This window comes from Streptomyces sp. NPDC053513, assembly GCF_044544765.1.
Lineage (GTDB): Bacteria > Actinomycetota > Actinomycetes > Streptomycetales > Streptomycetaceae > Streptomyces > Streptomyces litmocidini.
Window position 1 is genome coordinate 1 of the sequence record NZ_JBITXP010000040.1, and the last position, 53,072, is coordinate 53,072.

Consider the following 53,072-nt stretch of genomic DNA (forward strand, 5'->3'; position numbering starts at 1 on the left):
GCGCCGTCCCGTGTGCCCACCCGTCCCGCCCCAGCGGGACGATTGCCCACACGGGCAGCGGGGAGCCGCCCCGCAGGGCGCGAGCCCATACGGGCAAGGGGCACCGCCCCGGCGGGCACGGGCCCCACACGGGAGGGGGCGGGGGCACCGCCCCGCAGGGCACGCGTGGCCCGCGCGGGTGGAGGAGCCGGGCGCGCCCCCTCGTGGGCGAGGCAGGGGTCAACTCCCCGCACCGCAAGCCCACACGGGCGGGGGAGCCGGCCCGCGCGGCAGACCCACACGAGCGAGGGAACCGGCCCACGTGGCGCGGGCCCCGCGCGGGGCACCGGCCCGGCGGGCGCAGCCCGCACCCGAGGCCGGGGCCCAGCGGAGCAAGGGCGCGGCCCCACCGGTGAGGCCCAGCAGGGCGCAGCCCACCGGCGCCGCCCAGCGGGGCAGGGCGTCAGCGGAGGCGGCGGAGGAGGCGGCCCGCCCTCGCCTTCTGGGCGTAGACCGCGTCCACCCCCCGCCCCACCACCCGATGCACCCGCGCCCGCCCCGGCGAGTGCACCCGCTTCCCCGCCCCCCGCTCGACGAGTTCCGTCCACAGGGCCTCGTGCCGCGCGGCGATCCGCGACGGGTCGAAGCGTTCGGACGCGGCGAGCGCCGCCCGCCCGGCCTTGGCCCGCAGCTCCTCGTCCTCGACGTACGACCGCAGCGCCGCCGCGACGGCGGCGACGTCGTCGACCGGCACGAGCCGTCCGTCGACCCCGTCCTCGATGATCTCGCGCGGCCCGTGGGGGCAGTCGGTGGAGACCACCGGCAGTCCGCACCGCATCGCCTCGACGATCGTCATGCCGAAGGACTCGCGCTGCGAGGTGACGGCGGCGATGGAGCCCTTGGCCCACTCCGGCTCCATCGGGGTGACGGCCCCCATGAGGAAGACCTGTCCGTCGAGCCCGCGGTCCTTGATCTGCCGGGTCAGCGGGGCCTTGAGGTCCTGGACGGCGTCGCCGGTGCCGTAGATCCGCAGCTTCCAGTCGGGATGGTCGGCGGCCACGGACGCGAAGGCGTCGATCAGCACGTCGTACCGCTTGACCCGGGTCAGCCGGCCCGCGGCGACGACGGTCCGCGCCGCGGGGTCGGCGGGCGGCACGGAGGGCGCGGGCACGCTGTTGGGCACGGCCTCGACGCGTACGCCGGGCAGCCGGAGCTTCCGGTAGGTCCGGGCGTCGGCCTCGGTGACGGTGGTGACGGCGTCGAGGAGCGCGTACTCGTGGGCGATGTCCCGGCGCAGCCGGTAGCTGTGGCCGCTCAGGATCAGGTGTTCCTGGCCGACGAGGACCGGTCCGCGCCGGGCCTGCCGGGCGAGGTGCACGTTGAGTCCGGGGCGGGTGGCGACGAGGACGTCGGCCTCCACTCCGCGGAGGTACTCCCCGATCCGGGCGTCGGTGAGCGCGCTGTACTGCTTCCAGCGGCCGTCGCCGCGCGGGAAGACCTCGGCGGGGCGGTGGAAGTCGGGGTGGTCGCCGTCGTATCCGGGGCTGTCCTTGCGCAGGTCGACGAGGTGGCGCAGGGCCACTCCGGCCGGCAGGCCGAGGATCGGGCGGTCGCGGTGACGGAACACGGAGACGATCTCGACCTCGTGGCGCTCCGCCAGTTCCTCGGCGAGCGTGAACGTGGTCCGGATGGTGCCGCCGTAGTGGTAGCCGTTGTGGAGCAGAAAGGAGATACGCATCTACTGCCGGTTCCCCCCGGTCAGTCGGTCAGTCGGTCGGTGCCCGACTGTACTGCCGGTGCGGGGGCGCCGTTCACGGGCGGTAGCCGAGCTGGGGGACGGTCGCGCAGTTCTCGGTCATCTCGCCCTGGCTCACCCAGCCCCGTCCGTCCTGCCAACGGGCCACGGACAGACAGGTGTTCCGGGCTGCGGGCGGCCGGGCCAGGTGCTCGAACCGTACGGGCAGCAGCAGTCCGCGCGCGGTGTACGGTTCCGGACGGTTCATGAACTCCTCGACGCAGCCGCGGGTGAGCGCGCCCTCGGCGAGGCAGGAGCGGGCCGCGTCGGTGAACCACATCGCCGCCGCCCAGCCTTCCAGCTGCCATTGCGACAGGGGCCGGTCGCCCATGGCCGTGCGGAAGGCGCGGACCGCCGGGTGCCCGGTGTCGTCGTAGTTGCGGCTGGAACCCGTCACCCACAGCGAGGCGCGGCAGCCGGGGGCCCGGGCGTAGTCGTGGGAGACGGCCGAGGACCAGTTCTGCACGTTGGTCACCTTGGCGGCGACCTTGACCCCGAGCGCCTCCATCGCCTCGCACAGGCGCACGTTGCCGTGGGTGTCCATCGCGTCGAAGAGGAGGTCGGCGTGCTGGGCCCGCAGATCGGCGGCGACCGCGCGGAAGTTGGGCAGGGCGAAGTCGACCTGTTCCTCGACGACGCGGTAGCCCTCGGCGCGCAGCCCCCGTGCGACCAGGCGGGCGTAGGCGGCGGAGGCGGCCTGGTTGTAGGAGACGACGGCGGCGGTCCGCGCGCCCAGCGCCTTCCGGAACCAGTGGTAGACCTCGGTCCCGCCGTACAGCGTGCCGCCCCAGCCGGGTGCGCGGCCGGTGCGCGGGGCGGAGCTGCCGTAGATGCCGTAGAGGTGCGGATAGGTGTCGTAGGCGGGGGTGAGCGGCTGGCCGCCGATGTCGGGGACGCCGGCCCGGGCGACGAGGGGTGCGCCCGCGTAGTTCAGGGCGGTGGTGGCGACGAGGGCGAAGACCCGGCGCTCGTCGATCAGCCGGTGCACGCACGCGTTGTCGCCGACGCCGCTGCCGCCGTCGTCGCAGGTCTCGACCTCGACGCGGCGTCCGTCGAGGCCTCCGCGCGCGTTGAGGGCGTCGAACCAGGCGCGGGCCCCGTCGCGCGGCCCGGTGAAGGCCTGTCCGCCGACGGGGCTGGTGGCGCTGGTGATGATCCCGACGCGGAGCGGCTCACCGCCGGAGGGGTTGGCGGTGGGCCGCGTCTCGAAGACGCGCTCCGGGAGCCGGCTGCCGCAGGCCGTGAGGAGGGCGAGCAGGACGGCCAGGAGCAGCGCCGCGACCGCCTCAGCAGCCCGGGACGGTGACACCGCTCAGCTCGACCAGGCCGCACAGGGTCTTCACGGAGACCTTCCAGGTGCCTTCCTGGAGGACGGAGGTGCCCTTCGCGTCGGGCAGGGCGGGGTTGCCGTGGACGAGCAGGTCGTAGGTCACGTTCGCCCCGTCGGGCGAGGTGAAGTCGATGTTCTTGACCTTGGCCGCCGTGGCCGCCGCGTTCTTGTCGCCGGCGAAGGCGGCGAGGACGGGGGCCATCTGCTCGCCGTTCTCCAGCAGTCCGGTCTTCTCGGACGTCGTGGTCTTCGGGTCGAAGAAGGCCGTCCAGTTCTTGGTGATCTCGGCGCGCGCCGCCGCGGGGTCGTCCGGCTGGGCGGCGCCTCCGGGGGGCTGGGCGGTCGTCCCGGTCGACGGGGCGGACGGGGTGGTGCTGTTGCCGCTCTTCGACCCGCCGTCGTCCGAGCAGCCCGCGAGGGCGGGGCCCAGGGCGAGGACGGCGACGGCCCCGAGGACCGCGAGACGGGAGCGTCCACCACGTCGTACGACATCCATCTGGCCTCACCACCGGGTGTCCCGCCAGTCCGGAGCGGCTGGTGTTTCCAGGGTGGGACGGATCAGGGCATAGTGCAAGGAAGAGACGAGGGAGGGCTCCGTGCCGACATCCCGGATCCTGCTCTGGAGCGGTCTCGCGGCGGCCGCCGGGGGCGCGGTGCTCTGCGCGCTCGGCTGGTACGGGATCTCCGGCGAGCGCTTCGCGGAGCGCCAGTTGCCCTATCTGGCCTCGTGCACGGTGCCGGGGGCCGCGCTCCTCGTGGCGGGCGCGGTCCTCGTCGGCACGGCGGCACTGCTTCCCGTACGCCCGCCCCGGCCTCGTCCCCCCGGCCCCGGGGAGCCTCCCCCGCCGTCCTCGGACGGCCCCCTCCTACGGGTCCCCGGGGGGACCCTCGCGCACCGTCCGGACTGCCCGCTGGTGGCGGGCAAGACGGAGGCCGTGGAGGTGGGGGACGCGGAGCTCGCCCCCTGCCCGGTGTGTGAGCCGTGGCCTCCCTGACGTACGAGCTGACGCTCGCCGGCCTCGCGGTCGGCAGCGCCGCCGCGCTCACCGGCATCGGGCTGATCGTCACCTACCGGGCGACGGGCGTGCTGAACCTCGCGCACGGGGCCGTCGCCATGGTCTGCGCGTACGTGCTCCGCCAACTGGTGGTCGTCTGGGGCTGGCCGCTGCCCCTGGGCGCCCTGGTCACGCTCCTCCTCGTCGCCCCCGCCCTCGGCCTGGCCCTCGACCGGGGCGTCTTCCGCCCCCTGGCGCTGCGCGGCTCCCCTCCGGCCCAGGCCCTGGTGGCGACGATCGGCGTCTTCGTCCTCCTGGTGGGCGGGGCGGTGCTGCTGTGGGGCCCGGGGGCCCGGGACGACGCGCCCGTCCTCCTCGGCGACGATCCGTGGACGCAGCTCGCGGCGGTGGTCGCGCTGGCCTGCCTGGTGGGGGCGGTGACCCAGTGGACGCGGTTCGGCCGGGAGCTGCGGGCGGTCGTGGACAACCGTCCGCTCGCCGTCCTGGCGGGCATCGACGCGGACCGGGTGGCGGCGGCGGGCTGGGCGTTCGGCTCGTTCACGGCCGGGCTCACGGGCGTGCTGCTCGCCCCGTACGTACGGCTCGACCCGTACGGGATGCCGCTGCTCGTCGTCGAGGTGATCGCGGTCGCGGTGATCGCCCGGATGCGGTCGCTGCCGGTGGCCGTGGCGGCCGCGCTCGCCATCGGCGTCGCCCAGGCGCAGCTGACCCGGCTGCACCCGCGGGGCTGGGGCGAACCCCTCCTCCAGGCGGTCGGGGCGAACCTGTTCGTGGTGGCGCTCCTGGTGGCGGCGCTCGTCCTGCCGGGCGTCGGCGGCAAGGGCGAGGACGCCCTGCCGCCTCCGGCCCGGCCCACCCGTGTGCCTCCGGCCCTGTGGCTGGTGGTCGGCGTCCTGTTCCTCCTCCCGCTCGGCCTCGCGGGCTCCGACCTGCACACGGCGGTCCAGGTCCCCGCGCTCGCCGTGATCCTCCTGTCGCTGGTCGTGGTGGCGGGCCGCGGCGGGCAGATCGCCCTGGGCCAGGCGGCGTACGCGGGCCTGGGCGCGCTGCTCACCGCGCTGCTGGCGGCGGCCGGGGTCCCGACCCTCCTGGCCCTGGGGCTCGCCGTGCCGATGGTGGCGGTGGCGGGCCTGATGACGGGCCGGCCCGCGATCCGGCGGCACGGCCTGGCCCTCGCCCTGGCGACGCTGGCCGTGGGGGTGGCGGTGAGCCGCTTCGTCCTCACCCAGCCGTACGCGACGGCCGGCCTGACCCTCGGCCGCCCGGCGGGCTTCACCGACGACCGCGCCTTCTACGCCCTGGAGCTCGTCGTCCTGGCCGGCTGCCTGGCCCTGGTGGCGGCCCTCCGCCGGGGCCGCACGGGCCGCGCGCTCGCCGCCCTGCGGGACCACGAACCGGGCGCCGAGGCGGCGGGCGTCCGGGTGCCCCGCCTCAAGCTCCTCGCCTTCGTCCTGGGCGCGGCCCTGGCGGCCCTCGGCGGCGGGCTCCTCGGCATGGGCCTGCGCGCCTTCGACCCCGAGCAGTACGACCCGGTGCGCGGCCTGCTCTGGTTCGCCGCCGTCCTGGTCCTGGGCGCCGACAGCCTCCTCACCCCGCTGGCCGCGGCGGCCCTCCTGGTGACCCTCGACGCGGGCCCCCAGGCGGGCACGGCGGCGGCCCTGACAGGCCTCCTGGCCACCCTGACGGGCCGCCTCCCACCCCTGCTCCCCGCCCTGTTCCGCCCCCCTCCCCGGCCCTCAGGGGCCCCGGACGAACTCCCTGCCCCCGCCTCGGACGCCCCTCCGGACACCGACCCGGCCGATCCCTCTGCCACCGACCCGGGCGGACCCTTCGCCGCCGGTCCGGACAGGCCCTTCCTCGCCGACCCGGGCAAGCGCTTTGCCGCCGACCTGGGCGGGCTCCCGGGCGCTGTCCCGGAGGGATCTCCCGGCTCCGGTCCGAGCGGGCCTCCCGGCGCCGGTCCGACCGAGCCCCCGGGCATCCCGGGCGGGCCCCCGGCAGCCGGTCGGGGCGGACCCCTGAGCTCCGACCCGGGCAGCCCTCCCGCCGCCGACCCGGCCGGGCCGCTGGCCGCGCGTCCGGGCGGGCCCCCGGACGCCGTCCCAGGCAGACCTGCGCCAGCCGGTCCGGACGAGCCCCCGGGCGCCGGACCGGACAGCTCTCCTGCCACCGGCCCGGGCGGGCCGCTGGGGGCCGCCCTGGGCCGACTTCCGACAGCCGGTCCGGACCGGCCCCCGGGCACCGATCCCGGAGGCCCTCGTGCCATCGGCTCGGGCGGCCCCCCGGGCGCCGGCCGGGGCGAACCACCGGGCTCCGGCCCGGGTGGGTCCCCCGGGGCCCCAGGCGGGCCCCGGGGCGCAGCGCGGGGCGGTCCTCCCGGGGCCGGCCCGGACGGGCCTTCCGGCGCCGGCCCGGACGAACCCCTCCGCGCCGGCCCGGGCGAGCCCTCCGGCTCCGCGCGGGTCGAGGCTCACGGCGCCGGCCCGGCCGGAGGCCGGAGGCACGGCCGGGCGGCCGCCGGGCCGGCCGAGGACCGGGGGCGCCGCCCCCACCGCCGGCCGGCCGTCGATGGCGCGCGACCACCCACGGAAGGGCCCGCACCTCCCCCGACAACCCGCACGGGACTCCGCGCGCACGACCTCACCCTCACCTATCCCGGAGGCGTCACCGCCCTCTCCCACGTCTCCCTCGCCCTCTCCCCCGCCCGCGTCACCGCCCTCGTCGGGCCCAACGGCGCGGGCAAGAGCACCCTGTTCGACTGTCTCGCCGGGACCCTCCGCCCCCGTCGGGGCCAGGGCCGGATCACGCTCGACGGCACCGACATCACCACCCGGTCCGCCCACGCCCGGGCCCGTCTCGGCATCGCCCGGACCTTCCAGCGGCTCGCCGTGTTCCCGTCGCTCACCGTCGAGGAGAACGTCCGTCTGGGCCAGGAGCAGGGCGGGGGACGCGGGGACCCGGCCGCCGTGGAGCGGAGCCTGCGGCTGCTCGGGCTCGCCGGGCCCGTGCGGCACCGGGCGGCGGCGGACCTGCCCACCGGGACGCTGCGCCGGGTCGAACTGGCCCGCGCGCTGGCCGGGCGGCCGCACACGCTCCTCCTCGACGAGCCGGCCGCCGGGCTGGACGCCGCCGAGACCGCCGCGCTCGCCCGGATCCTGGCCGCGCTGGCGGCGGACGGTCTGACCGTCCTCGTCGTCGAACACGACCCCGACCTGGTCGCCGGGATCGCGCACACGGTGCACACCATGGAGGGGGGCCGGATCCTGTCGTGAGCGTCGAGATCGCCCTGCGCGCCGCCCGGGTCCGCTACGGCCCCCTGGAGGCCCTGCACGGTCTCGACCTGCCCGTACCGGCCGGGACGGTGACGGTCCTCCTGGGCCGCAACGGCGCGGGCCGCACGACCGCCCTGCGCGCCCTGGCCGGCACGGTGGGGCTCGCGGCGGGCCGGGTGGAGTGGCGCGGGGCGGACGTGACCCGCCTCTCGGCGCACGAACGGGCGCGCCGCGGGCTGTGCTTCGTACCGGATCTGCGGGCGGTGTACGCGGGCCTCACCGTCGCCGAGAACCTCGCGCTCGCCGCACCCCGCGCCGACGTGCACGACGAGCCCGACGCCACCGTCCCGTACCCGGAACTGGTCCCCCTCCTGTCCAGGACGGCCGGGACCCTGTCCGGCGGGGAGCGCCGGATGCTGGCGGTCTCCCGCGCGCTGCTCGCACGCGCGCGCGTGGTGCTGGTCGACGAGCCGTCGCTCGGCATGGCGCCGCCGGTGGCGGCCCGTACGTACCGGATGCTCGGGGAACTCGCCGTGGAGCGCGGGGCGGCCGTGGTCCTGGCCGAGCAGCGCGTACCGGACGGACTGCCGCGCGGCTCGCTCGTGCACGAACTGCGGCGCGGCTCCCGCGCGTCGAGCGGGGAGCCGGCCGAGTACCGCTGAGGTCTCCGGGGCTCAGAGCGGGGCGATCCGCAGCATGGTGCCGACGACGATCCGGTTCGGATCGGGCCCGATCAGGCTCCGGTTGGCCGCGTACAGCGCCTGCCAGCCGCCCCCGACCGCGAAGCGGCGGGCGATCGAGCCGAGCGTGTCGCCGGTCTGGACGGTGTGGACGCGCCCGGACAGGCCGTACCGCTTGGAGCAGACGGGCCAGGCCCCCCACCCCTGGGTGCGCAGCACCTCCTCGGCGACGGTGACCTGCTGCTGCCGGGTCGCCAGGTCGGCGCGGCGGGCGTACTTCAGTCCGCCGTGCTCGACCCAGGTGGGGTGCCAGAACTGGAGCCCGCCGTAGAAGCCGTTGCCGGTGTTGACGTGCCAGCGCCCGCTGCTCTCGCACTCGGCGACGCAGCCCCACGGCCACTGGTCCCGCGCACAGGCGTACGAGGGCACGGCGGCGGCCTCCCGGAGCGCGTCCGAGACGCCCGGGAGCACGGCGGAGGCCTCCCGCACGCCGTCCGGCACGTCCCGTACACCGGCGACCAGGCCCTCGACCACCCCGGGCAGGTCCCGCGCCTCCGCGGCCGTCCCCGCGACCGCGTCCGCGACCACTCCCGGAACGGGCCCCGCGGGCGTGTCCCGGGCCTGGGCGGGCGCGGGAGCCAGGGTCAGGAGCGCGGCCGCGGACGCCGCCGCGAGGGAACCCGCCGTCCAAAATCGGATCTTCGACATCGGCGAAGGCTAGGCAGCCCCCCGCCGCCGCCGGCCCGTGCCGCGCGGAACACCGTTCACACCCCACCCGGTCGGAGTCACGGCCCCGGACGAGCGGGAACGCCCCCGGGCGGCCCGGAAGGCACGCGCCACCGGCAACTTGCCTCGCTTCCGCGCGTGACCCCGGCCGAGGCTGACCCGTTGAACTCGGCATGAGACGCCCGGGAACCGCCCGGCGTCCCCCCGTACCGAGTCCAGGGAGCCCCCCGTGCCGCGCATGCTCGACGTCAGCGAGGACGTACGCGCCGAGATCGGCGACGAAGAAGCGGACCGGCTGCTGGCCGGCGACAACGCCCCGGGCAGCTACGACTGCACCTCCTGCCGCACGCCGGGAGACTCCGACCAGGAGCGCACCAGCACGGTGCTGTTCGTCGGCGAGGAGACCGCGGTCCTCGCGTTCGCCCACGCCAGCTGCATCCCGTCGCAGGTCGTCCGGGTCGCCGAGGAGCAGCTCCAGGGCGCCGTCGCCTCCATCACGGCCTCCGACGCCGCCGAAGCGCTCTCCGCCTCCCACCCCGAGCAGGCCGTCCTCGGGGTCACCAGCGGTCTCGTCCTGATCGAGGGCGAGCTGCACCCGGCGCTCGTCGTGGAGCCGACCGCCCCGGTGGCCCGCCCCGGTTCGGACGGCCTCACCGACGAGTTCCTCTCGCTCCTGACCGAGCAGGGCTTCCAGCCGGTCATGGACCTGGGCGAGAAGCCGGCGATGCTGCCGGGCTGGTCGGTCCTGGTCGCCATGGGCCAGCTGCACTCCGTGCTCCAGCCGGGGCCGGGCGGTGCCGGCCAGGCCGCCTGGTGGCAGGCGCACCAGCCGCTCCAGGTCACCGAGGGCTGGCGCGCGGCGGCCAACAAGTCGCACACGGTCCTGGTCTTCGCCGCCCCGGTGGGCTCGATCGGCCAGCAGCCGCGCGAGGACCTGCTGCGCGACGCCCTGGAGAAGGCCGCCGCGAACGGCCGTCTGGTGGCCGCCGCCATGCCGCTGGCCGGCACCTGATGGAAGACGGCCGGCCGGGCATACGGCGGGCGCGGCAGCTCCCGGGGGCGGGACCGGACGCCCCGGGGGCGGGACCGGGCGTGCCGGAGGCGGGGCAGGGTGTGCCGACCGTGCCGCGCCCCCGGAGCGCTCCCCTTTCGGAGAGCCGCCCGCATCCGACGGACGGCGGTGTCGTTGGCACCTATGTGCACCCATACGACCCCTTCACCCAGCCGTATCCGAGCCAGATCCCCGCGATGCGTCCCGCGCGGGACGTCACGGCAGGCCCTTCGCCGACGCCGATCTACGACGCCCTGTACTCCGAGTACCGCAGGGCGTTCCGTACGCTGCCGGGCGACCGCAGCGGCGAGGAGGAGCTGAGCTTCCGGTCCTTCGGCACGGTCCTGAGCACGGGCGTGCACGGACACCGGCACGCGCGCGGGTATCCGACCGCCTGGTCGGGGCAGCAGCCTCCCCACGCCCAGGCGGCGCTGCCACCGGGACCCCGCAGGGGCCTCTAGGACGGAAGCGGACAGGACCAGGACGTACGGCGGAGGGCCGGTACTCGATCGAGTACCGGCCCTCCGCCGTACGTCACTCCGCGGATGTCGCTCCGCGGACGGCGCTACTTCTTGCGGCCGCGCTTCTCGCGCACCCGGACCGAGATGTGGATCGGGGTGCCCTCGAAGCCGAACTCCTCGCGCAGCCGGCGCTCGATGAAGCGGCGGTAGCCGGCCTCCAGGAAGCCGGAGGCGAAGAGCACGAAGCGGGGCGGCTTGGTGCCGGCCTGCGTGCCGAAGAGGATGCGGGGCTGCTTGCCGCCGCGGACCGGGTGCGGGTGGGAGGCGACGATCTCGCCCAGGAAGGCGTTGAGCCGGCCGGTGGGGACGCGGGTCTCCCAGCCGGCGAGGGCGGTCTCGATGGCCGGGACCAGCTTCTCCATGTGACGGCCGGTCTTGGCGGAGACGTTCACCCGGGGCGCCCAGGCGACCTGCTGCATCTCGGTCTCGATCTCGCGCTCGAGGTAGTAGCGGCGCTCCTCGTCGAGCTCGTCCCACTTGTTGTAGGCGATGACGATGGCGCGGCCCGACTCGACCGCCATCGTGATGATGCGCTGGTCCTGGACCGAGATGTTGTCGGTGGTGTCGATGAGGATGACGGCCACCTCCGCCTTCTCGACGGCGGCCGCGGTCCGCAGGGAGGCGTAGTAGTCCGCGCCCTCCTGGAGGTGGACCTTCTTGCGGATGCCGGCGGTGTCGACGAACTTCCACGTCACGCCGCCGAGCTCGATGAGCTCGTCGACCGGGTCGCGGGTGGTGCCGGCCAGCTCGTTGACGACGACCCGGTCCTCGCCCGCCACCTTGTTGAGCAGGGAGGACTTGCCGACGTTCGGGCGGCCGATGAGGGCGATGCGGCGGGGGCCGCCGACCGCGTTGCCGAAGCGCTGCTCGGGGGCCTCGGGCAGCTTCTTCAGGACCTCGTCGAGGAGGTCGCCGGTGCCGCGGCCGTGCAGCGAGGAGACGGGGAACGGCTCGCCGAGGCCCAGGGACCAGAGCATGGCCGCGTCGGCCTCGCCGGACTGGCCGTCGACCTTGTTCGCGGCGAGGACGACCGGCTTCCCGGCGCGGCGGAGCAGCTTGACGACGGCCTCGTCGGTGTCGGTGGCGCCGACGGTGGCGTCCACGACGAAGAGGCAGGCGTCGGCGGCCTCGATGGCGTACTCGGCCTGGGCGGCGACGGAGGCGTCGATGCCGAGGACGTCCTGCTCCCAGCCGCCGGTGTCGACGACCTTGAAGCGGCGGCCGGCCCACTCGGCCTCGTAGGTGACGCGGTCGCGGGTGACGCCCGGCTTGTCCTCGACGACGGCCTCGCGGCGGCCGATGATGCGGTTCACCAGGGTCGACTTGCCGACGTTCGGACGGCCGACGACGGCGAGGACGGGGAGCGGGCCGTGGCCGGCCTCCTCGATCGCGCCCTCGACGTCCTCGACGTCGAAGCCCTCTTCCGCGGCGAGCTCCATGAACTCCGCGTACTCGGCGTCGCCAAGTGCCCCGTGGTCGTGCTGGTCGTTCATGAAGTCCGTTCCTTGATCATTCGTGGTCGGTGGTCCCGGACGGCGGAGCCGCGGGAGCCACTACTGAGAGTGTCGCTCAGCGCCCGGTGAGACGCCTGGCGTTTTCCAGGTGGGCGGTGAGCTTCCCCTGGATCCGTACGGTGGCCTCGTCGAGCGCCTTGCGGGTGCGGCGGCCGGAGCCGTCCCCCGCCTCGAAGGCGTCGCCGAAGACGACGTCGACGCGGCCGCGCAGCGGAGGCAGTGCCTTGACCAACCGTCCGCGGCGCTCGGTGCTTCCCAGCACGGCGACCGGGACGATCGGCGCGCCGCTGCGGACGGCGAAGTACGCCAGGCCCGCGCGCAGCGAGGCGAAGTCGCCGTCGCCGCGGGTGCCCTCGGGGAAGATCCCGAGGACGCCGCCCCGCTCCAGGACGCCGAGCGCGTTGCCGATCGCGGCGCGGTCGGTGCTCTCCCGGTCCACCTTGAGCTGCCCGATGCCCTCCAGGAAGCTGCCGAGCGGTCCGACGAACGCCTCCTTCTTGATGAGGAAGTGCACGGGACGCGGGGCGGTGCCCATGAGCATGGGGCCGTCGATGTTGTGCGCGTGGTTGACGGCGAATATGACGGGGCCGGAGGACGGCACCCGCCAGGCGCCGAGGACGCGCGGCTTCCAGAGGCCGTACATCAGCCCGATGCCGATGCCGCGGCCGACGGCGGCGCCCTTCGCGGAGGGCAGGGTCACTTGACGGCCGCCCTCTTCTCCTCGACGAGGGTGACGACGCACTCGATGACCTGGTCCAGGGTGAGCTCGGTGGTGTCGACCTCGACGGCGTCGCCGGCCTTGGCGAGCGGGGAGGTCTTACGGCTGGAGTCGGCCGCGTCCCGCTTGATCAGGGCCTCCTTCGTCGCGTGCACGTCGACGCCCTTGAGCTCGCCGGAGCGGCGGGCGGCACGGGCCTCGGGCGAGGCGGTGAGGAAGATCTTCAGGTCGGCGTCGGGCAGGACGGTGGTGCCGATGTCCCGGCCCTCGACGACGATGCCGGTCTCGGCGCCGCGGGCGATGGACCGCTGGAGCTCCGTGATCAGGCTCCGCACCTCGGGGACGGCGCTGACGGCGCTGACCTTGGAGGTGACCTCCTCGGTCCGGATCGGACCCGACGCGTCGGCGCCGTCGACGGTGATGGTGGGCCGGGCCGGGTCCGTGCCGGAGACGATGACCGGCTTGGAGGCGGCGTTGGCGACGGCCTCGGCGTCGGTGACGTCGACGCCGTTGCTGATCATCCACCAGGTGATCGCCCGGTACTGGGCGCCGGTGTCCAGGTAGCTCAGCCCCAGCTTGGCGGCGACCGCCTTCGAGGTGCTGGACTTGCCCGTGCCGGAGGGCCCGTCGATGGCGACGATCACGGATTCCACGGTGGGAACACCTTCCTGGGGGTGAGCGGTGGGGTCCGGCGGGATGCGGGGACCCCCACAAGGTTACCGACTCCCGACCCCCCGCACGGTCCCGCCTCCACCCGGACCCGCACCCACCGGGGCGGGCCCCCTGCCCGCATGGGGCCCGCACCCGGCTGAGCGGCTCCCACCCGCCGTGGGCCCGCGCCCACCTGGGCGGCTCCCACCCGCCCGTGTGTGCCCGCGCCCGTGCTGGGCGGCGCCCCCTGCCCGTGCGGGCCGCGCCCGGGTGGGCGGTGCCCCTGCCCACCCGCCGTGTGGGCAGTCGTCCCGCTGGGGCGGGACGGGTGGGCACACGGGACGGCGCCATTAGCGGCGCCTCCGCGTTCCGCGCCTGGACCCGCACCACGAGCCCGGTGCACCTAGGGGTGCGGGTCAGGGCACAGGAGCCTCTGGCGCCGGCAGGGTGCGGGTCCGTTGTGCCCACCCGTCCCGCCCCAGCGGAACGACTGCCCACAACGGGGGGCGGCAGGGGCACCGCCCGGCGGGGCGACGCCCACAACGGGGGTGCGGGGCGAGGGGCGCGGGTGCCGCACCGGTGGGCAGGCGGCCGCAGTGGCGTGCGGGCGCCGACCCGGCGGAGGCGGAGGCGGAGGCGGAGGCCGGCGCGTCAGGGCGTGCGCAAGGACCAGCCGCGTTCCTGGAGCGCCGCCCCCAGCACCGGCGCCGCCGAGGGTTCGACCATCAGCTGCACCAGACCCGCCTGCTGCCCGGTCGCGTGCTCGATGCGGACGTCCTCGATGTTGACGCCCGCCCGCCCCGCGTCGGCGAAGATGCGGGCGAGCTCGCCCGGCTGGTCGCTGATGAGGACGGCGACGGTCTCGTAGACGGTCGGGGCGGCACCGTGCTTGCCGGGGACGCGGGCGCGCCCGGCGTTGCCGCGGCGCAGGACGTCCTCGACGCCCGACGCCCCGCCCTGCCGCTCGGCCTCGTCGGCGGACTGCAGGGCCCGCAGCGCGCGGACGGTCTCGTCGAGGTCGGCGGCGACGCCGGAGAGGACGTCGGCGACGGGCCCGGGGTTGGCGGAGAGGATCTCGACCCACATGCGCGGGTCGGAGGCGGCGATGCGGGTGACGTCGCGGATGCCCTGCCCGCAGAGCCGTACGGCGGACTCCTCGGCCTCCTCCAGGCGCGCGGCGACCATGGAGGACACCAGCTGCGGGGTGTGGGAGACGAGGGCGACGGCCCGGTCGTGGGCGTCGGCGTCCATGACGACGGGGACGGCCCGGCAGAGGGCGACGAGCTCCAGGGCGAGGTTGAGGACCTCGGTGTCGGTGTCCCGGGTGGGGGTGAGGACCCAGGGCCGGCCCTCGAAGAGGTCGGCGGTGGCGGCGAGCGGGCCAGAGCGTTCCTTGCCGGACATGGGGTGGGTGCCGATGTAGGCGGTGAGGTCGAGGCCCAGCGCCTCCAGTTCCCGCTTCGGTCCGCCCTTGACGCTGGCCACGTCGAGGTAGCCGCGGGCCAGGCCGGCCGTCATGGCCTCGGCGAGGGTGGCGGCCACGTGGGCCGGGGGGACGGCGACGATGGCGAGGTCCACGGGGCCTTCGGGCGCCTCGTCGGTGCCCGCGCCGAGCGCGGCGGCCGTGCTGGCGCGTGCCGGGTCGTGGTCGCGCAGGTGGACCGTGACGCCCCGGCCCGCGAGGGCGATGGCTGCGGAGGTGCCGATCAGACCGGTACCGATGACGAGCGCTGTTCTCACTGGGCGATGTCCTTGCGCAGGGCGGCCGCGGCACCGAGGTAGACGTGCGCGATCCGGGACTTGGGAAGTTCGGTCTCGACGTGGGCGAGGAGCCGGACGACCCTCGGCATCGCACCCTCGATGTCGAGTTCCTGTGCGCAGAGCAGGGGTACGTCGGCCATGCCGATCCCGATGTGCCGGGCCGCGGCGGCGGGGAAGTCGCTGTGGAGGTCGGGCGTGGCGGTGAACCAGATGCTGATGAGGTCGTCGGTGGTGAGGCCGTTGCGCTCGAGGACCGCGGTGAGCAGTTCCTCGACCTGCTCGCGCATGTGTCCGGCCTCGTCCCGCTCCAGCTGGACGGCGCCTCGGACCGCTCGTACCGCCACGTCGTGCTCCTTCGCCTGCGTCAGTGCTCTGTTCAGCCTAGTCAGCGGCGGGGCGGGCGCGCCGCCGCGCCCGCCCTCCGAGACGGAGGGCGGGCGGGACGACGGCCGTGCGGGGGAGCCGGGCAGCGGGCACAGGCGTGTTGCGGGTCCCGGGGGCGGGGTGCGCGACCAAGCTGGCGGCATGACCTCACGCCCCACCGCACGCCGTACCGTCCTGATCGCCACAGCGGCCCTGACGATGACGACGGGCTGCGGCTCGAACGACGGGGGCGGCGGCGGTACGAACACGACCGCGCCGCCTCCCACCGAAGCGTCTCCGCCTCCCACCGAGGCGTCTCCGGCCTCCCCGACCGCCACGGCCGCTCCGAGCGGCGGGGCTCCGCTGGCCAGGACCTCCCAGATCCCGGTCGGCGGCGGCACGGTCTTCCCGAAGGAGAAGGTGGTCGTGACCCAGCCCACGGCGGGCGAGTTCAAGGCGTTCTCCGCGATCTGCACGCATCAGGGCTGCACGGTGAACAAGGTCGAGGACGGCACGATCAACTGTCCCTGCCACGGTTCCAAGTACCGTGTCGCGGACGGCTCGGTGGTGGCGGGGCCGGCTCCGCGGCCGCTGCCGGCCGAGCGGATCATCGTCTCGGGGGAAACGATCACTCTGGCGTAATCTGCCGGGCATGACTCCGGACGAGCTGGTGCGCGAGCACACGATCTACTCCTGCGTGATGGGCTCGCGCGCCTTCGGTCTGGCGACCGAGGACAGCGACACGGACGTGCGGGGCGTGTACCTCGCCCCGACGCCCCTCTTCTGGCACTTCGACAAGCCCCCGGCGCACGTGGAGGGGCCCGGCGAGGACCAGTTCAGCTGGGAGCTGGAACGCTTCTGCGAGCTCGCCCTGCGCAACAACCCCAACGTCCTGGAGTGCCTCCACTCCCCCGTGGTCGAGCACGTCGACGACTGGGGCCGGGAGCTCCTCGATCTCCGCGGGGCCTTCCTGTCCCGCCGGGCCCACCAGACCTTCGTCCGGTACGCCGCCGGTCAGCGCCGCAAGCTCGACGCGGACGTCCGCCAGTACGGCCGCCCGCGCTGGAAGCACGCCATGCACCTGCTGCGGCTGCTGACCAGCTGCCGCGACCTGCTGCGCACGGGCGAGCTCCGCATCGACGTCGGCGAGGACCGCGACCGCTTCCTCGCGGTCAAGCGCGGCGAGGTGTCCTGGCCCGAGGCCGAGTCCTGGATGAACCGCCTCCAGGAGGAGGCCGACCGGGCCCACGACACCACCCCGCTCCCCGACGCCCCGGACGAGTCCCGGATCCAGGACTTCCTGATCCGCGCCCGCCGCGCCTCGGCCCTGAAGGAGCTCTGAGCAAGCTCCGAACAAGGTCCGAGCGGTCTCTCGGCGAGTTCCGAGCGGCCTCTCAGTGGCCTCTCAGCGGCCGCTCAGTGAGCTCCGAGCGGTTTCCGAGCGAGCTCCAGGGCGGGGCTCACGCGTCCCAGAGCGCGCCGAAGGTCAGCAGCTCGCTGCGGTATTCGACGCGCTCCGCCCACTCCTTGGGCCAGGCGTCCGCGCCGAGGTGGGCGCCGGCGAAGGCGCCCGCGAGGGCGGCGATCGAGTCGGAGTCGCCGCGGGTGCAGGCGGCGCGGCGCAGGGCGGTGAGGGGCTCGTCGGGGAAGAGCAGGAAGCAGAGGAGGCCGGTCGCGAGCGCCTCCTCGGCGATCCAGCCGTCGCCGGTGTACTCGCAGGGGTCGAGCTCCGGGTCGGCCGTGCGCTGGACGGCGTCCAGGCGCTCCAGGACGGCCAGGCACTCGTCCCAGCCCCGCTGGACGAAGTGGAGGGCGCTGGGGTCCTGGGAGCGGGTCCACAGGTCGCCGAGCCAGTGCTCGTGGTAGCGGGAGCGGTTCTCGTAGGCGTACGAGCGCAGCTGTCCGACGAGCCCGGTCGGGTCCGCGCCCTGCGCCAGCAGGTACACGGCGCGGGCGGTGAGGTCGGAGGCGGCGAGCGCGGTGGGGTGACCGTGGGTCAGGGCGGACTGGAGCTGCGCGGCGCCCGCCCGCTGCTCCTCGCTGAGGCCGGGGACGATCCCGATGGGCGCCACCCGCATGTTGGCGCCGCAGCCCTTGGAGTGGATCTGGCTGGCGTCCTGCCAGGGCACGTCGGTCGTCAGGAGCCGGCAGGCGGCCAGGCAGGTGTTGCCGGGGGCCCGGTTGTTCTCCGGCGAGCGGAACCAGTCGACGTACTCCTCCCGCAGGGGCTGGAGGAGCCCCTGCGGGGCGAGGACCCCCCGGTCCATGGCCGTGCGGATGCCGCGGGCGAAGGCGAGGGTCATCTGGGTGTCGTCGGTGACGCGGCCGTTCTCGGGGAGGGCCATCTGCCGCCAGGGGCCGTACCAGCTGATGATCAGCGGCACGTCGCTGAACTCCGTCGGCCGGCCCAGCGCGTCTCCGAGCGCCAGTCCGATCAGGGAGCCGGTCGCGGCCTGCTTGGTGGCGGTGCGGGTGAGGTTCATGCGGGGCGTCCTTCCGGTCGCAGGAGGGGCGGGTGGAGGGTGGTGGCCCCGCCCGCCCGGTAGAGAGCGGCCGGTTTCCCCCGTCCGCCGGTGAGGCGCGGTGGTCCTTCCACGGCCTGGACGAAGCCGGGCGTGGTGAGGACCTTGCGCCGGAAGTTGGGGCGGTCGAGTTCGACGCCCCAGACCGTCTCGTAGATCTGCCGCAGCTCGCCGAGGGTGAACTCGGGCTGGCAGAAGGCGGTCGCGAGACAGGTGTACTCGAGCTTGGCGCCGACCCGTTCGTGGGCGTCGGCGAGGATCCGGTCGTGGTCGAAGGCGAGCCGGCCGTGCGTCCCGTACGGGATCCAGCGGGCCTGGGCCGCGTCGCCGCCGCCGCGCGGTTCGGGAGGGTCGGGGACGAGCGCGGTGAAGGCGACGGAGACGACCCGCATCCTCGGGTCGCGGTCGGGTTCGGTGTAGGTGCGGAGCTGTTCGAGGTGGAGGCCGGCGGCGGTGGCCTCGGAGAGCCCGGTCTCCTCGGCGAGTTCGCGGCGGGCGGCCCGCTCGGCGGACTCCTGGGGCAGGACGAACCCGCCGGGCAGGGCCCAGGATCCGGCGTACGGCTCCTGGCCGCGCTCGACGAGCAGGACGTGGAGGCGTTCCTCGCGGACGGTGAGGACGGCGAGGTCGACGGTGACGGCGAACGGCACGAAGGCGTACGGGTCGTAGCCCTCGGGGGCCCGGTGGTCGGTCATCGGCGCTCCGGCAGGGGGTCGGCGAGGTGCCAGCCCTCGGCGAGCAGCGCGTCGACGGCTGCGACGGCGGCCGCGAGCCGCTCCTCGTGGGGGCCGGTGAGAACGGCGGTGCGGCGGCCGGTGTGGGCGAGCTGGGTGAGGAAGCGGGCGGTCATCCAGGGCCGCAGGTGTTCCCCGTCGCGCAGGCCGTCGTCCTCGAAGGCGACGCCGCGGTGGTCGGTGAGCAGCCAGAGGTGCTGGCGGCCGAGGGCGGCGATCTCGCCGGTGGCGCGGCTGGTGGTGCCCATGTAGCGCTCGTGCCAGATGGTGGTGGCGAAGGCGTCGGTGTCGCAGAAGAGGACGGGTGAGCCGTCCCGGGCGGCCTCCTCCTCCAGTTCGGCCTGGCGCTGGGCGATGACGGGGAAGTCGGAGGAGCGGAAGGTGACCTCGGACCAGTCGGCGCCGGGGCGTTCGGCGCGGAGTTCGGCGAGTTTGAGTTCGCTGTACTCGCGTCCGTACTCCGGTACGTATCGTGTGCGGGCCCAGACGCCGCCGCGCCGCCGGTAGTGGTCGGCGAGGGCGAGGGCCATGGTGGTGGTGCCGGTGGACTCGGCGCCGAGGACGACGATCCGGCGGGTGAGCGCGGCCCGTACGGGTGCCTCCAGGTAGTCCCAGCAGCCGGCGGGGTCGGCGCGGACGGCGGTGCCGGAGACGGGGTGGCGGACGCGTTCCCGGTCGACGAGGACGGAGTCGGCGCCGAAGCGGCGGCCGAGCTCCTCCCCGTACGGCTCCGAGGTGAAGACGGCGTCGACGCGCTCGGGCACGGCGGCCCGGAAGACGGCCATGTGGGCGGCCCACACGTCGGGGTCTCGGAGGTCGACGGGGATGTCGTCGACGGCGCCGACGACGAGGACGTCGGGGTGGATCTCGCGCATCCAGGCGACCCGGTCCTCCAGGGGGATGCTCTCCACGGAGGAGGCGCAGACGAGGACGGTGAGGCGCTCGCACCGGTCGCGGGCGGTGCGGACGAGGTGGTGGTGGCCGACGTGCGGCGGATAGAACTTGCCGAGGACGAGGCCGTGGCCGTAGCGCTTCACGCGGTCGCCCCCGCCGGTCGGGGGGAGCCCGCGAGGTCCCTGGTCCAGCCGCGCAGGCCGAGGACGCAGAGCGTCATGAAGCCGACGTACAGCAGGGAGGTCAGGTAGAGCCCCTTGTAGGCGTAGAGCGGTACGTAGACGACGTCGGCGGCGATCCAGAGCCACCAGGACTCCAGCCGCTTCCGGCACTGGCCGTAGGTCGCCGTCAGGGAGAGCGCGGTGGTGAGGGCGTCCCAGAAGGGGACGGTCGAGTCGGTGACGCGGTCGAGGAGCAGGGTGAGGGCGAGGGTCCCCACCGCCCCCGCCGTGAGCAGCCACGTCCACTCGGTGCGCGTGGTGCGGCGCACCGGGAGGTCGTCGGAGCCTGGTCCACCCCCGTGGGTCCAGGTCCACCAGCCGTACACGGCGAGGGCGATGAAGACGATCTGGAGGCCGGCGTCGGCGTAGAGCCCGGCCTGGGTGAAGAGGAGGACGAAGAAGAGGTTGTTGGCGATGCCGATGGGCCAGTTGGCGATGTGCTGGCGGGCGACGAGCCAGACGCAGAGGGCTCCGCTGCCGAATCCCAGGACCTCGGTCCAGCTGACCGGGGTGTCCAGGACGGTGAAGAGGGGCTGCTGCAAGGGTTCGAGTACGTCTGCGAGGCTCACGCCCGCCTCCTTAAGAGTCATCCTGACTATAAAGGTCGGCGGACCGCCGCCACAAGCCCCGCCGTGGACGCGACGAAGCCCGTGGCCGCCGGGCGGTCACGGGCTTCGTCGGTGGAGCGGGGGCCTTACATGCCGACTTCCTTCATCAGCATGCCGACCTCGGTGTTGGTCAGGCGGCGCAGCCAGCCCGACTTCTGGTCGCCCAGGGCGATCGGGCCGAAGGCGGTGCGGACCAGCTTCTCGACCGGGAAGCCCGCCTCGGCGAGCATCCGGCGCACGATGTGCTTGCGGCCCTCGTGCAGGGTGACCTCGACCAGGTAGTTCTTGCCGGTCTGCTCGACCACGCGGAAGTGGTCGGCGCGGGCGTAGCCGTCCTCCAGCTGGATGCCGTCCTTCAGGCGCCGGCCGACCTCGCGGGGCAGCGGGCCGGTGATGGCGGCCAGGTAGGTCTTCTTCACGCCGTACTTCGGGTGCGTGAGGCGGTGGGCCAGCTCGCCGTGGTTGGTGAGCAGGATGATGCCCTCGGTCTCCGTGTCGAGCCGGCCGACGTGGAACAGCCGCGTCTCGCGGTTGGTGACGTAGTCGCCGAGGCACTGGCGGCCGTCGGGGTCCTCCATGGTGGAGACGACGCCGGACGGCTTGTTCAGCGCGAAGAAGAGGTACGACTGGGTGGCGACGGTCAGGCCGTCCACCTTGATCTCGTCCTTCTCCGGGTCGACGCGCATGCCCTGCTCGACGACGATCTCGCCGTTGACCTCGACGCGGGCCTGCTCGATGAGCTCCTCGCAGGCGCGCCGCGAGCCCATGCCGGCACGGGCGAGGACCTTCTGCAGCCGCTCGCCCTCCTGCTCGGCGCCGGGGAAGGTCTTCGGGAGCTTGATCTCGGGCTTGCCGGCGTACCGCTCCCGGTTGCGCTCCTCCGTACGGGCGTCGTACTCGCGCGAGCGGGCGGGCGCCGTACGGCCGCCGCCGCGCTGCGGGGACTGCCGGGGGCCGCCCTTGGCGCCGCCGCGCGCGGCCGCGCCCCGGCCGCGCTTGGGGCCCTCGGAGGAGCCGCCGGGGCTGTAGCGCTCGTCGTAGGTGCGCTCCTCCGGGCGCGCCTTGCGCGAGCCGGCGCCGGTCGGCCGGCCGCCGCCCTGGCCGGGGCGACCGCCGCCGCCCTGACCCGGACGTCCGCCGCCCTGGCCGGGACGGCCGCCGCCCTGGCCCTGCCGGTCGTCGCGGCTGTTGCCGGCGCCGCGGTAGTTCCCGCGCCCGCCGCCACCGCCGCTGTTGCCGCGGCCTCCGCCGCTGCCGCCGCGGCCGCCGCTGTTGCCACCACGGCTCCCGCCGTTGTTTCCGCTGCTGTTCCTGCCGCTGCTGCTTCGCATCAAAGTTCCGTCTTGTCGTCTACGTCTGCGTCCGGGTCGAACGACGGGACGCCTTCCAGGGAGTCCGCCTCGACCGCCTCGGCCTCGGGGAGGAAGGGGGCGAGCTCGGGGAGTTCGTCCAGGCCGCGCAGGCCCATCCGCTCCAGGAAGTAGTTCGTCGTCCTGTACAGGATCGCACCTGTTTCGGGTTCCGCGCCCGCCTCCTCCACGAGACCGCGCTGGAGGAGGGTGCGCATGACCCCGTCGCAGTTCACCCCTCGTACGGCGGAGACGCGGGAACGGCTGACCGGCTGGCGGTACGCGACCACCGCGAGGGTCTCCAGGGCCGCCTGGGTGAGCCGCGCCTGCTGCCCCTCCAGGACGAAGGCCTCGACGGCCGGGGCGAAGGCGGGGCGGGTGTAGTAGCGCCAGCCGCCGGCGACCCGCCGCAGCTCGAAGCCGCGGCCCTGGGCGGTGTACTCCTCGGCCAGCTCGTGCAGGGCGTCGGCCACCTCGCCCGGGGTGCGCTCCAGGACCTTGGCGAGGTGCTCCTCGGTGGCGGGCTCGTCGACGACCATGAGGACGGCTTCGAGGGCGGGCTTGAGGTCGCTCACGTGGTGGCCTCCTGGTCGAATTCGTCGGTCACGGCCGCGGACGGGTCCGTCTCCCCGCCGGTCCAGGAGACCGTGAGGTCTCCGAGGGCGGTCTCCTGGTCGAGGGCGACGGCCTTCTCCCGGTAGAGCTCCAGGAGGGCGAGGAAGCGGGCGACGACGGTGAGGGTGTCGCCGGCGTCCTCGATCAGCTCCCGGAAGACGGCGGAGCCGCGCTCCCGGAGCAGGGCGACGACCACCGCGGCCTGGTCCCGGACGCTGACGAGCGGGGCGTGGATGTGGTCGACGTACACCTGGGGTTCGGGCTTGGGCTGCATGGCCTTGGCGGCGAGCCTGGCGAAGCCCTCGGCGCCGATGGAGATGACGACCTCGGGGAGCAGCTCGGCGTGGTGCGGTTCGAGTCCGACGGTACGGGGGTGGCGGTGGCCCTCGGCCTCCCAGCGCTCCTCGAAGATCTCGGCGATCCGTTTGTACGCGCGGTACTGGAGGAGCCGGGCGAAGAGCAGGTCGCGGGCCTCCAGGAGGGCGAGGTCGGCCTCGTCCTCCACCTCGGCGGCGGGGAGCAGCCGGGCGGCCTTCAGGTCGAGGAGGGTGGCGGCGACGACGAGGAACTCGGTGGTCTGGTCGAGGTCCCCGTCGGGCCCGAGGGCCCGCAGGTGCGCCATGAACTCGTCGGTGACCTCGGAGAGGGCGACCTCGGTGACGTCGAGCTTGTGCTTGGTGATCAGCTGGAGGAGCAGGTCGAAGGGCCCCTCGAAGTTGGAGAGCCGCACGGTGAACCGCCCGTCCCCGCCCTCGGAGCCTCCGCCCCCGGGCGCCTCGGGCGCCCCTGGGGCAGCCGGGGCTCCGGGGACCTCGGGCACTCCCTGGACATCGGGCGCCCCCGGAACCTTCCGGGCCTCGGGTGATCCCGGGGCCTCGGGCGCTTCCGGGGCGTCAGGCGCCTCGGGTACCTCCGAGGCCTCTGGGGCCCCTGGCACCTCCGGGGCCTCCGCCGCCTCGGGCGTCCCCGGAGCCTCCGTCGCGGCGGCGGGGGTCGGCCCCCGGGTCCCTCCCGGGCCGTGGCCCAGGGGGCGGCGGCCCGGGGGGCGGGACGTTTCGTCAGGGGCGTGGTGCATGGGGGTCCAGGGGGAGCGAGGAGGACGGCAGCCCGCAGGCTATCGTCAGCGGCCGCGCAGGCGGCGCACGAGGATGCTCGCGTCGCCGCGGGACTCCAGGTCCGCCAGGACGACCGCGACGGCCTCCCGGACGATCCGGCCCCGGTCGACGGCGAGACCGTGCTCACCGCGCAGGACGAGCCGGGCGTGCTCCAGGTCCATCAGCTCCTCGGCGGAGACGTAGACCGTGATCTTCTCGTCGTGGCGCTCGCGGCCGCTGGGCCGCCGGTTCGTGGTGCGGCCGCCGCGCCGCCGGGCCGCCGCGGGGGCGGGCACCTGCGCGCCGGGCGCGGCCTTGGGGGCCGGTCCCTCGGGCTCGGCCGTCCGGGCCCGCGGTTCCGCGGCCTCGGAGTCCGCCGGGGCGTGCTCCGCGGTTCCCCCGGCCGCCGCCGTGTCGCTCTCGGCGGCCGGTGCCGGGACGGCCCGGCGGGGTGCGGACGCCTGGAGCGCCGTCCCCCCGGTCGTACGGAAGAGTTCGTCGGCTCCGGGCAGACTCACTCGGCGTGACACCGGGCGAGCACCTCCCTGGCGAGCTGACGGTAGGCGGCGGCGCCCACGGAGTTGGAGGCGTACGTGGTGATGGGCTCGCCGGCGACCGTGGTCTCCGGGAAGCGCACGGTCCGCCCGATGACCGTGTGGTACACGTGGTCGTCGAAGGCCTCGACGACGCGCGCGAGGACCTCACGGCTGTGCACGGTCCGGGAGTCGTACATCGTGGCGAGGATGCCGTCGAGCTCCAGCTCGGGGTTGAGCCGCTCCTGGACCTTCTCGATGGTCTCGGTGAGCAGCGCGACGCCGCGCAGCGCGAAGAACTCGCATTCCAGCGGCACGATGACCTTGTGAGCCGCCGTCAGGGCGTTCACGGTCAGCAGGCCGAGCGAGGGCTGACAGTCGATCACGATGTAGTCGTAGTCGTTCATCAGCGGCTTCAGGGCGCGCTGGAGCGTGGACTCGCGCGCGACCTCGCTGACCAACTGGACTTCCGCGGCCGAGAGGTCGATGTTGCTCGGCAGCAGGTCCATGTTGGGCACGGCGGTCTTGAGGAGCACCTCGTCCGCCGACATGCCCCGCTCCATGAGCAGGTTGTAGACGGTGAGGTCGAGCTCCATCGGGTTCACGCCGAGGCCGACCGACAGGGCTCCCTGCGGGTCGAAGTCGACGAGCAGCACCCGTCGTCCGTACTCGGCGAGCGCGGCGCCCAGGTTGATGGTCGACGTGGTCTTGCCGACGCCGCCCTTCTGGTTGCACATCGCGATGATCTTCGCGGGTCCGTGGTCGGTCAGGGGACCCGGGATCGGGAAGTACGGCAGGGGCCGTCCGGTGGGGCCGATCCGCTCGCGGCGCTGGCGGGCAGCGTCGGGTGCGAGGGTGGCCGCGTACTCCGGATCGGGCTCGTACTCGGCGTCGGGGTCGTAGAAGTGCCCCTCGGGCACCTCGTCGTAGGCGGCGAAGTGGGTGGACTCTCGGCCCATCTCGTTGCCGGCCGTGGCGTTCACGTGTAGGCCGTCCATCGTCTTCATCGTGTGGGCACTCGTCATGGGCTGGTGCGTCGCGAAGGTCCGCACCGCGACGGAGCCGATCGGGGCACCTGGCGCACCGCTCCCGGGAGTAAATGTCGACTCATTCACAAGTCGTCTTACCTCCTTGGACGTGACCAGGAACATTTATCGATAGGTCAGCGTGGCACCATGCCGACGGTTGGCGACTCTATGGCGTGTCACCGGTCCGCAGCAACACAATCCGCCGGACCCGGCCCGATGTGTCGGCAACCGAACACGTCTCTGTCAAGGGTGCGCAGGCATGCATCCACACGTTTCGGGGGTGTGCGAAACGGTTAAAGGGTTACGTTCGAGGCGAGTTGCCCGAACGTTTCGGCGGGCCCGGAGACACGACCGGCCGGACCTTGTCGAACAAGGTCCGGCCGGGTGCGTGATATTGACGGCACGCGTTGACGGAGCCTCCGTCAGGGAGCCTTCGGGGGTCAGGCCAGGAGGCCGGCCAGCTCGACGTGCTCGAGGCCGTGCGCCTCGGCGACCTCCTTGTAAACCACCTTGCCGTCATGGGTGTTGAGGCCCAGGGCGAGGGCGGAGTCGCGGCGCAGCGCCTCGACCCAGCCGTTGTTCGCCAGCGACACGATGTAGGGCAGCGTGGCGTTGGTGAGGGCGTAGGTGGAGGTGTTCGGGACGGCGCCCGGCATGTTCGCCACGCAGTAGAAGATCGAGTTGTGGACCTGGAAGGTCGGCTCGGCGTGGGTGGTCGGGTGCGAGTCCTCGAAGCAGCCGCCCTGGTCGATCGCAATGTCGACAAGGACACTTCCGGGCTTCATCTTGGCGACGAGCTCGTTGGTGACCAGCTTCGGGGCCTTGGCGCCCGGGATGAGGACGGCGCCGACGACGAGGTCGGCCTCGATGACGGCCTTCTCCAGCTCGAAGGCGTTGGAGACGATCGTCTTGACCTTCGTGCCGAAGATCTTGTCGGCCTCGCGGAGCTTGTTGATGTCCTTGTCGAGCAGGGTCACGTGGAAGCCCAGGCCGATGGCGATCTGCACGGCGTTCCAGCCGGAGACGCCGCCGCCGATGACGACGCACTCGCCGGCGTGGGTGCCGGGGACGCCGCCGGGGAGGACGCCGCGGCCGCCGGCCGAGCGCATCAGGTGGTAGGCGCCGACCTGCGGGGCCAGGCGGCCCGCGACCTCGGACATCGGGGCGAGGAGCGGGAGCGCGCGGTTCGCGGTCTCGACCGTCTCGTACGCGATGGCGGTGGTGCCGGACTCCAGGAGCGCGTCCGTGCACTCCCGGGAAGCGGCGAGGTGCAGGTAGGTGAAGAGCGTCTGGTCCTTGCGGAGGCGGTGGTACTCCTCCGCGATCGGCTCCTTGACCTTGAGGAGCAGGTCGGCGGTGGCCCAGACCTCGTCGGCGGTGGCGAGGATCTCGGCGCCGGCGGAGACGTACTCCTCGTCCGTGATCGAGGAGCCGACACCGGCGTTCTGCTCGATGAAGACCTGGTGGCCGTGGCGGACGAGCTCGTGGACACCGGCGGGGGTGATGGCCACGCGGAACTCGTTGTTCTTGACCTCGCGGGGGATGCCGACCTTCATCGTCGATCACGGTCCTTGAATCGGGGGGATAACTGGGGCACTGCAATACATACCCGGATGCACTGCGGCACACCGGAGCAGACCACGTTCGAACGCGGCTCACCCAGTCTAATGAAGGACTTCCCCCTGTCTAGCCTTTCAAAGTACTAATCTTCGACGGACCCACTGCGGATTTCGTAGGTGGCGGGTTCCGTTTCCAGCAGTCTCTCGGCCGCCGACCGGTGCAGCCCCGCCGCCGCCGGATCGCCGAGCCGGTCGAGGGTGTCCGCCAGCCGCAGCTGGAGCGCGGCCTGGAGCCGGGTGTCCTGCGCCCGGCGGGCCCACTCCACCGCCTCCTCGCAGGTCCGCAGGGATTCCTCGGGCCGTCCGGCGTACTCCTGGACCCGGGCCGCCTCGCTCAACGCCCGTGCGTAGCCCGGGAGATCGGAGAGCCGCCGGTAGCCGGCCGCGGCGGCCCGCCAGCTCCGCAGGGCCTCCCCGTACCGCCCCGCATAGGTCTGTACGGCTCCGAGGCGGGCGTACAGCCGGGCCTGGTCGGCGCGCTCGTCCCGGGCGAGGCGCTGGGCGAGCGCCCGCCCGTACCAGTCGCCGGCCCGCTGCCAGTCCCCCAGCTCCTGATACGAGCCACCTACGGATTCCATTGCGCGACCGGTCGCGTACGGGTCATTTGCTGCGCGTCCGGCCTCCAAAGCCAACCGATATCGCAGCAGAGCGTCCTTCGTCCTGCCGGTCCTGGCATCCAGATCGGCCAGGTTCAGCAGGGCGGCGGCCCGCTCCCGGTGCAGCCCGTGCCGCTCGGCCACGTCCAGGACCAGCCGGTGCAGGCCGTACAGCTCGGGAGCGGCGGCCTCGGCACCCCGGTGCGCGGCGAGCGCCCTGACGAGCGAGGCGACGAGCCGGCGGGCGAGGGTGTCGAGCTCCCCGTCGGCGACGGCGAGGCGGGCGGAGGCGAGGAGCACGGCCTGCCGGGAGTCCAGCCAGGCGGCGGCCGCGGCCGCGCTCGGGAAACGCAGGGCGCGCGGGAGCCCGGCCAGCTTCCGGCGGGCCGGCGAGCCCTCGGGTTCGGTGACCGCGCGGCAGGACTGGAGGAGCCGCACGGTCCGCTCCAGCATCCGGGCCCGGGCGAGCTGCACCTCGGCGGGCCGGTCGCGCTCCTCCAGCTGGGCGCGAAGGAGGGGGACGAGATGCGCGCGCACCTCGTACTGTCCGTCCTCGCCGCCCGAGACCAGCCCCAGGGCGGCGAAGTCGGCGAGGGTCGTCGCGGCCGCCGAGACCGAGCAGCCGGCCAGGGCGGAGGCGGTGTGGGCGTCGGCCCGGCCCAGCGGGGCCAGGGAGAGGAAGCGCAGTATCCGGGCGGCCGTGGCGGGCAGCGCCTCGTGCGCGAGCAGGAAGGCCCGGGTGAGCGGATCGCCGCTCAGCCCGCGCAGCCGCTTGGCGAGGTCGGCGACGGAGGCCTTGGGCTGCGTGGAAAGCCAGCCACCGGCGAGAACGACCGCGGCGGGCAGCCCCCCGCACTCCTCGACGAGGGCCTCGGCGGCCTGCGGATCGACGGTGATGCGGACGGAACCGGTGAAGGCCGTCAGCAGCTCGATGGCCGACTTGGGGTCGAGCCCGCCGAGGGTGCAGGGCCGCACGTCGGGAATGCCGGTGAGGGGCCCGCGGGCCACCCCGATGACCAGGCTGTCGGGGTTGTCCGGGATCAGCGGGTCGGCCTGCTCGGCGTCGACGGCGTCGTCGAGGAGGAGCACGGCCCGGCGGTCGGCGAGCGCACCCCTGACGAGCTCGGTCAACTCGTCCTCCCCCGCCCCCGGGGGCTCGGCGACGCCGAGCGCGGCGAGCAGCTCCTGCGCGACCCGCGCGGTGGGGACGGGGGCGCCGCCGGGCTCGGTGAGCCGGGCGCGGAAGACGCCGTCCGGGTAGCGGTCGGCGAGGCCGGCGGCCAGCTCCTCGGCGAGAGCCGTCCGCCCGGAGCCGGGCTTGCCGGCGATGAGCAGGACCCGGGCGCGGGGGGCCTTGCGGCCGGTGAGGGTGTCGAGGCCGGTCCGCTCGATGTCGGCACGCAGGGCCTTCAACTCCCGCTGCCGCCCGAAGAACTGACGGCTGCCGGCTGCCGCCACCGCCTGATCCGTCACGGGCCACGCTCCCGTCCACCTGCGCACGAGCCGATCCCGCGGGGGGTCCGCGCGGGCGATTCCGAGCGTAGTTCAGGGCGGGAGGGGGACTTGGCGGAGCAGCGCGGAGGAATCCCCTGATCGGATCAACAGATCCTCACACCAACAGTCCTCTAGACATGCGCGCTCCCCATCCCCGTCGCACTCTGCGCCCGCCGGTGCGGTGCCCCCGCCGTTGTGGGCTGCGCCCGGCGGCGCGGTGCCCGCCCCTCGCGCCCCCGTTGTGGGCTGCGCCCCCGCCCGTTGTGGGCAGTCGTTCCGCTGGGGCGGAACGGGTGGGCACAACGGACCCGCGCCCTGCCGGCGCCAGAGGCTCATGAGCCTGGACCCGCACCCCGTGCACACCGCACCGGGGGTGCGGGTTCAGGCGCGGGGCGCGGAGGCACCGCTAAGGGCGCCGTCCCGTGTGCCCACCCGTCCCGCCCCAGCGGGACGATTGCCCACACGGGCAGCGGGGAGCCGCCCCGCAGGGCGCGAGCCCATACGGGCGGGTGGGCGCCGCCCCGGCGGGCGCAGCCCACACGGGCAGGGGGCGCCGTCCCGCAGGACGCGGGCCCGCACAGAGCGGGGCGGAAGGGCACCGCCCATCCAGGCGCGGGCCCCGCATGGGGAGGTGGCGGAAAGGGGCTGGCCGGGATCCGTGCGGGCCCCGCGCGGATGGGGCGGCGGCCCGGGGTTCGAAGCGGGCGCAGGCCCGGAGGGCTACGCCTCGAAGGGGCGGGCCGGCCAGGGAGCGGTGGCCGGACGGAGCGCGTCGAGCCCGTCACCCCCACGCGCCGCGGTCAGCGCGAGGACCCCCACCACCAGGCAGTTGTTGTGCAGCTCCCCCGCCAGCACCCCCCGCACCAGCTCCCCCACCGGCACCCGCGCCAGCTCCATGTCCGCCTCCTCCTCGGCGACCTCGAAGCGCTCGCCCTCCGCCTCCGCGAGGTCCCGCGCCAGGAAGATCCGTACGGCCTCGTCGCAGCCGCCCGGCGTCGTGTAGACGTCGGCGAGGACCCGCCAGTCCTCGGCCTTGACGTGCGCCTCCTCGTACAGCTCGCGCTGGGCGGCGTGCAGCGGGTTCTCGCCGGGCACGTCGAGGAGCCCGGCGGGGATCTCCCAGAGCCTCTGCCGCACGGGGTGCCGGTACTGCCGGAGGACGACCACGCGGTCCTCCTCGTCCAGGGCGAGGACGGCCACGGAGCCGGGGTGGACCTGGTAGTCACGGCGGTGGACCGAGCCGTCCGGCATGACCACGTCGTCCGTGCGGACACTCGTCTTGTTGCCCTTGAAGGGGGTGGCGGTGGCGACGACCTGCCACTCCTCCGGGGTGTCCTGCACCTGCATCAGCGCGAGTCCTCTCGTACGAAAACCGGGGTACGGATCCCGGAAGGGAACCCGTACCCCGGCTACGTTAACGCGCCGTACTACTTGCCCGTCTTGCGCTCCACGGCCGCCTTCACCAGGCCCGCGAAGAGCGGGTGCGGGCGGGTCGGGCGGGACTTCAGCTCCGGGTGCGCCTGGGTGGCGACCAGGTAGGGGTGGATCTCCTTCGGGTACTCGACGAACTCGACGAGCTTGTTGTCCGGGGAGGTGCCGGAGAAGACCAGGCCGGCCTTCTTCTCCAGCTCCGCGCGGTAGGCGTTGTTCACCTCGTAGCGGTGGCGGTGGCGCTCCTCGACGTACGGCTCGTCGGCGTAGGTCGCGCGGACGACCGAGCCCTCGGCGAGCTTCGCCGGGTAGAGGCCCAGGCGCATCGTTCCGCCCAGGTCGCCGGCGCCCTCGACGTACGCGAGCTGCTCCTCCATCGTGGAGACGACGGGGTGCGCGGTGGCGGGGTCGAACTCGGTGGAGTTGGCCTCGGGGATGTCGGCCAGGTTCCGGGCGGCCTCGATCACGATGCACTGCAGGCCGAGGCAGATGCCGAGCAGCGGCACCTTGTTCTCGCGGGCGTACTGGATCGCGCCGACCTTGCCGGACACGCCGCGGTCGCCGAAGCCGCCGGGGATGAGGATGCCGTCGACGTCGCCGAGCTGCTTCGCGGCGCCCGCCGGGGTCTTGCAGTCGTCGGAGGTGACCCACTTGACCTTGACCCGGGCGCGGTTGGCGAAGCCGCCGGCGCGCATGGCCTCGGTGACCGACAGGTAGGCGTCGGGCAGGTCGATGTACTTGCCGACGAGCGCGATCGTGACCTCGTGCTCCGGGTTGTGGACGCGGTCCAGGAGGTCCTCCCAGACGGTCCAGTCCACGTCGCGGAAGGGCAGGTCGAGCTTGCGGACGACGTAGGCGTCCAGGCCCTCGGTGTGCAGGACCTTCGGGATGTCGTAGATCGACGGGGCGTCGATGGCGGCGACGACCGCGGCCTCGTCGACGTCGCACATCAGCGAGATCTTGCGCTTGATGGCGGTGGGGACCTCGCGGTCTGCGCGCAGCACGATCGCGTCGGGCTGGATGCCGATGTTGCGCAGGGCGGCGACGGAGTGCTGGGTCGGCTTGGTCTTCAGCTCGCCGGAGGGGCCGATGTAGGGCAGCAGCGAGATGTGGACGACGAAGACGTTGTCGCGGCCGACCTCGTGGCGGACCTGGCGGACGGTCTCCAGGAAGGGCAGCGACTCGATGTCGCCGACCGTGCCGCCGACCTCGGTGATGACGACGTCGACGTCGTCGGTCGCCATGCGGCGGATGCGGCCCTTGATCTCGTTGGTGATGTGCGGGATGACCTGCACGGTGTCGCCGAGGTACTCGCCGCGCCGCTCCTTGGCGATGACCTGCGAGTAGACCTGGCCGGTGGTGACGTTGGCCGAGCCGTCGAGGTCGACGTCGAGGAAGCGCTCGTAGTGGCCGATGTCCAGGTCGGTCTCGGCGCCGTCGTTGGTGACGAACACCTCGCCGTGCTGGAAGGGGTTCATCGTGCCCGGGTCGACGTTCAGGTACGGGTCGAGCTTCTGCATCGTGACCCGCAGACCGCGGGCCTTGAGGAGCGCACCCAGGCTGGAGGCGGTGAGGCCCTTGCCGAGGGAGGAGGCGACACCCCCGGTGACGAAGATGTGCTTGGTCGTCGTGGTGTTGGGCGGCATCGCCAAGAGGGGGCTCCCGTGGTCGCGTTCTGGAGGTGCGTACCGGCCGCCCCTCCGGAAGAATCGGGGGGTGCCGTCGCTGCGGTTTCGGGGTCCTCGGCTGTCGCCGTTTCCCACCGGTCCACGGGGTACCAGGGTATCAGCGACATCGGGAGACCGCTTCCGGCCACACGCGGCAGTCGGGTGTTCACGGACGGCGACGGGGCCGTCGGGGAGGGGGAAAGCCGCAGCTCACCCGTGTGGAGCAGCGCGTCGTCCGCGTGATCACCAAGGTCACCGGGCCGCCACGTATTCTGCTCGCACATCGCCCGCCCCCCAGCAGGTCGCCGCATCCCGCACACTGGCCTGGTTGACCCATCGCGCGCATCAAGCGCATCCGTAGCAAGCGCCCCACGGGGCGGACGTGGCCGTTCGACTGGAGTGAAGCACGTGGCCGGGCGTATCGAGGATTACGCACTCATCGGAGACATGCAGACCGCCGCCCTGGTGTGCCGGGACGGCAGCGTCGACTGGCTGTGTCTCCCCCGCTTCGACTCGCACGCGATCTTCGCCGGTCTCCTCGGCACGGAGGAGCACGGGTTCTGGCGGGTGGGCCCGGCCGGTCCCGCGGACGCGGAACCGGCCCCCGCCGACCGGCGGCGCTACCGGGGCGACTCGCTGATCCTGGAGTCCGAGTGGGACACCCCGCGCGGCACGGTCCGGGTGACCGACTTCATGCCGCCGCGCGACGGCGCGCCGCAGCTGATCCGGATCGTCGAGGGCGTCTCGGGGCGGGTGCGGATGCGCTCCTCGCTGCGGATGCGGTTCAGCTACGGCCGGGTCGTGCCGTGGGTGCACAAGGTCGGGGACCGCACGGTCGCGGTCGCCGGGCCCGACTCGGTGTGGCTGGACACCGCCGTGGAGACCCACGGCAAGGACCTGACGACGTACTCGGACTTCACGGTCACGCCCGGCGAGCGGATCACCTTCACGCTCTCCTGGCAGCCCTCCCACAAGGAGCCGCCGGCGCTGCCGGACCCGGAGGGCGCCCTGGAGGCGACCGCGGACTTCTGGCGCGAGTGGGTCGAGCACTGCACGTACCACGGGCCCTACCGGGAGGCCGTGGTCCGCTCGCTGATCACCCTGAAGGCGCTGACGTACGCGCCGACCGGCGGGATCGTCGCCGCGCCGACGACCTCGCTGCCGGAGGAGATCGGCGGCGTCCGCAACTGGGACTACCGCTACACCTGGCTGCGGGACGCGGCGATCACGCTCTCCTCGATGCTCCGCACCGGCTACCGCGAGGAGGCCCGCGCCTGGCGGGACTGGCTGCTCCGCGCCGTCGCGGGCGACCCGGAGAACCTGCAGATCATGTACGGCATCGCGGGCGAGCGGGAGCTCGGCGAGGCGGAGCTCGACTGGCTGCCGGGGTACGAGAACTCCAGCCCGGTCCGGGTCGGCAACGGCGCCGCGAACCAGCTCCAGCTGGACGTCTACGGCGAGGTCACGGAGGCCCTCCACCTCGCGCACATGACGGGTCTGTCCCGCAACGACTACGCCTCCCTGCTCCAGATCAAGCTGATCAACTACCTGGAGACCCACTGGGACCAGCCCGACGAGGGCATCTGGGAGGTGCGCGGCCCGCGCCGGCACTTCGTGCACTCCAAGGTGATGGCCTGGGTGGCGGTGGACCGCACCATCAAGCTGATCGAGTCCGGTGACGCGGACGGCCCGCTGGAGCGCTGGCGGGACCTGCGCGACGAGATCCACCGGGACGTCTGCGAGAAGGGTTACGACAAGGAGCGCAACACCTTCACCCAGTCGTACGGCTCCCAGGAGCTGGACGCCTCGCTGCTGCTGATCCCGCAGATGGGCTTCCTGCCGCCGGACGACAAGCGGGTCATCGGCACGATCGAGGCGATCCAGCGCGAGCTGTCCACGGAGGACGGTTTCGTGCTGCGCTACCCGACGGCCGGCGAGGAGGCCGGGGTGGACGGCCTGGAGGGCGACGAGGGCGCGTTCCTCGCCTGTTCCTTCTGGCTGGCGGACGACCTGGCGATGATCGGCCGGGTCGACGAGGCGCGTACGCTCTTCGAGAAGCTCCTCGCGCTCCGCAACGACCTCGGGCTGCTCGCCGAGGAGTGGGACCCGCGGCTCCAGCGGCAGGTGGGCAACTTCCCGCAGGCCTTCAGCCACGTCCCGCTCATCGACACGGCGCTGCGGCTCACGGCGAGCGGCGCGTACGGGGGCTGAGGGGCGCCCGCAGGACACCCCCAGGGGCCGGACCTACGATGAGAAGGTCCTTGTCCCCCGTACGAAAGGGGGGCTCCCATGGCTCCCCACATCTCCGAGAGCGCCCTGGCCGGACTGGTCGACGACCTGGCCGGCGAAGTGATCGTCCCGGGCAGTCCGGGTTACGACGAGGCGCGTGCCCTGCACAACGGCATGATCGACCGGCGTCCGTCGGTGATCGCCCAGTGCGCCACCCAGGCCGACGTGTCGAACGCGATCCTGTTCGGCCGGGAGGCCGAGCTGCCGATCGCGGTGCGCGGCGGCGGGCACAGCGTCGCCGGGACCTCCATGGTCGACGGAGCGCTGGTCGTCGACCTCCGCCGGATGCACGGGGTCGTCGTGGACCCGGAGGAGATGACGGTACGGATCGAGGGCGGGGCGACCATGGCCCACCTGGACCACGCCTGCCAGCCGTTCCACGTGGCGACGACCGGCGGGCGGGTGTCCACCACCGGGGTCGGCGGCTTCACGCTGGGCGGCGGATCGGGCTGGCTGGAGCGGAAGTTCGGTCTCGCCAGCGACAACCTGCTGGCCGCCGATCTGATCACCGCCGAGGGCAAGCACGTCCACGCGGACGCGGAGGAGAACCCGGAGCTGTTCTGGGCGCTGCACGGCGGCGGCGGCAACTTCGGGGTGGCGACCTCGCTGACGCTGCGGGTGCACCCGCTGCCCCGGATGAGCATGGCGATGCTGTTCTTCCTGCCGGAGAACGCGCCCGAGGTGGTGCGCACCTACCGTGACCTCGGTCTCCGCGCGCCCGACGAGATGGGCGGCGGCGCCATCTACGTGCCGGCGCCTCCGGAGCCGTTCATCCCCGAGGAGCTGGTGGGCAAGCTGGTGTGCGGGGCGCTGTTCACGTACACCGGCCCGGTCTCCGAGCTCCGGGAGTTCGCGGCGCCGCTGTTCGCGCTGAAGCCCGTGGTGGAGGTCGTCACGGACATCCCGTACGTGGACCTGCAGTCGATGATGGACGACCCGCCGGGGCTGCGGAACTACTGGTCGGCGGAGTACCTGCGGGAGTTCCCCGACGAGGCCGTGGACGTCTTCTGCGAGCGCGGGGCGGGGATCCCGGCCGGGACCGCCACCCAGCAGGTGCTGTTCCTGATGGGCGGGGCCGTGGCCGCGGGGCCCTCCGGGTATCCGCAGCCGTGGCGCACCGCGCCCTGGGCGGTGCACCCGTTCGCGACCTGGGAGGACCCCGCGCTGGACGGGCCGGCGACGGAGTGGGTGCGCGACGTGCGGGCCGATGCGCGGCCGTGGGCGCTCGACGCGACGTATCTGAACTTCGTCGGCGCCGAGGGCGAGCAGCGGATCGTCTCCTCCTTCGGAGAGCGGAACTACCACCGGCTCGCCGCCGTGAAGGCCGCGTTCGACCCGGACAACGTGTTCCGCTTCAACCACAACATCGTGCCGGCCGGCTGAGCCGGCTCATCGCAGCGCGGCGATCACCTCCCTGGCGGCGCGCTCGCCCTCGGTCGCGCCGCCTTCCATGAAGCCCTGGAAGTCGTACGAGCAGTGCTCGCCGCCGATGTGGACGTTGCCCTGGGCGGTGCCCTCGTACCCGGCGTACCGGTGGAGGTAGCCGACGGGCCAGCAGGAGTACGCGCCGAGGGAGTACGGGTTCTTGTGCCAGGCGGAGAGCTGGGCGCGGCCGGTGTACGCCCGGGAGGTGCCGGGGAAGAAGGCGTCGATCCCGGCCAGGTAGCGGGTGACCAGGTTCCGTACGTACGGGTCGGACTCGGTGGAGAACGGTCCGGCCGGGTTCAGGTTCCGGGCCAGGCTGCCGCCGCCGTACTGGAGGAGGATGCCGCCGGTGCCGCCCTGGACCTTGGTGGTGTCCCAGGTCTGCTGGACCTCGGCGTCGGTGAAGCAGTCGCCCGCGGAGACGCCGGGCCAGGGACCGGTGCCGCGCCAGGGCCGGGTGCCGAACTGCATGTTGAGCTTGGTGCAGTAGCCCATGCGGGCGTCCCGCAGCAGGTTGCGCATGAGCGGGTCGAACCCGGCCTGGGAGAGGTCGAGCCGCTGGAGGACGGGCAGCGGGACGCAGAGGATCGTGTGGTCGGCGGTGACGGTGCGGGTGGCACCCGCCTCGGTGAAGGTGAGCGTCTGCGTGCCGCCCGCGTCGGCGCGTACGGCGGTCAGCGACCAGCCCATGCGCAGGGTGCCGGGGGCGAGCGCCGCGGCGACGGCGTTGGGGAGCCGGTCGTTGCCGCCGACGACGTGGTAGCGCTCGTTGGAGAGGCCCCAGACGTTGAAGTTGCCCGGATTGGTCTGGTAGCCCATGAGCAGGACGAGGGCGAGCGAGGACTGTTCGGTGGTGTCGGCGCCGTACTCGACGTTGTAGGCGACGTCGATGAACTTCCCGAGCGGTGAGGAGTGTCCGCCGGGGACCCTGGTCTCGATCCACTCGTACAGCGACATGTTGTCGAGGGCGGTGCCGGTGGGGGTGGTCTGGTTCCACTTCACCTCGCCCGCGTCCAGCAGGTCGCGGTGCAGCGCCTGGTAGACGGCGTTGAAGTCCTCGTCGGCCTGGGCCCGGGGGTAGTAGGCGCCGCCGAACCAGAGGACCTCCTCGGCCCCGTTGGGGCCGCCGCCGAGGAAGTCCTCGACGGCCAGGTCGAAGCGACGGCAGAGTTCCAGGATCTTCTTGTGGCTGGTGTCGATCAGCTCGCCGCCGATCTCGGAGGTCTGGCCGTACGCCCAGTGGTCCCGCTGGGTCCACATGCGGCCGCCGACCCTGGACGGGTTCGCCTCGTACAGCACGGGGCTGAGGCCGGCGTCCTGGAGGGTGAGGGCGGCGGTGAGGCCGGATATCCCGGCGCCGACGACGGCGACCCGGGCGGTGCTCTTCACGGGCGGGGCCGGGGTGGCGGCCGCGGCGGGGACGGCCGTTCCGACGCCGACGGCGATGCCGGCGGCGGTGGCGTACTTGAGCAGGGACCGGCGGCCGAGGGCGTCGGCCCGCATGCCGCGCAGCTCGTCGACGGGCAGGCGCAGCCGGCGGGCGGCGGCGTGCTCGGCGGCGAGGTTCTTCAGGAGGTGCATCGGGTTGGTGCGTGCCATGGGGCGCTCCTGGAGGGTGAGGGGTTGTCAGCTCTGGGGTACGGGGGTGGCTTCCGTGCGGGGTTCGGCGGGGCGTTCGGCGGCGTCCTCCAGGACGATCCGGCCGATGATCTCGTAGCGCTCGGGCCGCTTGGCCTTGAGGTAGAAGCCGAGGCCGAGGCCGCCGAAGAAGACGGCGCCGACGATCCAGGGGATGGCCTTGAAGAAGAGGGAGTCGGCGGCGAGACCGGCCGCGGTCTCCATGTTCATGATCAGCAGCACGACGACGGCGATCATGCCGATACCGCCCAGGAGCGGGGCCGTGAGGGTCCTGAACCAGTGCCGGTCCTCGGGGTGGTTCCTGCGGAAGTAGCCGATGACGGCGAAGGAGCAGAGGGTCTGGACGATGAGGATCGCCATCGTGCCGAGGATCGCGAGCAGCGTGTAGAGGTGGATGTACGGGTCCTGGCCGGTGAGCCAGAAGGCGCCGACGAGGGCGACGGCGATCGCGCTCTGCACGTACGAGGCGATGTACGGCGAGCCGTGCCGGGCGTGGGTGCGGCCGAGCGCCGGGTGGAGGAAGCCCTCCCGGCCGATGGCGTACAGATAGCGCGAGGCGCACTGGTGGAAGGCCATGCCGCAGGCGAAGGAACCGGTGAGCAGCAGCCACTGGAAGGCGTCGACGGCCCAGGCGCCGATGAAGGTGTGGGTGGGCGCGAAGAACAGGTCGAGCGGGTTCGCGGACGAGGACAGCTTCACGGATCCGGCGAGCCCGTTGCCCGCGATCGTCATCCACGACACGTAGATGTAGAAGAGACCGACTCCGATGACGGAGATCAGGGTGGCGCGCGGGATGACCCGCTTGGGGTCGCGGGACTCCTCGCCGTACATCGCGGTCGACTCGAAGCCGACCCAGGACCAGAAGGCGAAGAAGAGGCCGAGGCCGGCGGAGGTGCCGGTGAAGGCGTTCCTGGGGTTGATCGGCTCGACCGGGATGCCGTCGGGGCCGCCGCCGGCGATCAGGACGGCGGTGGCGACCGCGAAGAGGACGGCGATCTCCGCGACCAGCATCACCCCGAGCGCCTTGGCGGTCAGGTTGATGTCGAAGTACGACAGGACGGCGGTGACGGCCAGCATGACCGCCGCGTACAGCACCCACGGCAGGTCGACGCCGAGCTGGTCGGCGACCGTGGTCTTGGCGAAGTAGGAGAAGACGCCGACGATCGAGGCCTCGAAGACGATGTACGCGAGGACGGCGAGCATCCCGGAGGCCATGCCGGCGATCCGGCCCAGGCCGTGCGAGATGTAGCCGTAGAAGGCGCCGGCGGCCGTGATCCGCTTGGCCATGGCGACGTAGCCGACCGAGAAGACGGTCAGGACGAGCGTCGCGAAGAGGTATCCGGCGGGAGCGCCGGTGCCGTTGCCGAAGCCGACGGCGATGGGGAGGTTTCCGGTCATCGCCGTGATCGGGGCGGCGGTGGCGACGGCCATGAAGACGACACCGACGAGTCCGACCGAGTTCGCCTTGAGCCGGTGGACCTCGGGGGTGGGGTTCCCCGCGGTGGGATTCCCTGGGGTGGGGTTCTCTGCCATGGGCCGAGAGGATCCTCGCGAGTGACGTAGGCCACAATCGACATGCGGTCGCACAATTCCCGCCACGGGGCGACGAGTTGTCGCCCTGGTGTACGAACTGTCCGGTCCCGTGACCGTGCGGTGATGTCGTCGCAACACGGACGCGGGTAGCGTCCGGCTCCATGGACAATCAGGGCGGGATCACCGTGCAGCGGGCGCTCGAACTCCCCGGGCTGCGCAGCGGGCTCCCGGAGGTCGTGGCCGGCGCGGACCGGCTCCACCGCACGGTGCGCTGGGTGCACGCGGGCGAGGTGCCGAACATCGCGTCGCTCCTCAAGGGCGGCGAACTACTCCTCACGACGGGCCTCGGCCTGGGCACCCGCCCGGCCGAGCAGCGCGCCTTCGTCCGCCGGCTCGCCGACCGGGGCATCGCGGCGCTCGTCGTCGAACTGGGCCCGCGCTTCGCCCGCCTCCCGGCGACGATAGTGGAGACGGCCAGGGCAGCCGGCCTCCCCCTCGTCCAGCTCCACCGCGAGGTCCCCTTCGTCGCCGTCACGGAGGAGATCCACACCGAGATCGTCAACGGCCACTACGCCCTCCAGCGGCAGGCCGAAGAGGTCCACCGGCAGTGCACGGAGGCGCTCCTCGGCGGCGGCGGGGTCCCGCAGGTGCTCCGCATCCTCTCCGACTTCGCCGCCAACCCGGTCTTCCTGGAGACCGCCGACGGACAGCTGCTGTACGCGGCGGGCACCGAGTCCGCGCCCGCCGACCCGCTCCAGGTGTGGGACGGGCTGCGCGGCCAGCGGGCGGCCCGCGAGTCCGGCCCGCCCTCCGGCACCGTCCTCGTCGACGTGCCCGGCGGCGGTCCCGGTACGGGTTCGGTACGGGCCCGTCTGGTCCTCCTGGCGGTCTCGGGGCCGCTCTCCCCCGTCCACCGCATGGCGGCCGAACGGGCGGCGGGCCTCCTCGCGGTCGTCCTCATGCAGGCCCGCCAGGAGGAGGAGCTGGCCGCGCGCGGCCGGGGCGACTTCCTGACGGACCTCGCGGAGGGCCGCATCACGGCGGAGGACGCCCCCGCCCAGGCGAGGGTCCTCGGCTTCAAGCCCGGCGACGGTCCCCTGCTCCCGGTCGTGATGCGCCTGGCCTCGGAACTCTCCCCCTCGGGCAACTGGGCGCTCCTGGCCCGCGCGGTCCTGGAGGAACTGTCCGCGGTCGGCGTCCCGGCACTCCTGGGCGTCCGCCCGGTGGAAGGCCGTGTCCCCCTGCTCCTGGGCCTGCGCTCGGAAACGGAGCGCACCGCGGTCGCGGACCGGGTCGCGGCGGCGCTGCGCGCGGGCGTGGAGCGGGCCGGCCTGGAACGGGCCGGGGGGCACCCGCCGGTCGTCGTGGTCGGCGTCGCGGGCGGCTGGGCGGCGGCCTCGGCGGGCCTGCGGCACGCGGCGGAGACGGCGACGGCGGCGCAGGGCCTCTCGGACCTCCCCTGGTACGACGCGCGCCGCCTCGACATCGACCTGCTCCTGTGGCGGCTGCGCGACCACCCGGACCTGGCGGCCTTCGTCGACCGCGCGATCGGCCCGCTGCGGGACCACGACGCCACGTCCCGCCCTCCGCTCCTGCCCACCCTCCAGACCTACCTGGCCCATGCGGGGCGCAAGGCTGAGACGGCCCGCGAGCTCCACCTCAACCGGCAGACGCTCTACAACCGCCTGGCCCGCATCTCCGAACTCCTCGGCACGGACCTGGACGACCCCCAAACGGTCCTGGCCCTCTCCCTGGCCCTCCGAGCCCGCCGCCACACCCCGTAACCGGGACCCGCGGCGGAGCCGCCGGGCCCACGCCCGCCGGGCCGCGGCCCCGCTCGCGCGGGACCCGCGCCGTGGCGGGCGCGCGCCTGCCGGGGCGGTGCCCCTGCCCGTGTGGGACCCGCGCCCGGATGGGCGGTGCCCCGCCTTCCCCGTGCGGGCTGCGCCCGCGCCCGGCGGGGCGGCTCCCACCCGCCGTGTGGGCAATCGTCCCGCTGGGGCGGGACGGGTGGGCACACGGGACGGCGCCCATCAGCGGCGCCTCCGCGTTCCGCGCCTGGACCCGCACCGAAAGCGGCGGTGCACACGGGGTGCGGGTCCAGGCACATGAGCCTCGGGCGCCGGCAGGGCGCGGGTCCGTTGTGCCCACCCGTTCCGCCCCAGCGGAACGACTGCCCACAACGGGGCGCGAGGGGCGGGCACCGCCCGGCGGGCGCAGCCCACAACGGCGGGGGCACCGCCCCGCGGGCGCAGCCCACAACGGAGGTGGGCGGGGGCACCGCCCCGGCAGGCGCGCGTCCACCACGGCGAGGGCACCGCCCCGCGAAGCTCACCGTCCCGTCAGCTCGTCGTACACCGCCAGGACATGCGCCACCGTCTCGTCCTCCGTGGGCCACGTCCCCGCCTGCACCCGCCCCGCCGCCGCCAGGTCCATCCGTCGCTCCGCGTCCTCCAACAGCCCCCGCACCGCCCCCGCCAGGGCCCCCGCGTCCCCGTACGGGACCAGTTCCGCCGCGTTCCCGACGAGTTCCGGCACACCGCCGACCGCCGTCGCGACGAGCGGCACCCCGAGCCGGAGCGCCTCCTGCGCGAGCAGGGAGCGGGCCTCCCACCGCGACGGCAGGACGGCGACGTCGGCGGCGGCGAGCAGCTCGGCGACGTCGTCCCGGCGTCCGATGAGCCGGACGGCGAGCCGTTCCTCGAAGATCCGCCGTTGCAGGAAGGCCCGTTCGCTCCCTTCCCCGGCGATCACGAGCAGCGGTTGCGGATCGAGCTCCCGCCACGACCGCGCCGCGTCGAGCAGCGTCCGGTAGCCCCGGCCGCGTTCGAGCGCCCCGACGGCCATGAGCAGGGGCCGGTCGACGGCGCCGAGTTCGGCGCGGGCCTTGCCGTCGTGGAGGCAGACGGGCCCGCGCGCGGGGGGCACGGTGACGGGGGCGAGGCGGGCGTCCCGGGCCCCGCGCCGCCGGGCGCGGTCGACGAGTTCGGAGGAGGTGCCGAGGACGACGGTCGCGGCCCGCGCGGTCTTCCGTTCGAGGAGCCGCAGCACGCCGCCCCGCGCGCCGTCCCTGTGGTTCCGGCTGTGCCAGGTGCTCACCAGGGGGACCCGGCAGCCGCCGGTCAGCGCGAGCGCGGCCCGTACGGAGGCCTGGAGGCCATGCGCGTGGACCACGTCCGCGCCGATGCAGGCGTTGCGGAGGGCGGCGACGGCCGCGGGGTCGCCGAGGCGGGGCAGGGGCACGAAGTGCGCGCCGGCGCCCAGGTAGTCGTATGCGCGGTCGAGTTCGGCCGGGGCGCACACGGTCACCCGCACGCCCCTTGCCACCAGCCCCGAGGCGAGTGATCGGACGTGAGCGCTGCTGCCCGCGCCGCCGCCGCCCAGCACTTGGACCGTACGGAGCTGTGTCACGCGCCCAAGGATGCCAGTCCGGGCCCTGGACCGTACGCACGTTCCGGCACCGAAGTGGCGTCGTTCCGGTGCGCGGAAGGCGTACGGGCCGGGCACACACTCCCCCGGGTTCACCCCCACAGGTGAGCGCGCAAGCGCCCCGTTCACTCCCCCCGCACCACGCGCACGCCCCTCAGGCGGAGGACGCCCGCTCACCCCACACGGCGGCGGCGACGAGACCGGCCGCGTGCGCGGCGAGTCCGAGCCGCCCGTTGGAGGCGGCGACGGCGCTGCCGACGGCGGCGCCGAGCGCGTGCGCGCCCATGTCGCCGAGCATGCTCACCTCGCCGAGGTCGTCGGCGAGGAGCGCCGCGGCGGCCCCCATCGGAGCGGCGGCGAGCGTCCCGCGCAGCAGTCCCGGCGCACCGAGCCCGAGCACGAGGAGGCCCGCGCGTCCCGGCCGTACGTCCACGAGGTTGACCAGATGGGCGGTACCGGCGATGACGACTCCGGCGAGGGCCTTGTCGACGGGCTTCTCCTTGAGGAGGGCCGCGGCGACGAGCGAGGCGGCGCCGATCCCGAACAGCTTCACCGTCCCGCTGGTCACCTCACCGCCCCGAAGCGCCGTCAGATGCGCCCGGAATCCGCGCCGGTGGTCACCGCGCAGGTCGTCGTGGCGCCCGCACACGGCCGCCGCCGCGACGGCCAGGGCGGCGGCGGGTGCCGCGGGCAGGACGGCGGCCGCCGAGCCGAGGGCGGCGGCCGGACCGGCCTGGAGAAGGACCGGCCGGCCGGCGTGGTTGGTCCGCCGCCAGCTGTCCGGGTTCCCCGGGGGCCGCCGCCTCAGCTGCCCGTACGCGAGCCGGGTCGCCCCGAAGGCGGCCACGAACGTCCCGAGCCGGGTCGCCCCGAAGCTCCCCGCGACCGCACCGGGCCGCGCCGCCCCGGAACCCCCGGCAACCGCACCGCCCCGCGCCCTCGCCTGCTTCCGCCCCCGGGTCACGCGTCCGCCCGCGCCGTGGCGAGCAGCTCCTCCGCGTGGGCCCTGGCCGTCTCGGAGTCCTCCTGGCCGGCGAGCATCCGGGACAGCTCCCGGACCCGCTCCTCGCCCTCCAGGACGGTGACGCCGGAACGGGTCACGGAGCCGTCGTTCGTCTTCTCGACGAGCAGCTGCCGGTCGGCGAAGGCCGCGACCTGCGGGAGGTGGGTGACGACCACGACCTGCGCGGACTTGGCGAGCTTGGCGAGCCGCCGGCCGATCTCGACGGCCGCCTTGCCGCCGACGCCCGCGTCGACCTCGTCGAAGAGGTACGTCGGCACCGGGTCGACCCCGGCGAAGACGACCTCCACGGCGAGCATCACCCGGGACAGCTCACCGCCGGACGCGCCCTTGGCGATGGGCCGGGGCGGGGCGCCGGGGTGCGGGGCGAGCAGCAGCTCGACCTCGTCGGCCCCGGACGGGCCGTAGGCGACGCGCCGGCCCCCGACCTCGACGCCCTCGGGGTCCTCGGTCTGGGAGATGGAGAAGGACACGCGCGCGTGGGGCATGGCCAGCGAGGCGAGTTCGGCGGTGACCGCGGCGGCGAACCGGGCGGCCGTCTCCGTGCGCGCGTCGGTGAGCCGCTGGGCGAGCACCGACAGTTCGTCGCGCAGCCGGTCCCGTTCGGCGGTGAGCTCCTCGATCCGGTCGTCGTCGCTGTCGAGTTCGCCGAGCCGCGCCGCGCTCTCCTCCGCCCAGGCGAGGACTGCGGCGATGTCCTCGCCGTACTTCCTCGTCAGCTGGGTGAGCAGCGCCCGCCGCTCCTCGACGGCGGCGAGCCGCAGCGGGTCGGCGTCCAGGTCGTCGGCGTACCCGGCCAGTTCCTGCGCCACGTCCGAGAGCAGGATGGAGATCTCGCCCATCCGGTCGGCCAGCCCGGCGAGCGCCGGATCGTGCGACCGTACGGCCTCCAGGGCCCGGCCCGCACCGGCGACCAGGGTGGTCGCGTCGACGGCCTCGGGGTCCTCCGGGTTGCCCGCGAGCGCGCCGTGCGCGAGCGCGGCGGCGGAGGCGAGGGCCTCGGCGTGCCCGAGCCGCTCGGCCTCGGCGGCGAGTTCGGCGTCCTCGCCGGGCCGGGGGGCGACGGCCTCGATCTCGCCGAGACCGAAGCGCAGCAGATCGGCCTCCTGGGCGCGTTCCCTGGCCCGGGTGGTGATCTCGTCCAGCTCGGCGGTGACGGCGCGCAGCCGCCGGTACGCCTCGCCGTAGGCGGCGAGCGGCACGGAGACGGCCTCGCCCGCGTACCGGTCGAGCGCGCCGCGCTGCCGGGCCGGCTTGAGCAGGCCCTGCTGGTCGGTCTGGCCGTGGACGGCGACGAGTTCGTCGGCGAGCTCGGCGAGCAGCCCGACGGGCACGGAGCGCCCGCCGAGGTGGGCCCGCGAGCGTCCCTCGGCGGAGACGGTGCGGCTGACGAGGAGCACGCCCTCGTCGAGCTCGGCACCGGCCTCCTCGGCGCGTGCGGCGACGGGCGAGTCCGGGGGCACGCTGATCCGCCCCTCGACGACGGCCGAGGCCGCGCCGATCCGCACCAGGGCCGGGTCGGCACGTCCGCCGAGCAGCAGCCCCAGGCTGGTCACGACCATGGTCTTGCCCGCACCGGTCTCACCGGTCACCGCGGTGAATCCGGGCGACAGCTCGACCACCGCGTCGTCGATGACCCCGAGCGACCGTATCCGCATCTCCTCCAGCACGCCCCAGACCATACGAGGTTTACCGGGTCCGATGCGACATCGCCCCCGGCCGTGACCCCCGGACGCGCCGTTCGTTACGAACCCGCCGGGGGTGCCGCCGCGGTGCGCCGCACCGCTTCGTCACGGGCCCGCCGGGGCGTCAGTGCGGTGCGCCCCGCCATCCCGAGACGGGCAGGGCGAACTTGGCGACGAGCCGGTCCGTGAAGGAGGCGTGGTGCAGCCGGGCGAGCCGGACCGGCACGGCGCCGCGCCGCACCTCGACGCGGGCCCCCGCCGGGAGCTCCACCGTCCGCCGCCCGTCGCACCACAGCACGCCGTGCGGGGTGTGCGGCTCGACCTCGACGGCGAGGACCGACTGGGGGGTGGTGATCAGCGGCTTGGCGAAGAGGGCGTGGGCCCCGATCGGGACCATGAGCAGCGCCTCGACCTCGGGCCAGACGACCGGGCCGCCCGCCGAGAAGGCGTACGCGGTGGAGCCGGTGGGTGTCGCGCAGATCACCCCGTCGCAGCCGAAGCCGGTCACCGGGCGCCCGTCGATCGCGAGCACGACCTCCAGCATCCGCTCCGGCGAGACCTTCTGCACGGCGGCCTCGTTGAGCGCCCAGTCGCGGTGCAGGACGTCGCCGTTCTCGTGCACGGTGACGTCGAGGGTCATCCGCTCCTCGACCTCGTACGCCTTGGTGACGACCCGGTCGACGACCTTGTCGAGGTCGTCGCGCTCGGCCTCGGCGAGGAAGCCGACGCGCCCCAGGTTGACGCCGAGCATGGGCACGCCGGAGGCGCGGGAGAACTCCGCGCCGCGCAGCAGGGTGCCGTCGCCGCCGAGGACGATGAGGAGTTCACAGCCGTCGAGGGCGTCGGGGCAGCCTTCCGGCACCCGCTCGACGGACGGCGGCAGCGGCAGGTCCGCGGCCTCGGCCTCCAGGACGCGGACGCCGATGCCGCAGCGCAGCAGCCCCAGGACGACCAGTTCGGCGCTGCGCACGGCGGCCGGCCGGCCGGTGTGCGCGAGCAGGAAGACGGTGCGTGTTGTTCCCGATGGTGCTGCTGCAGTTGAGCTCAACGAGGTCCCTCCGCCACGGCGCGGTCGACGTCAGCCGGATCCAGCGCGGGCGCGCCTGCCCGCAGCCACAGAAAGTACTCGACGTTGCCGGAGGGGCCGGGCAGTGGGCTGGCGGTGACGCCGAGGACTCCGAGGCCCAGCTCGCCGGCCTGCCGGGCCACGTTCTTCACGGCGTCCGCGCGGAGCTCGGCGGAACGTACGACTCCGCCGGCGCCGAGCCGCTCCTTGCCCACCTCGAACTGCGGTTTGACCATGAGGACGAGGTCGGCGCCGGGCGCCGTGCAGGCCGCGAGGGCGGGCAGGACGAGGCCGAGCGGGATGAAGGACAGGTCGCCGACGACGAGGTCGACCGGGATGCCGTCGATGGCGTCGAGTGTCAACTCGCGTACGTTCGTGCGGTCCTTCACGGTGACGCGCTCGTCGCTCTGCAGCGACCAGGCGAGCTGCCCGTAGCCGACGTCGACGGCGACGACGTGGGCGGCGCCCGCGCGCAGCAGGACGTCCGTGAAGCCGCCGGTGGAGGCTCCGGCGTCCAGGGCGCGCCGGCCCTCGATCTCCAGCCCCTGGGGCACGAAGGCGGCGAAGGCCCCGGCGAGCTTGTGGCCGCCGCGCGAGACGTAGTCGGGGTCGGAGTCGTCCTGGACGACGACGATGGCCGCGGCGGTCTCGACCTGGGTGGCGGGCTTGGTGGCGACGGTCTTGCCGACGGTCACCCGGCCCGCGGCGATCAGCTGGCTGGCGTGCTCGCGCGAGCGCGCGAGCTTGCGCCGGACCAGCTCGGCGTCGAGACGGCGGCGTGCCACTCCTGCCACGTTCGGTTCAGCTCCTGTTGTCGTACGGACGGGGGGCGGGGTGCGCGTCGAGCGAGGTCAGCTCGGAGCGCAGTCCACGGTGTACATCCTCGTACACCTCCAGGTGTCCGTCCGCCGGGAGGTGGTCGAGCTCGGCGAGACGCGCGAGGCGGGCGTCGACGGCGGGATGGCCGGTGGGCTCCAGGGCGACACCGAGCGGCGCGGGCCCCGCGGGCTCGTACGTCTCGGCCGGGGCCTGCTCCTGCGGGGCTTCGGGGGTGGCGTCGCTCATGCCTCGACGCTACCGCGAAGCCCTGGGGTACCGTCGACGGCGATGGCGACGATCACGGAGTGCCGCGGCGCACTGGACAGACTCTCGGACAATCTCGCACGGGCGGACGAGGGCGTGCGCGGTGCGGCCGCGCTCGACCGCAGCCTGAGCTGCCACGTCACCGACCTCGACACGACGTTCACGGGCCGTCTCGCGGACGGCCGGATCAGGGTCGACGCCACGGTGGCGGGCCCGCCGCCGGCCAAGGCGGACATCCGGCTCGCGATGACCGGCGACGACCTGGTGGCGATGGTGGACGGCAGGCTGAACTTCGCGAAGGCCTGGGCCTCGGGGAGGGTCAGACTGGAAGCCGGCTTCCGCGACCTCCTGCGCCTGAGGTCCCTCCTGTAGGCACGGGCTCCTGCGCCCCGGGGTCACTCCTGCAGCGCAGGCCCCGCATCCTCCCCCAGGTCACTCACTCCTGCAGCGCGGGCCCCGCCTCTCCCCCGGGTCACTTCTGCAGGACCGGCTCCTGTGCCTCCACGGCCGCCCGTACGCGCGCCTTCCGCCCGGCCGGCACCACCAGCGGCGTCCCCGTCTCCGGATCCTCGATGACCTGGCAGCGCAGCCCGAAGACCCGCTCGACCAGCTCGGCGGTCACCACCTCCGACGGCGGCCCCTCGGCGACGACCTCGCCGTCGCGGACGGCGATGAGGTGGGTGGCGTACCGGGCCGCGTGGTTGAGGTCGTGGAGGACGGCGACGAGCGTCCGCCCCTGCGTCTCGTGCAGCTCGGCACACAGGTCGAGGACGTCGATCTGGTGCTGGATGTCGAGGTACGTGGTGGGCTCGTCGAGCAGCAGCAACGGCGTCTGCTGGGCGAGCGCCATGGCGATCCAGACGCGCTGGCGCTGCCCGCCCGAGAGCTCGTCCACGTACCGGTCGGCCAGCTCCGCGACGCCGGTCGCCGCCATGGACTCGCGCGTGATCCGCTCGTCCTCCGGGGACCACTGGCGCAGCAACCCCTGGTGCGGATAGCGGCCGCGCGCGACGAGGTCGGCGACGGTGATGCCGTCGGGGGCCACGGAGGTCTGAGGCAGCAGCCCGAGGGTCTTGGCGACCTTCTTGGCGGGCAGCGCGTGGATCGACCGCCCGTCGAGCAGGACGCGCCCCTCGCTGGGCTTCAGCATCCGGGAGAGGGCGCGCAAGAGGGTGGACTTGCCGCAGGCGTTGGGCCCGACGATGACGGTGAACGAGTTGTCGGGGATCGCGACGGACAGGTCGCGGGCGATGACCCGCTGCTCGTACGCCAGGGTGACCGATTCCGCGCTCAGTCGCTGCTGCTGCCGACCGTCCATACCCGCACTCCCGCCGTCTCGTCCGTGGCCGTGCGCGGCGATGACGACCACGGCCCACGCGAAGTTAGGTTAGCCTACCCAACTTCACCGGTCGGACGTCTCTCCACCCCGAGCAGCGCCAGCACCTTCCCCGCGTCCGGCACGTCCGCGCCCGGCCGATCCGCCTCCGACCAGGCCGCCCCGCACAGCGCCCGCACCGCGTCCTGCACGTCCGCCCCCTCGCCCGGCGCGCCGTCGAGGACGAGCTCGCCGCCGCTCACGGAGGCCCGCCACCCCCCGCACGCGAAGCCCCCGTCCGCGTCCGCGACGACCTCGGGCTGCCCCGTGAGCAGCCCCCGCAGATCGGCCGCCACGTACGTGGGCCGGTGCTCGGGTACGGCCGCGAGCAGCTGCGCCACGTCCGTCACCCCGGTCAGCACGAGCAGCGAGTCCACCCCGCCGTTGAACGCGCCCTCGATGTCCGTGTCCAGCCGGTCCCCCACCACCAGCGGCCGCTCCGCCCCCGTCCGCAGCACCGTCTCCCGGTGCATCGGCGGCAGCGGCTTCCCCGCGACCTTCGGCTCGAACCGGCCACCGGTGGCGATCCGTACGACCTCCACGGCCGCCCCGTTCCCCGGCCCGATCCCCCGCGCCCCGGGAATGGTCAGATCGGTGTTCGAGGCGTACCACGGCACGCCCCGCGCCACCGCGTAGGCCGCCTCCGCGAACCTCCCCCAGGGCAGTTCCGGCCCGCCGTACCCCTGCACGACCGCCGCCGGATCGTGGTCCGCCGACTCCACCGGTACGAGACCCCGCTCGCGCAGCGCCACCCGCAGCCCCTCGCCGCCGATGACCAGCACCCGGGACCCCGCGGGCACCTCGTCCGCGATCAGCCGGGCCACCGCCTGCGCCGAGGTGACCACGTCCCCGGCCTCCGCCGGCACGCCCAGCTCCGTCAGGTGCTCCGCCACCTCACCGGGCGTCCGCAGCGCGTTGTTGGTGACGTACGCCAGGTGCATCCCGCCGGCCCGGGCCGTCCCGAGCGCCTCCACGGCGTGCGGAACGGGCTCCCCGCCCGCGTACACGACACCGTCCAGGTCCAGCAGCGCCGTGTCGTACGCCTCGCTCAGCGCGACCGCGCTGCCCGCCGGGTGCTTCCTGCCGTCGTCCCGCCGTCCCCGACCGTTCCGCACCGTCACCGCACACTCCTCAGATCACCGGGTGAATTCCCCCACTCTTCCGATCATCGCTCATGCCCGCCCACATACGATGACGGGATGAACACATCAGGTCACGCGGCCGACGACGTCCGCGCCGACGCCACAGGTCTGCGCCTGGCCCCGTTCCGCGGGCTCCGGTACGTCCCCGAGCGGGTCGGCAGCCTCGCCGCCGTGACGTCCCCTCCCTACGACGTCGTCGTACGACCTGACGGACTGCTCCATCTGGAGTCCGCCGACCCCCACAACATCGTCCGGCTGATCCTCCCGCAGGCGATCACCGCCGGCACCCGCCACCGCAAGGCCGCCGTCACCCTCGACCGCTGGCTCGCGGACGGCGTCCTCGCCCCGGACCCGGAGCCCGCGCTCTACGTGTACGAGCAGCAGGGCGACGACATCCTCCAGCGCGGTGTCATCGGCGCCCTGGAGCTCTCCACCCCGGCGGAGGGCGTCGTCCTGCCCCACGAGGACGTCATGCCGCACGTCGTCGAGGACCGCGCCGCCCTGATGCGGACCACGGCCGCCAACCTGGAGCCCCTGCTCCTCACCTACGTCGGGGACGACGAGGGCGGCACCGGCACGGTCATCGAGCGCACCGTCCGGCGGGACCCCCTGCTCTCCACCACCACGGAGGACGGCTTCCAGCACCGCCTGTGGTCGGTCACCGACCCCGCCGAACTCGCCGTGATCGCCGGCGACCTGGCCCGCCATCAGGCCCTCATCGCCGACGGCCACCACCGCTGGGCGACGTACCTGCGCCTCCGCGAGGAGCACGCGGCCCCCGGCCCCTGGAACTACGGCCTGGTCCTCCTCATCGACACCGCCCGCTACCCCCTGCGGGTCCGCGCGATCCACCGGCTCCTCAACCGCCTGCCGGTCTCCGACGCCCTCACGGCCCTCGGAGACGCGTTCCGGGTGCGCAGGATCGACCAGCCGCTCCCCGCGGCCCTGGAGGCCCTGGAGGCCGCCACGGCCGAGGGAAACGCCTTCCTCCTCGCGGGCGACGGCGCCTTCCACCTCCTCGACCGCCCGGACCCCGCCCTCCTCGACCGCACGATCCGCACGGACCGCCCCGAGGCCTGGCGGACCCTGGACGCGACGGTCCTGCACTCCACCCTCCTGGAGCACGTCTGGCACATCCCGGACGCCCCCGAGGACATCGCCTACATCCACGACACGGAGGCGGCGGTCGCCCAGGCGGAACGCCGCGGCGGCACGGCCGTCCTCATGCATCCGGTACGGGAGGAGGTCGTCCGCGACCTCGCCCGCCAGGGCGTCACGATGCCCCGCAAGTCGACCTCCTTCGGCCCGAAGCCCGCGACGGGACTGGTCCTGAGGAGCCTGGCCCTGGACTGAGGGCACCGGAACGAAGAAGGGCGGCACCCGACGGGTGCCGCCCTTCTCACTGCTCCGGGGGATCAGCCCTTGTCACCGTCCCGGTCGCCCTCGTCGTCGAGCTCGACGACGTCGGCCTCCCGAGAGTCCTCGGACTCCTCGGTCTCCTCCGCCTCGTCCTCGGACTCGTCGAACGCGTCGACGAACTCGACGCCGTCCATCTCGGCGAGCCGGTCGGAAGCGTCCGTGGAACCGTCCTTGTCGGCCTCCAGGGCCTTGGCGAACCACTCCCGCGCCTCGGACTCACGCCCGGCGGCGAGCAGCGCGTCGGCGTACGCGTACCGCAGGCGCGCGGTCCACGGGTGCACGGCGCTGGAGGCGAGCTCGGGGCTCTGCAGCGTCACGATGGCCGCGTCCAGCTGGCCCATGTCCCGGCGGGCGCCGGCGGCGACGAGCCGCATCTCGACCTGCCCGGCCTTGTCCAGCTTCTGCACCTCGGGCTCACCGGCCATGGCGAGGGCCCGCTCGGGCCGGCCGAGGCCGCGCTCGCAGTCGGCCATGACGGGCCACAGCTCGACACCGCCGCTCATCCGGCGCGCGGCCCGGAACTCGGCCAGCGCCTCGGAGTACTTCTGCGTCGCGTACGCGGCGAAGCCAGCGGCCTCGCGGACGGCAGCGACACGGGACGCGAGACGCAGGGCGACCCTGGAGTAGCCGTAGGCCTTCTCGGGGTCCTCGTCGATCAGCTGGGCGACCATGACGAGGTTGCGCGCGACGTCCTCGGCGAGCCCCTTGGGCAGGCTCATCAGCTCCTGGCGCACATCCGGGTCGATCTCCTCACCGGTGACCTCCGGCGGGATCGGCAGACGCTTGAGGGGCGCGCGGTCGCCACGGTCCCGGTCCCGACCGCCGCGCTCGTCGCGACGCCCGTAGCCACCTCGGTCGTCCCGCCCGCGGAACCCACCGCGGCTGTCGCCGCCCCGGTCGTCGCGACGGAAGCCGCCGCCACGGCTGTCATCGCGACGGAAGCCACCGCCGCGGTTGTCGTCACGGCGGAACGACGAACGCTCGCCGCCCCGGTCGTCGCGACGGAAGCCGCCACCGCGGTTGTCGTCACGGCGGTCGTCACGCTGCCCGTACGAGGGACGGTCATCCCGACGGAACGACGAAGGACGCTCATCACGCCGCTCGTCCCGACGGAACGACGGACGCTCACCACCACGGTCGTCGCGACGGAAACCACCGCCACGGTTGTCGCCACCACGGTCATCGCGACGGAAGCCGCCACCACGGTTGTCGTCACGACGGTCGTCACGCTGCCCGTACGAGGGACGGTCGTCACGACGGAACGACGAAGGACGCTCATCACGCCGCTCGTCCCGACGGAACGACGGACGGTCGCCACCACGGTCGTCACGCTGGCCGTACGAAGGCCGGTCGTCCCGACGGAACGACGGACGGTCCCCGCCGCGGTCGTCGCGACGGAAGCCGCCACCACGGTTGTCACCGCCACGGTCGTCACGACGGAAACCACCACCGCGGTTGTCGTCACGCTGCCCGTACGAGGGACGGTCATCCCGACGGAACGACGGGCGGTCCCCGCCACGGTCGTCGCGACGGAACCCGCCACCACGGTTGTCACCGCCACGGTCATCGCGACGGAAACCACCACCGCGGTTGTCACCGCCCCGGTCGTCACGACGGAAGGACGGACGCTCACCACCACGGTCGTCACGGCGGAAGCCACCGCTACGGTTGTCCCCACCGCGGTCGTCGCGACGGAAGCCGCCACCACGGTTGTCCCCACCACGGTCGTCACGACGGAAGCCGCCACCGCGGTTGTCGCCACTGCGGTTGTCGCCGCCCCGGTCGTCGCGACGGAAGCCGCCACCGCGGTTGTCACCGCCACGGTCATCGCGACGGAAGCCGCCGCCACCACGGTTGTCGTCACGGCGCGGTCCACGGAAGCCGCCCCGGTCGCCACCGCCACCGTCCCTGCGACGCGGCTCGCGCTCCGGACGGTCGTCGGGAGAGTTGGTGGACATCGGTGTGACTCCTGTCTTCGGGTACTGCAGTCATTCTCGCGCAGCCGGCACTCAGCCGCGCATCGGAAAAGTCAAGCAAAAACAAAAGGACCCCTGGTCCCAGCGTGAACGCTGGGACCAGGGGTCCTGAAGAATTGTTCGGCGGCGTCCTACTCTCCCACAGGGTCCCCCCTGCAGTACCATCGGCGCTGAAAGGCTTAGCTTCCGGGTTCGGAATGTAACCGGGC

General features: G+C 73.9%; 45 protein-coding genes, 1 rRNA gene and 1 pseudogene. 12 read left to right on the forward strand and 35 right to left on the reverse strand.

Annotated elements, in window-relative coordinates; all coding sequences use genetic code 11:
- Positions 1-442: 442 nt before the first annotated feature.
- The 3 genes from ACIGW4_RS36400 to ACIGW4_RS36410 form a co-directional block, all read right to left on the reverse strand.
- Positions 443-1,717, reverse strand: coding sequence for a glycosyltransferase (locus ACIGW4_RS36400; RefSeq protein WP_399585842.1), 1,275 nt, complete (start codon positions 1,715-1,717; stop codon positions 443-445).
- 73 nt (positions 1,718-1,790) lie between these two features.
- The gene (locus tag ACIGW4_RS36405) at positions 1,791-3,083 is read right to left on the reverse strand and encodes an ABC transporter substrate-binding protein (RefSeq protein ID WP_399585844.1); all 1,293 of its coding nucleotides are present in this window, start codon (positions 3,081-3,083) and stop codon (positions 1,791-1,793) included.
- Complete coding sequence (locus ACIGW4_RS36410; RefSeq protein WP_399585846.1) at positions 3,061-3,600, reverse strand: hypothetical protein; 540 nt, start codon at positions 3,598-3,600, stop codon at positions 3,061-3,063. Before ACIGW4_RS36410 ends, ACIGW4_RS36405 begins: the two co-directional genes overlap by 23 nt.
- Before the next feature lie 100 nt (positions 3,601-3,700).
- On the opposite strand from ACIGW4_RS36410, the gene ACIGW4_RS36415 reads away from it, so the two are divergent.
- Genes ACIGW4_RS36415 through ACIGW4_RS36425 form a run of 3 tightly spaced genes read left to right on the forward strand, consistent with a single transcriptional unit; the run spans position 3,701 to position 8,054 of the window.
- Positions 3,701-4,099, forward strand: a complete 399-nt coding sequence (locus tag ACIGW4_RS36415; RefSeq protein ID WP_399585848.1) for a hypothetical protein — start codon at positions 3,701-3,703, stop codon at positions 4,097-4,099.
- Positions 4,087-7,392 (forward strand): ATP-binding cassette domain-containing protein, encoded by a 3,306-nt coding sequence (locus ACIGW4_RS36420; protein ID WP_399585849.1) that lies wholly within the window; start codon positions 4,087-4,089, stop codon positions 7,390-7,392. Before ACIGW4_RS36415 ends, ACIGW4_RS36420 begins: the two co-directional genes overlap by 13 nt.
- Positions 7,389-8,054 carry an ABC transporter ATP-binding protein gene (locus tag ACIGW4_RS36425; protein ID WP_399585851.1) on the forward strand — a complete coding sequence of 222 codons (666 nt, stop codon included), beginning with the start codon at positions 7,389-7,391 and terminating at the stop codon, positions 8,052-8,054. The genes ACIGW4_RS36420 and ACIGW4_RS36425 overlap by 4 nt, the downstream gene beginning before the upstream one ends.
- Before the next feature lie 12 nt (positions 8,055-8,066).
- Here the strand turns inward: ACIGW4_RS36425 and ACIGW4_RS36430 are convergent, their stop codons facing one another.
- Positions 8,067-8,780: a transglycosylase family protein gene (locus tag ACIGW4_RS36430; protein WP_399585853.1), complete on the reverse strand. Its 714-nt coding sequence runs from the start codon at positions 8,778-8,780 to the stop codon at positions 8,067-8,069.
- A gap of 247 nt (positions 8,781-9,027) precedes the next feature.
- Between ACIGW4_RS36430 and ACIGW4_RS36435 the strand changes: the two genes are divergently transcribed.
- On the forward strand, positions 9,028-9,810 hold the full coding sequence (locus tag ACIGW4_RS36435) for a hypothetical protein (RefSeq protein WP_398710652.1): 783 nt from the start codon (positions 9,028-9,030) through the stop codon (positions 9,808-9,810).
- Between the two features lie 185 nt (positions 9,811-9,995).
- A complete protein-coding gene (locus tag ACIGW4_RS36440; protein WP_123450854.1) occupies positions 9,996-10,310 on the forward strand; it encodes a hypothetical protein in 315 nt (104 codons plus the stop codon).
- A gap of 104 nt (positions 10,311-10,414) precedes the next feature.
- Here ACIGW4_RS36440 and der read toward each other — a convergent pair whose 3' ends face one another.
- The 5 genes from der to aroH form a co-directional block, all read right to left on the reverse strand.
- Positions 10,415-11,863: a ribosome biogenesis GTPase Der gene (gene der, locus ACIGW4_RS36445; RefSeq protein WP_225803227.1), complete on the reverse strand. Its 1,449-nt coding sequence runs from the start codon at positions 11,861-11,863 to the stop codon at positions 10,415-10,417.
- A 76-nt stretch (positions 11,864-11,939) separates the two neighbouring features.
- Positions 11,940-12,626 carry a 1-acyl-sn-glycerol-3-phosphate acyltransferase gene (locus ACIGW4_RS36450; protein WP_260174266.1) on the reverse strand — a complete coding sequence of 229 codons (687 nt, stop codon included), beginning with the start codon at positions 12,624-12,626 and terminating at the stop codon, positions 11,940-11,942.
- Positions 12,581-13,255: a (d)CMP kinase gene (gene cmk / locus ACIGW4_RS36455; RefSeq protein WP_123450857.1), complete on the reverse strand. Its 675-nt coding sequence runs from the start codon at positions 13,253-13,255 to the stop codon at positions 12,581-12,583. The genes ACIGW4_RS36450 and cmk overlap by 46 nt, the downstream gene beginning before the upstream one ends.
- 649 nt (positions 13,256-13,904) lie before the next feature.
- Positions 13,905-14,993, reverse strand: coding sequence for a prephenate dehydrogenase (locus ACIGW4_RS36460; protein ID WP_123450859.1), 1,089 nt, complete (start codon positions 14,991-14,993; stop codon positions 13,905-13,907).
- Positions 14,990-15,358 carry a chorismate mutase gene (gene aroH, locus ACIGW4_RS36465; protein WP_399585858.1) on the reverse strand — a complete coding sequence of 123 codons (369 nt, stop codon included), beginning with the start codon at positions 15,356-15,358 and terminating at the stop codon, positions 14,990-14,992. The genes ACIGW4_RS36460 and aroH overlap by 4 nt, the downstream gene beginning before the upstream one ends.
- Before the next feature lie 181 nt (positions 15,359-15,539).
- Here aroH and ACIGW4_RS36470 point away from each other — a divergent pair, with 181 nt between their 5' ends.
- Together ACIGW4_RS36470 and ACIGW4_RS36475 are read left to right on the forward strand one after the other, a co-directional pair.
- Complete coding sequence (locus ACIGW4_RS36470) at positions 15,540-16,019, forward strand: Rieske (2Fe-2S) protein (protein WP_399585861.1); 480 nt, start codon at positions 15,540-15,542, stop codon at positions 16,017-16,019.
- Between the two features lie 10 nt (positions 16,020-16,029).
- Positions 16,030-16,719: a DNA polymerase beta superfamily protein gene (locus tag ACIGW4_RS36475; protein ID WP_399585863.1), complete on the forward strand. Its 690-nt coding sequence runs from the start codon at positions 16,030-16,032 to the stop codon at positions 16,717-16,719.
- Positions 16,720-16,837: 118 nt separating this feature from the next.
- Here the strand turns inward: ACIGW4_RS36475 and ACIGW4_RS36480 are convergent, their stop codons facing one another.
- The 13 genes from ACIGW4_RS36480 to ACIGW4_RS36540 all read right to left on the reverse strand — a co-directional run bounded on the left by ACIGW4_RS36480 (position 16,838) and on the right by ACIGW4_RS36540 (position 31,761).
- Positions 16,838-17,860 carry an ADP-ribosylglycohydrolase family protein gene (locus ACIGW4_RS36480; protein WP_398710648.1) on the reverse strand — a complete coding sequence of 341 codons (1,023 nt, stop codon included), beginning with the start codon at positions 17,858-17,860 and terminating at the stop codon, positions 16,838-16,840.
- Positions 17,857-18,594, reverse strand: coding sequence for an NUDIX hydrolase (locus tag ACIGW4_RS36485; RefSeq protein ID WP_399585866.1), 738 nt, complete (start codon positions 18,592-18,594; stop codon positions 17,857-17,859). The genes ACIGW4_RS36480 and ACIGW4_RS36485 overlap by 4 nt, the downstream gene beginning before the upstream one ends.
- Positions 18,591-19,670 carry an AAA family ATPase gene (locus tag ACIGW4_RS36490; RefSeq protein ID WP_399585867.1) on the reverse strand — a complete coding sequence of 360 codons (1,080 nt, stop codon included), beginning with the start codon at positions 19,668-19,670 and terminating at the stop codon, positions 18,591-18,593. Before ACIGW4_RS36490 ends, ACIGW4_RS36485 begins: the two co-directional genes overlap by 4 nt.
- Positions 19,667-20,317, reverse strand: coding sequence for a nicotinamide riboside transporter PnuC (gene pnuC / locus ACIGW4_RS36495; protein WP_123450871.1), 651 nt, complete (start codon positions 20,315-20,317; stop codon positions 19,667-19,669). The genes ACIGW4_RS36490 and pnuC overlap by 4 nt, the downstream gene beginning before the upstream one ends.
- Before the next feature lie 125 nt (positions 20,318-20,442).
- Positions 20,443-21,687 carry a pseudouridine synthase gene (locus ACIGW4_RS36500; RefSeq protein WP_359589380.1) on the reverse strand — a complete coding sequence of 415 codons (1,245 nt, stop codon included), beginning with the start codon at positions 21,685-21,687 and terminating at the stop codon, positions 20,443-20,445.
- On the reverse strand, positions 21,687-22,244 hold the full coding sequence (scpB, locus tag ACIGW4_RS36505; protein ID WP_399172329.1) for an SMC-Scp complex subunit ScpB: 558 nt from the start codon (positions 22,242-22,244) through the stop codon (positions 21,687-21,689). Before scpB ends, ACIGW4_RS36500 begins: the two co-directional genes overlap by 1 nt.
- 32 nt (positions 22,245-22,276) lie before the next feature.
- Complete coding sequence (locus ACIGW4_RS36510; RefSeq protein ID WP_399585870.1) at positions 22,277-23,050, reverse strand: segregation and condensation protein A; 774 nt, start codon at positions 23,048-23,050, stop codon at positions 22,277-22,279.
- A 390-nt stretch (positions 23,051-23,440) separates the two neighbouring features.
- Positions 23,441-23,944, reverse strand: coding sequence for a hypothetical protein (locus tag ACIGW4_RS36515; RefSeq protein ID WP_123450879.1), 504 nt, complete (start codon positions 23,942-23,944; stop codon positions 23,441-23,443).
- Positions 23,929-24,954, reverse strand: a complete 1,026-nt coding sequence (locus tag ACIGW4_RS36520) for a ParA family protein (protein WP_030212665.1) — start codon at positions 24,952-24,954, stop codon at positions 23,929-23,931. Before ACIGW4_RS36520 ends, ACIGW4_RS36515 begins: the two co-directional genes overlap by 16 nt.
- Positions 24,955-25,415: 461 nt before the next feature.
- Complete coding sequence (gene ald, locus ACIGW4_RS36525; protein WP_123450881.1) at positions 25,416-26,531, reverse strand: alanine dehydrogenase; 1,116 nt, start codon at positions 26,529-26,531, stop codon at positions 25,416-25,418.
- 146 nt (positions 26,532-26,677) lie between these two features.
- Positions 26,678-28,663: an AAA family ATPase gene (locus tag ACIGW4_RS36530; RefSeq protein ID WP_399585874.1), complete on the reverse strand. Its 1,986-nt coding sequence runs from the start codon at positions 28,661-28,663 to the stop codon at positions 26,678-26,680.
- 741 nt (positions 28,664-29,404) lie between these two features.
- Positions 29,405-30,031: an NUDIX hydrolase gene (locus tag ACIGW4_RS36535; protein WP_123450885.1), complete on the reverse strand. Its 627-nt coding sequence runs from the start codon at positions 30,029-30,031 to the stop codon at positions 29,405-29,407.
- 80 nt (positions 30,032-30,111) lie between these two features.
- Positions 30,112-31,761, reverse strand: coding sequence for a CTP synthase (locus ACIGW4_RS36540; RefSeq protein ID WP_123450887.1), 1,650 nt, complete (start codon positions 31,759-31,761; stop codon positions 30,112-30,114).
- 429 nt (positions 31,762-32,190) lie between these two features.
- On the opposite strand from ACIGW4_RS36540, the gene ACIGW4_RS36545 reads away from it, so the two are divergent.
- On the forward strand, positions 32,191-33,993 hold the full coding sequence (locus ACIGW4_RS36545) for a glycoside hydrolase family 15 protein (RefSeq protein ID WP_185094495.1): 1,803 nt from the start codon (positions 32,191-32,193) through the stop codon (positions 33,991-33,993).
- 78 nt (positions 33,994-34,071) lie between these two features.
- Complete coding sequence (locus tag ACIGW4_RS36550; protein ID WP_399585878.1) at positions 34,072-35,454, forward strand: FAD-binding oxidoreductase; 1,383 nt, start codon at positions 34,072-34,074, stop codon at positions 35,452-35,454.
- A gap of 6 nt (positions 35,455-35,460) precedes the next feature.
- Here ACIGW4_RS36550 and ACIGW4_RS36555 read toward each other — a convergent pair whose 3' ends face one another.
- Positions 35,461-37,095 (reverse strand): flavin monoamine oxidase family protein, encoded by a 1,635-nt coding sequence (locus ACIGW4_RS36555; protein ID WP_399585880.1) that lies wholly within the window; start codon positions 37,093-37,095, stop codon positions 35,461-35,463.
- 27 nt (positions 37,096-37,122) lie between these two features.
- Positions 37,123-38,667 carry an APC family permease gene (locus tag ACIGW4_RS36560; RefSeq protein ID WP_399585882.1) on the reverse strand — a complete coding sequence of 515 codons (1,545 nt, stop codon included), beginning with the start codon at positions 38,665-38,667 and terminating at the stop codon, positions 37,123-37,125.
- A 161-nt stretch (positions 38,668-38,828) separates the two neighbouring features.
- Here ACIGW4_RS36560 and ACIGW4_RS36565 point away from each other — a divergent pair, with 161 nt between their 5' ends.
- On the forward strand, positions 38,829-40,451 hold the full coding sequence (locus ACIGW4_RS36565; protein ID WP_123450897.1) for a PucR family transcriptional regulator: 1,623 nt from the start codon (positions 38,829-38,831) through the stop codon (positions 40,449-40,451).
- Between the two features lie 547 nt (positions 40,452-40,998).
- Here the strand turns inward: ACIGW4_RS36565 and ACIGW4_RS36570 are convergent.
- The 6 genes from ACIGW4_RS36570 to ACIGW4_RS36595 form a co-directional block, all read right to left on the reverse strand.
- Positions 40,999-42,078, reverse strand: a complete 1,080-nt coding sequence (locus ACIGW4_RS36570) for a glycosyltransferase family 4 protein (RefSeq protein ID WP_398710645.1) — start codon at positions 42,076-42,078, stop codon at positions 40,999-41,001.
- 172 nt (positions 42,079-42,250) lie between these two features.
- Positions 42,251-42,943, reverse strand: a complete 693-nt coding sequence (locus ACIGW4_RS36575; RefSeq protein ID WP_399585885.1) for a hypothetical protein — start codon at positions 42,941-42,943, stop codon at positions 42,251-42,253.
- A 113-nt stretch (positions 42,944-43,056) separates the two neighbouring features.
- The gene (gene recN / locus ACIGW4_RS36580) at positions 43,057-44,799 is read right to left on the reverse strand and encodes a DNA repair protein RecN (RefSeq protein ID WP_123450902.1); all 1,743 of its coding nucleotides are present in this window, start codon (positions 44,797-44,799) and stop codon (positions 43,057-43,059) included.
- Positions 44,800-44,926: 127 nt separating this feature from the next.
- Positions 44,927-45,850: an NAD kinase gene (locus ACIGW4_RS36585; protein ID WP_123450904.1), complete on the reverse strand. Its 924-nt coding sequence runs from the start codon at positions 45,848-45,850 to the stop codon at positions 44,927-44,929.
- Entirely contained in the window at positions 45,847-46,662 is an 816-nt protein-coding gene (locus tag ACIGW4_RS36590; RefSeq protein ID WP_123450906.1) for a TlyA family RNA methyltransferase, read from the reverse strand. Before ACIGW4_RS36590 ends, ACIGW4_RS36585 begins: the two co-directional genes overlap by 4 nt.
- A gap of 7 nt (positions 46,663-46,669) precedes the next feature.
- Positions 46,670-46,933, reverse strand: a complete 264-nt coding sequence (locus ACIGW4_RS36595; protein ID WP_123450909.1) for a hypothetical protein — start codon at positions 46,931-46,933, stop codon at positions 46,670-46,672.
- A 42-nt stretch (positions 46,934-46,975) separates the two neighbouring features.
- On the opposite strand from ACIGW4_RS36595, the gene ACIGW4_RS36600 reads away from it, so the two are divergent.
- Positions 46,976-47,323: an SCP2 sterol-binding domain-containing protein gene (locus ACIGW4_RS36600; RefSeq protein ID WP_123450910.1), complete on the forward strand. Its 348-nt coding sequence runs from the start codon at positions 46,976-46,978 to the stop codon at positions 47,321-47,323.
- Positions 47,324-47,423: 100 nt separating this feature from the next.
- Here ACIGW4_RS36600 and ACIGW4_RS36605 read toward each other — a convergent pair whose 3' ends face one another.
- Together ACIGW4_RS36605 and ACIGW4_RS36610 are read right to left on the reverse strand one after the other, a co-directional pair.
- Positions 47,424-48,269, reverse strand: a complete 846-nt coding sequence (locus ACIGW4_RS36605) for an ABC transporter ATP-binding protein (protein ID WP_359589371.1) — start codon at positions 48,267-48,269, stop codon at positions 47,424-47,426.
- Between the two features lie 74 nt (positions 48,270-48,343).
- Positions 48,344-49,447 (reverse strand): HAD-IIA family hydrolase, encoded by a 1,104-nt coding sequence (locus ACIGW4_RS36610; RefSeq protein ID WP_359589370.1) that lies wholly within the window; start codon positions 49,445-49,447, stop codon positions 48,344-48,346.
- Positions 49,448-49,525: 78 nt separating this feature from the next.
- Here ACIGW4_RS36610 and ACIGW4_RS36615 point away from each other — a divergent pair, with 78 nt between their 5' ends.
- Positions 49,526-50,821 (forward strand): DUF1015 family protein, encoded by a 1,296-nt coding sequence (locus tag ACIGW4_RS36615; protein ID WP_123450916.1) that lies wholly within the window; start codon positions 49,526-49,528, stop codon positions 50,819-50,821.
- A gap of 62 nt (positions 50,822-50,883) precedes the next feature.
- On the opposite strand, the gene ACIGW4_RS36620 is transcribed toward ACIGW4_RS36615, so the two are convergent.
- The 3 genes and pseudogenes from ACIGW4_RS36620 to rrf form a co-directional block, all read right to left on the reverse strand.
- Positions 50,884-51,606 carry a tetratricopeptide repeat protein gene (locus tag ACIGW4_RS36620; RefSeq protein WP_398710640.1) on the reverse strand — a complete coding sequence of 241 codons (723 nt, stop codon included), beginning with the start codon at positions 51,604-51,606 and terminating at the stop codon, positions 50,884-50,886.
- 291 nt (positions 51,607-51,897) lie between these two features.
- A pseudogene (locus tag ACIGW4_RS36625) lies at positions 51,898-52,827 on the reverse strand (tetratricopeptide repeat protein); the annotation flags it as partial.
- 154 nt (positions 52,828-52,981) lie between these two features.
- Positions 52,982-53,072 (reverse strand): 5S ribosomal RNA (rrf, locus tag ACIGW4_RS36630); the annotation flags it as partial.

Coding starts and splice junctions, on each gene's coding strand:
- ACIGW4_RS36400 (WP_399585842.1), bottom strand. CDS start 1,717: ATGCGTATCTCCTTTCTGCTCCACAACGGCTACCACTACGGCGGCACC.
- ACIGW4_RS36410 (WP_399585846.1), bottom strand. CDS start 3,600: ATGGATGTCGTACGACGTGGTGGACGCTCCCGTCTCGCGGTCCTCGGG.
- ACIGW4_RS36430 (WP_399585853.1), bottom strand. CDS start 8,780: ATGTCGAAGATCCGATTTTGGACGGCGGGTTCCCTCGCGGCGGCGTCC.
- der (WP_225803227.1), bottom strand. CDS start 11,863: ATGAACGACCAGCACGACCACGGGGCACTTGGCGACGCCGAGTACGCG.
- ACIGW4_RS36470 (WP_399585861.1), top strand. CDS start 15,540: ATGACCTCACGCCCCACCGCACGCCGTACCGTCCTGATCGCCACAGCG.
- ACIGW4_RS36475 (WP_399585863.1), top strand. CDS start 16,030: ATGACTCCGGACGAGCTGGTGCGCGAGCACACGATCTACTCCTGCGTG.
- ACIGW4_RS36480 (WP_398710648.1), bottom strand. CDS start 17,860: ATGAACCTCACCCGCACCGCCACCAAGCAGGCCGCGACCGGCTCCCTG.
- ACIGW4_RS36485 (WP_399585866.1), bottom strand. CDS start 18,594: ATGACCGACCACCGGGCCCCCGAGGGCTACGACCCGTACGCCTTCGTG.
- ACIGW4_RS36500 (WP_359589380.1), bottom strand. CDS start 21,687: ATGCGAAGCAGCAGCGGCAGGAACAGCAGCGGAAACAACGGCGGGAGC.
- scpB (WP_399172329.1), bottom strand. CDS start 22,244: ATGGTCGTCGACGAGCCCGCCACCGAGGAGCACCTCGCCAAGGTCCTG.
- ACIGW4_RS36520 (WP_030212665.1), bottom strand. CDS start 24,954: ATGAAGACGATGGACGGCCTACACGTGAACGCCACGGCCGGCAACGAG.
- ald (WP_123450881.1), bottom strand. CDS start 26,531: ATGAAGGTCGGCATCCCCCGCGAGGTCAAGAACAACGAGTTCCGCGTG.
- ACIGW4_RS36535 (WP_123450885.1), bottom strand. CDS start 30,031: ATGCAGGTGCAGGACACCCCGGAGGAGTGGCAGGTCGTCGCCACCGCC.
- ACIGW4_RS36540 (WP_123450887.1), bottom strand. CDS start 31,761: ATGCCGCCCAACACCACGACGACCAAGCACATCTTCGTCACCGGGGGT.
- ACIGW4_RS36550 (WP_399585878.1), top strand. CDS start 34,072: ATGGCTCCCCACATCTCCGAGAGCGCCCTGGCCGGACTGGTCGACGAC.
- ACIGW4_RS36555 (WP_399585880.1), bottom strand. CDS start 37,095: ATGGCACGCACCAACCCGATGCACCTCCTGAAGAACCTCGCCGCCGAG.
- ACIGW4_RS36560 (WP_399585882.1), bottom strand. CDS start 38,667: ATGGCAGAGAACCCCACCCCAGGGAATCCCACCGCGGGGAACCCCACC.
- ACIGW4_RS36565 (WP_123450897.1), top strand. CDS start 38,829: ATGGACAATCAGGGCGGGATCACCGTGCAGCGGGCGCTCGAACTCCCC.
- recN (WP_123450902.1), bottom strand. CDS start 44,799: ATGGTCTGGGGCGTGCTGGAGGAGATGCGGATACGGTCGCTCGGGGTC.
- ACIGW4_RS36595 (WP_123450909.1), bottom strand. CDS start 46,933: ATGAGCGACGCCACCCCCGAAGCCCCGCAGGAGCAGGCCCCGGCCGAG.
- ACIGW4_RS36600 (WP_123450910.1), top strand. CDS start 46,976: ATGGCGACGATCACGGAGTGCCGCGGCGCACTGGACAGACTCTCGGAC.
- ACIGW4_RS36605 (WP_359589371.1), bottom strand. CDS start 48,269: ATGGACGGTCGGCAGCAGCAGCGACTGAGCGCGGAATCGGTCACCCTG.
- ACIGW4_RS36615 (WP_123450916.1), top strand. CDS start 49,526: ATGAACACATCAGGTCACGCGGCCGACGACGTCCGCGCCGACGCCACA.
- ACIGW4_RS36620 (WP_398710640.1), bottom strand. CDS start 51,606: ATGAGCCTGCCCAAGGGGCTCGCCGAGGACGTCGCGCGCAACCTCGTC.